49 protein-coding genes, 1 tRNA gene and 1 pseudogene are annotated in these 57671 nt (G+C 59.1%); 28 read left to right on the plus strand and 23 right to left on the minus strand.

The features are described from left to right. Positions 1–288: 288 nt before the first annotated feature. The 4 genes from NR164_RS19880 (at position 289) to NR164_RS19895 (ending at position 4588) form a co-directional block, all read left to right on the plus strand. The gene (locus tag NR164_RS19880; RefSeq protein ID WP_256823153.1) at positions 289–1911 is read left to right on the plus strand and encodes a VWA domain-containing protein; all 1623 of its coding nucleotides are present in this window, start codon (positions 289–291) and stop codon (positions 1909–1911) included. A gap of 38 nt (positions 1912–1949) precedes the next feature. After that, positions 1950–2522, plus strand: coding sequence for an RNA polymerase sigma factor (locus NR164_RS19885; RefSeq protein WP_046488820.1), 573 nt, complete (start codon positions 1950–1952; stop codon positions 2520–2522). Further along, positions 2519–3106, plus strand: a complete 588-nt coding sequence (locus NR164_RS19890) for a hypothetical protein (RefSeq protein ID WP_046385092.1) — start codon at positions 2519–2521, stop codon at positions 3104–3106. The genes NR164_RS19885 and NR164_RS19890 overlap by 4 nt, the downstream gene beginning before the upstream one ends. 417 nt (positions 3107–3523) lie before the next feature. Next, positions 3524–4588: a 2,3-butanediol dehydrogenase gene (locus NR164_RS19895; protein ID WP_226926362.1), complete on the plus strand. Its 1065-nt coding sequence runs from the start codon at positions 3524–3526 to the stop codon at positions 4586–4588. 276 nt (positions 4589–4864) lie between these two features. On the opposite strand, the gene NR164_RS19900 is transcribed toward NR164_RS19895, so the two are convergent. Further along, a complete protein-coding gene (locus NR164_RS19900) occupies positions 4865–6484 on the minus strand; it encodes a methyl-accepting chemotaxis protein (RefSeq protein WP_256823154.1) in 1620 nt (539 codons plus the stop codon). 209 nt (positions 6485–6693) lie between these two features. Then, positions 6694–6845 (minus strand): annotated as a pseudogene (locus NR164_RS19905) (transposase domain-containing protein); the annotation flags it as partial. A gap of 176 nt (positions 6846–7021) precedes the next feature. Here NR164_RS19905 and NR164_RS19910 point away from each other — a divergent pair. The 6 genes from NR164_RS19910 to NR164_RS19935 all read left to right on the plus strand — a co-directional run bounded on the left by NR164_RS19910 (position 7022) and on the right by NR164_RS19935 (position 15621). Beyond that, positions 7022–7345 (plus strand): hypothetical protein, encoded by a 324-nt coding sequence (locus NR164_RS19910; protein ID WP_157717969.1) that lies wholly within the window; start codon positions 7022–7024, stop codon positions 7343–7345. A 1389-nt stretch (positions 7346–8734) separates the two neighbouring features. Further along, positions 8735–9739, plus strand: coding sequence for a hypothetical protein (locus NR164_RS19915; protein ID WP_240968540.1), 1005 nt, complete (start codon positions 8735–8737; stop codon positions 9737–9739). 43 nt (positions 9740–9782) lie between these two features. After that, positions 9783–11195, plus strand: coding sequence for a hypothetical protein (locus NR164_RS19920; RefSeq protein WP_256823155.1), 1413 nt, complete (start codon positions 9783–9785; stop codon positions 11193–11195). 121 nt (positions 11196–11316) lie between these two features. Next, positions 11317–12069 carry a hypothetical protein gene (locus NR164_RS19925; RefSeq protein WP_256823156.1) on the plus strand — a complete coding sequence of 251 codons (753 nt, stop codon included), beginning with the start codon at positions 11317–11319 and terminating at the stop codon, positions 12067–12069. Between the two features lie 97 nt (positions 12070–12166). Beyond that, positions 12167–13894: a hypothetical protein gene (locus tag NR164_RS19930; RefSeq protein ID WP_256823157.1), complete on the plus strand. Its 1728-nt coding sequence runs from the start codon at positions 12167–12169 to the stop codon at positions 13892–13894. Further along, positions 13891–15621: a hypothetical protein gene (locus tag NR164_RS19935; protein WP_256823158.1), complete on the plus strand. Its 1731-nt coding sequence runs from the start codon at positions 13891–13893 to the stop codon at positions 15619–15621. Before NR164_RS19930 ends, NR164_RS19935 begins: the two co-directional genes overlap by 4 nt. A 132-nt stretch (positions 15622–15753) precedes the next feature. On the opposite strand, the gene NR164_RS19940 is transcribed toward NR164_RS19935, so the two are convergent. From NR164_RS19940 to NR164_RS19980, 9 genes are all read right to left on the minus strand, one after another. Next, positions 15754–16611 carry a hypothetical protein gene (locus NR164_RS19940; RefSeq protein WP_256823159.1) on the minus strand — a complete coding sequence of 286 codons (858 nt, stop codon included), beginning with the start codon at positions 16609–16611 and terminating at the stop codon, positions 15754–15756. An 89-nt stretch (positions 16612–16700) separates the two neighbouring features. Further along, positions 16701–19580, minus strand: a complete 2880-nt coding sequence (locus NR164_RS19945; RefSeq protein WP_256823160.1) for a DUF927 domain-containing protein — start codon at positions 19578–19580, stop codon at positions 16701–16703. Further along, positions 19577–19849, minus strand: coding sequence for a DUF3077 domain-containing protein (locus NR164_RS19950; protein ID WP_256823161.1), 273 nt, complete (start codon positions 19847–19849; stop codon positions 19577–19579). Before NR164_RS19950 ends, NR164_RS19945 begins: the two co-directional genes overlap by 4 nt. Then, positions 19846–20130, minus strand: a complete 285-nt coding sequence (locus NR164_RS19955; RefSeq protein WP_122554707.1) for a hypothetical protein — start codon at positions 20128–20130, stop codon at positions 19846–19848. Before NR164_RS19955 ends, NR164_RS19950 begins: the two co-directional genes overlap by 4 nt. Beyond that, positions 20127–20612, minus strand: coding sequence for a hypothetical protein (locus NR164_RS19960; RefSeq protein ID WP_256823201.1), 486 nt, complete (start codon positions 20610–20612; stop codon positions 20127–20129). The genes NR164_RS19955 and NR164_RS19960 overlap by 4 nt, the downstream gene beginning before the upstream one ends. A gap of 47 nt (positions 20613–20659) precedes the next feature. After that, positions 20660–20965: a hypothetical protein gene (locus NR164_RS19965; protein ID WP_256823162.1), complete on the minus strand. Its 306-nt coding sequence runs from the start codon at positions 20963–20965 to the stop codon at positions 20660–20662. Further along, positions 20962–21279, minus strand: coding sequence for an AlpA family transcriptional regulator (locus tag NR164_RS19970; RefSeq protein ID WP_256823163.1), 318 nt, complete (start codon positions 21277–21279; stop codon positions 20962–20964). The genes NR164_RS19965 and NR164_RS19970 overlap by 4 nt, the downstream gene beginning before the upstream one ends. Positions 21280–21835: 556 nt before the next feature. Next, entirely contained in the window at positions 21836–23071 is a 1236-nt protein-coding gene (locus NR164_RS19975; RefSeq protein WP_256823164.1) for a tyrosine-type recombinase/integrase, read from the minus strand. 167 nt (positions 23072–23238) lie between these two features. After that, positions 23239–23315, minus strand: a tRNA-Arg gene (locus tag NR164_RS19980). 370 nt (positions 23316–23685) lie between these two features. Between NR164_RS19980 and gabD the strand changes: the two genes are divergently transcribed. The 3 genes from gabD to NR164_RS19995 all read left to right on the plus strand — a co-directional run bounded on the left by gabD (position 23686) and on the right by NR164_RS19995 (position 27935). After that, entirely contained in the window at positions 23686–25128 is a 1443-nt protein-coding gene (gabD, locus tag NR164_RS19985; RefSeq protein ID WP_046385078.1) for an NADP-dependent succinate-semialdehyde dehydrogenase, read from the plus strand. A gap of 181 nt (positions 25129–25309) precedes the next feature. Continuing rightward, complete coding sequence (gene gabT / locus NR164_RS19990) at positions 25310–26587, plus strand: 4-aminobutyrate--2-oxoglutarate transaminase (RefSeq protein ID WP_017848615.1); 1278 nt, start codon at positions 25310–25312, stop codon at positions 26585–26587. Between the two features lie 139 nt (positions 26588–26726). Then, complete coding sequence (locus NR164_RS19995) at positions 26727–27935, plus strand: HDOD domain-containing protein (protein ID WP_046385077.1); 1209 nt, start codon at positions 26727–26729, stop codon at positions 27933–27935. Positions 27936–28000: 65 nt separating this feature from the next. Here the strand turns inward: NR164_RS19995 and NR164_RS20000 are convergent, their stop codons facing one another. Both NR164_RS20000 and desA read right to left on the minus strand, forming a co-directional pair. Further along, on the minus strand, positions 28001–29002 hold the full coding sequence (locus NR164_RS20000; protein ID WP_256823165.1) for a sensor domain-containing diguanylate cyclase: 1002 nt from the start codon (positions 29000–29002) through the stop codon (positions 28001–28003). Positions 29003–29203: 201 nt separating this feature from the next. Then, complete coding sequence (gene desA / locus NR164_RS20005; protein ID WP_046385075.1) at positions 29204–30388, minus strand: delta-9 fatty acid desaturase DesA; 1185 nt, start codon at positions 30386–30388, stop codon at positions 29204–29206. 166 nt (positions 30389–30554) lie between these two features. Between desA and dibA the strand changes: the two genes are divergently transcribed. From dibA to NR164_RS20035, 6 genes are all read left to right on the plus strand, one after another. Next, positions 30555–32468, plus strand: a complete 1914-nt coding sequence (dibA, locus tag NR164_RS20010) for a phosphodiesterase DibA (protein WP_079442615.1) — start codon at positions 30555–30557, stop codon at positions 32466–32468. 239 nt (positions 32469–32707) lie between these two features. After that, the gene (gene oscA, locus NR164_RS20015) at positions 32708–32890 is read left to right on the plus strand and encodes a sulfur starvation response protein OscA (RefSeq protein WP_010565387.1); all 183 of its coding nucleotides are present in this window, start codon (positions 32708–32710) and stop codon (positions 32888–32890) included. A gap of 177 nt (positions 32891–33067) precedes the next feature. Beyond that, positions 33068–34078, plus strand: coding sequence for a sulfate ABC transporter substrate-binding protein (locus NR164_RS20020; RefSeq protein WP_017848610.1), 1011 nt, complete (start codon positions 33068–33070; stop codon positions 34076–34078). A 168-nt stretch (positions 34079–34246) separates the two neighbouring features. Further along, complete coding sequence (gene cysT / locus NR164_RS20025; RefSeq protein WP_017848609.1) at positions 34247–35065, plus strand: sulfate ABC transporter permease subunit CysT; 819 nt, start codon at positions 34247–34249, stop codon at positions 35063–35065. A gap of 13 nt (positions 35066–35078) precedes the next feature. Next, on the plus strand, positions 35079–35951 hold the full coding sequence (cysW, locus tag NR164_RS20030; RefSeq protein ID WP_017848608.1) for a sulfate ABC transporter permease subunit CysW: 873 nt from the start codon (positions 35079–35081) through the stop codon (positions 35949–35951). Positions 35952–35954: 3 nt separating this feature from the next. Continuing rightward, the gene (locus tag NR164_RS20035; protein ID WP_017848607.1) at positions 35955–36935 is read left to right on the plus strand and encodes a sulfate/molybdate ABC transporter ATP-binding protein; all 981 of its coding nucleotides are present in this window, start codon (positions 35955–35957) and stop codon (positions 36933–36935) included. Positions 36936–37044: 109 nt separating this feature from the next. On the opposite strand, the gene NR164_RS20040 is transcribed toward NR164_RS20035, so the two are convergent. Continuing rightward, a complete protein-coding gene (locus NR164_RS20040; protein WP_256823166.1) occupies positions 37045–37572 on the minus strand; it encodes a DUF962 domain-containing protein in 528 nt (175 codons plus the stop codon). An 83-nt stretch (positions 37573–37655) separates the two neighbouring features. Here NR164_RS20040 and NR164_RS20045 point away from each other — a divergent pair, with 83 nt between their 5' ends. From NR164_RS20045 to NR164_RS20085, 9 genes are all read left to right on the plus strand, one after another. After that, positions 37656–38342, plus strand: a complete 687-nt coding sequence (locus NR164_RS20045) for a Crp/Fnr family transcriptional regulator (protein WP_017848605.1) — start codon at positions 37656–37658, stop codon at positions 38340–38342. Positions 38343–38380: 38 nt separating this feature from the next. Next, positions 38381–38746 (plus strand): response regulator, encoded by a 366-nt coding sequence (locus NR164_RS20050; protein WP_128192249.1) that lies wholly within the window; start codon positions 38381–38383, stop codon positions 38744–38746. A gap of 224 nt (positions 38747–38970) precedes the next feature. Continuing rightward, positions 38971–39552 carry an alpha/beta hydrolase gene (locus tag NR164_RS20055; RefSeq protein WP_017848603.1) on the plus strand — a complete coding sequence of 194 codons (582 nt, stop codon included), beginning with the start codon at positions 38971–38973 and terminating at the stop codon, positions 39550–39552. 49 nt (positions 39553–39601) lie between these two features. Continuing rightward, positions 39602–40528, plus strand: a complete 927-nt coding sequence (locus NR164_RS20060) for a sigma 54-interacting transcriptional regulator (protein ID WP_256823167.1) — start codon at positions 39602–39604, stop codon at positions 40526–40528. Positions 40529–40653: 125 nt separating this feature from the next. Further along, complete coding sequence (locus NR164_RS20065) at positions 40654–41436, plus strand: MetQ/NlpA family ABC transporter substrate-binding protein (protein ID WP_046488782.1); 783 nt, start codon at positions 40654–40656, stop codon at positions 41434–41436. A 579-nt stretch (positions 41437–42015) separates the two neighbouring features. Continuing rightward, positions 42016–43119 (plus strand): efflux RND transporter periplasmic adaptor subunit, encoded by a 1104-nt coding sequence (locus tag NR164_RS20070; protein WP_256823168.1) that lies wholly within the window; start codon positions 42016–42018, stop codon positions 43117–43119. Further along, on the plus strand, positions 43116–44186 hold the full coding sequence (locus NR164_RS20075) for an efflux RND transporter periplasmic adaptor subunit (RefSeq protein ID WP_256823169.1): 1071 nt from the start codon (positions 43116–43118) through the stop codon (positions 44184–44186). The genes NR164_RS20070 and NR164_RS20075 overlap by 4 nt, the downstream gene beginning before the upstream one ends. Then, a complete protein-coding gene (locus tag NR164_RS20080) occupies positions 44183–47230 on the plus strand; it encodes an efflux RND transporter permease subunit (protein ID WP_256823170.1) in 3048 nt (1015 codons plus the stop codon). The genes NR164_RS20075 and NR164_RS20080 overlap by 4 nt, the downstream gene beginning before the upstream one ends. A gap of 153 nt (positions 47231–47383) precedes the next feature. Further along, a complete protein-coding gene (locus NR164_RS20085; RefSeq protein ID WP_256823171.1) occupies positions 47384–48700 on the plus strand; it encodes an amidohydrolase family protein in 1317 nt (438 codons plus the stop codon). Here NR164_RS20085 and NR164_RS20090 read toward each other — a convergent pair. The 9 genes from NR164_RS20090 to NR164_RS20130 form a co-directional block, all read right to left on the minus strand. After that, complete coding sequence (locus NR164_RS20090) at positions 48686–49330, minus strand: bifunctional 2-polyprenyl-6-hydroxyphenol methylase/3-demethylubiquinol 3-O-methyltransferase UbiG (RefSeq protein ID WP_256823173.1); 645 nt, start codon at positions 49328–49330, stop codon at positions 48686–48688. The two genes, NR164_RS20085 and NR164_RS20090, sit on opposite strands and share 15 nt — an antisense overlap. Before the next feature lie 508 nt (positions 49331–49838). Then, entirely contained in the window at positions 49839–50036 is a 198-nt protein-coding gene (locus NR164_RS20095; protein WP_152031980.1) for a hypothetical protein, read from the minus strand. 99 nt (positions 50037–50135) lie between these two features. Next, positions 50136–50780 carry a methionine ABC transporter permease gene (locus NR164_RS20100; protein ID WP_010214125.1) on the minus strand — a complete coding sequence of 215 codons (645 nt, stop codon included), beginning with the start codon at positions 50778–50780 and terminating at the stop codon, positions 50136–50138. Next, positions 50770–51885: a methionine ABC transporter ATP-binding protein gene (locus NR164_RS20105; protein ID WP_256823174.1), complete on the minus strand. Its 1116-nt coding sequence runs from the start codon at positions 51883–51885 to the stop codon at positions 50770–50772. The genes NR164_RS20100 and NR164_RS20105 overlap by 11 nt, the downstream gene beginning before the upstream one ends. Positions 51886–51887: 2 nt before the next feature. Next, positions 51888–52697, minus strand: a complete 810-nt coding sequence (locus NR164_RS20110; RefSeq protein ID WP_256823175.1) for a MetQ/NlpA family ABC transporter substrate-binding protein — start codon at positions 52695–52697, stop codon at positions 51888–51890. A 110-nt stretch (positions 52698–52807) separates the two neighbouring features. After that, positions 52808–54169 (minus strand): LLM class flavin-dependent oxidoreductase, encoded by a 1362-nt coding sequence (locus NR164_RS20115; RefSeq protein WP_256823176.1) that lies wholly within the window; start codon positions 54167–54169, stop codon positions 52808–52810. Beyond that, complete coding sequence (locus NR164_RS20120; RefSeq protein WP_256823177.1) at positions 54170–55363, minus strand: SfnB family sulfur acquisition oxidoreductase; 1194 nt, start codon at positions 55361–55363, stop codon at positions 54170–54172. 41 nt (positions 55364–55404) lie between these two features. After that, positions 55405–56646: an SfnB family sulfur acquisition oxidoreductase gene (locus NR164_RS20125; protein WP_046385060.1), complete on the minus strand. Its 1242-nt coding sequence runs from the start codon at positions 56644–56646 to the stop codon at positions 55405–55407. A 198-nt stretch (positions 56647–56844) separates the two neighbouring features. Continuing rightward, positions 56845–57609, minus strand: coding sequence for a hypothetical protein (locus NR164_RS20130; RefSeq protein ID WP_017848590.1), 765 nt, complete (start codon positions 57607–57609; stop codon positions 56845–56847). Positions 57610–57671: the final 62 nt, after the last annotated feature.

The raw sequence follows: 57671 nt of genomic DNA on the forward strand, positions 1-57671 counted from the left end.
CCCCTCCCACACTGATTGAGGTGTTATCTAAACCAGGATTCAGGCGGGGCAGTGCGCCGGGCTGAGTTAACCGTCTCGATTCTGGCACCACCGAAGATCAAAGGTGGGAGGGAGCTTGCTCCCGATGGCGGTGGGTCAGTCGCCCGATGCAGTGGCTGACAGTTGGCAATCGGGGGCAAGCCCCCTCCCACACTGATTGAGGTGTTATCTAGTCCAGGGTTTAACCCGAACACCCCACACCTTGCGTCTGACCTTGTGAACGGATCATTCATTCACGAGGTTCAGTCCATGTCCCATCCTCTGCTTTTCCTGCGTCCTGCTGCCCAGGGCTTTGCGGTTACCTTGCTGGTGGCGCTGGCCGGTTGTGGGCTGTCTTCGTCCCCTGATTTAGCCAAACCGACTGAGCCCGTCGCCGAGCTGCACAGCGCGCCGGTCCAGGGCGCGTTGGTCAAGCGCCAGGCGATGCCTGCACCGATGCGGATGCAGGAGTCGGCAACCCTGGATTACCAAAGCGAACCCCGCGAGCAGTACGCCAACCTGCCGGACAACCCGGTGCATCGGGTCGCCGAAACGCCGGTCTCGACCTTCAGCATCGACGTCGACACCGGCAGCTACGCCAACGTGAGACGTTTCCTCAACCAAGGCCGTCTACCACCCGAGGGCGCTGTGCGACTGGAGGAAATGCTCAACTACTTCCCCTATCACTACGCCTTGCCCACCGACGGTTCGCCGTTTGGCGTGACCACCGAACTGGCGGCCACCCCGTGGAACCCGCGCACCCAACTGCTGCGCATCGGCATCAAGGCCTCCGACCGCGCCGTAGCGCAGCTGGCGCCGGCCAACCTGGTGTTTCTGGTCGATGTGTCCGGCTCCATGGACCGCCGCGAAGGCTTGCCGCTGGTGAAAAGCACCCTGAAATTGCTGGTGGATCAATTGCGCGAGCAAGACCGTGTGTCGCTGGTGGTCTACGCCGGCGAGTCGCGCGTGGTACTCCCTCCGACCTCCGGGCGCGACAAAGTGAAGCTGCGCAACGCCATCGACCAACTCAGCGCGGGCGGCGCCACCGCCGGTGCTTCAGGCATCGAACTGGCCTACCAGATGGCCCGCGAAGGCTTTATCGAGCAGGGCATCAACCGCATCCTGCTGGCCACCGATGGCGACTTCAATGTCGGCGTCAGCGATTTCGACAGCCTCAAGCAAATGGCCGTGGAACAACGCAAAAGCGGTGTGTCGCTGACCACCCTCGGCTTCGGTGTGGATAACTACAACGAACACCTGATGGAGCAGCTGGCCGACGCGGGCGACGGCAACTACGCCTACATCGACACCCTGCGCGAAGCGCGCAAGGTGCTGGTGGACCAACTCAGCTCGACCCTGGCGGTGGTGGCGCGGGATGTGAAGGTGCAGGTGGAATTCAACCCGGCCCAGGTCAGCGAATACCGCTTGTTGGGCTATGAAAACCGCGCGTTGAAGCGTGAGGACTTCAACAACGACAAGGTCGACGCGGGAGAGATCGGCGCCGGGCACACGCTGACCGCGCTGTACGAAATTGTACCGAAGGGCCAGCAGGGCTGGCTGGAGCCGCTGCGCTATGCCGCCGCGCCTGTGGTATCGGGCGCTTCCGATGAGTTGGCCATGTTGCGCGTGCGCTACAAGCCCGCGGCCGGTGGTGCGAGCCGCTTGATCGAGCGGCCGGTGAGCAACGCCGCGGCCAAGGCCAGCGACGACCTGCGCTTCTGCGCCGCCGTGGCCGCCTTCGCCCAGCAACTCAAGGGCGATGGCCGCTACACTGGCAGCATGAGTTTGCAGGACACCGCCGCACTCGCCCGCTCTGCCCGGGGCAATGACCCGTTCGGCTTGCGCAATGAATTCGTGCAACTAGTGGAAGTGGCGCAAAGCCTCAAACCTTGATCGTGAACACAACGACCAGAAAGGAGTTCGCCACCGACATGCCCGCTCCAGATGATTCACCCAGCGACGAATCGCTGCTGGCCCGCTACCGAAGCGGTGACGGCGCCGCGTTCGAGGCCTTATACGCGCGGCACCGCCAAGGTCTCTACCGCTTCCTGGTGTCCCTGAGCAACAAGGCCGAACTGGCCGAGGAAATTTATCAGGAGACCTGGCTCAGCCTGATCCGCAGCGCCACTCAGCCACAAGGCCGGGCGAGTTTTCGTACCTGGCTGTTCCAGATCGCCCGCAACCGCCTGATCGACTATTGGCGCAAGCACGGCATCCACAACCCGTTGCACGACAGTTACGATGAACAACTGCACGCCCAGCCCGACGCCAGCGCCGGCCCCGAGCAGCATCTGAGCCTGAGCCGCGACCAGGCGCGTCTCGACGCCGCGTTGCAAGACTTGCCCGAAGACCAGCGCGAAGTCTTCCTGCTGCGCCTGCATGGCGACCTCGACGTGCCGCAGATCGCCGCCCTCACCGGCGCCCCGCTGGAAACCGTGAAAAGCCGCCTGCGTTACGCCCAGCAGAAACTGCGCCGCCTGCTGGCCGAGGAGATACCCGCATGACCGACTCCCGATACACCCCCGACCCCGACGACCTGCTCATCCAGCACGTGCGTCAACACAGCCGCGGCGAGCCACCGGCGTCCCTCGACGCCTTCATCCTCGCCACCGCCCGCCGCGAAACCCCAGCGCCGCAACCCAGCCGCTGGCAACGCTGGCTGCACGCCTGCCAACGCCCACGCTGGCAGATGGCGTTCGCCACCGTCGCAGGGTTAGCGCTGATGATCGGCGTGGTCATGCGCTCGCCCGTGCCTCAACCCGACATCTCCCCGGCGACGTTCTCCGCGCTCCACCCAGAAAGCGCCCGTCCGGCCCCCGCGCCGATGGCCCGGATGGCCGTCGCGCCCAGAGCCGAAAGCGCGCCGGTCCAAGCCGAAATTGCCGGTGCGTTGTCGGATCAATCGCCGGCCAGGCTCAGCAAGCGCGCACCGGTTGCACTGCCTTCATTGGAAGAGGGCTTGCAGGAAATCGTCAACCTGCGGGCGGCCGGGGACAGCCAAGCGGCGGATGAGAAGCTGCTAGCGTTGCACGCGCGCTTTCCCCAGGAGGACTTGCCGGCGCGCCTGGAGGTGTTGCGCAAGCGCTGAACGCGGGGCGGGCGGTGAGACGCAACGTCTCGCCGTCTCATCGCCACCAGGTGTGGTCTGACATGGCGCGTCTCATTCGAGCGCGATCGCGGCCGCCCCTGGGGTTCCAGCGGACCGCTCTAAGCAAGGCCTGTTCAGGTGCTTTTGCGGATCTGGCACCGGCCTTGCTCTGGCTCTGGTAACCAGCCCGACTGGTGACCCAATAATAAAAACAGGTGCCCGATGTCCTGCCCAACTCCCTTTCCCGGTTCTGCCCGTGGCGGCGTCATGAGTCGCATGCCGCAACAGCTCAATCGACTGGTTCTGGACCTTGTGCTACCGCGCTGACGCCCCTCCTGGCGGACTCTTGCGGGGCGCCAGGGCCAATCGTTCCAAGGAGATTTCGCTATGACCCTTTCGATCAATCCGCAACGCAGCATGCGCGCCGCTGTCTGGCACGGCCGTCACGATATCCGCGTCGAAGACGTCCCGCTGCCCATTTCGCCGCCGGCCGGTTGGGTGCAGATTCGCGTGCAGTGGTGCGGAATCTGCGGGTCCGACTTGCATGAGTACGTGGCCGGGCCGGTGTTCATACCGGTCGACGCCCCGCACCCGCTGACCGGGATAAAGGGGCAGTGCATCCTCGGGCATGAGTTTTGTGGCGAGATCGTCGAACTCGGCGCCGGCGTGCAGGGCTTCAGCGTCGGCGAGCCGGTGGCGGCCGATGCGTGCCAGCATTGCGGCACGTGCTACTACTGCACCCACGGGATGTACAACATCTGCGAAAACCTGGCCTTCACCGGGCTGATGAACAATGGTGCCTTCGCCGAACTGGTCAACGTGCCCGCCAACCTGCTGTACAAATTGCCGGCGAATTTTCCCGCTGAAGCCGGGGCACTGATCGAGCCGCTGGCGGTGGGCATGCACGCAGTGAAAAAAGCCGGAAGCCTGCTCGGGCAAAACGTAGTGGTGGTCGGTGCCGGCACCATCGGCCTGTGTACCATCATGTGCGCCAAGGCGGCCGGTGCGGCGCAGGTGATCGCGCTGGAAATGTCCGGCGCCCGCAAGACCAAGGCCCGGGAAGTGGGCGCGACCCATGTGCTCGATCCCAATGAGTGCGACGCCCTGGCCGAAGTCCGCCGCCTCACGGGCGGGCTCGGCGCGGATGTCAGCTTCGAATGCATCGGTAACAAACACACGGCCAAACTCGCAATCGACCTGATCCGCAAGGCCGGCAAGTGCGTCCTGGTGGGGATCTTCGAGGAACCCAGCGAGTTCAACTTTTTCGAATTGGTGGCGACGGAAAAACAGGTAATGGGCGCGCTGGCCTATAACGGCGAGTTCGCCGACGTGATCGCGTTTATCGCCGATGGACGGCTGGACATTACGCCGCTGGTGACGGGGCGTATCCAGTTGGAACAGATCGTGGGGCAGGGCTTTGAGGAGTTGGTCAAGAATAAGGAGCACAACGTGAAAATCATCGTGTCGCCCGCTCGGGTCTGAAGCGAGCGATGAGCAGCACGTCACCCTTGCCACTTCGTTGTGAGTGGCAAGGGTGGCGTGCGGCTGATGGAGTCTATCGACGGCCTCTCATGCCGTATTGCCGGAATTTGCCGACGAGTAGCGAGTCGCCACCGATCACCCGTCCGGCCTGGGCTTGTGGGTAAGCGCTGCATCAGCACATCTGCCAGACAGGCGTGCCGACATCAGCACGCGTTTGGTCAAGTCATCTATCGAGGCGTGATATGCCCCAAGCATGAATTTCGCTCGGCGCCTTTTTCACACCGCGAATCGGTTAACCAACTGATTCAGGTTGACCGCCAGTTTTGACATCTCACCGCTTGCACTGGCCGTCTGGCTGGCACCCGCAGCACTCTGAATTGCCAGCTCGCGAATACTGACCAGATTACGATCAACCTCACGCGCAACATGCGACTGCTCTTCAGACGCCGTGGCGATCATGAGGTTACGTTCATTGATCTGAACAATGGCGGTGGCTATTTGATCCAGCGAGGTACTGGCCTCTTGGGCGACACCAAGTGATTCGGTCGCCAGGTCTCTGCTCGTATTCATCGCCTTCACGGCGAGATCAGAATCGTTCTGGATGGCAGCGATCATCTGCTCGATTTCTTGTGTCGACACCTGAGTGCGATGGGCCAACGCCCTTACTTCGTCAGCAACTACCGCAAACCCACGGCCTTGCTCGCCTGCGCGTGCTGCCTCGATAGCCGCGTTCAAAGCCAGCAGGTTGGTTTGTTCTGCAATGGCCCGAATCACCTCGACAACTTTAGTGATGCTCTGGGCACGATCTGACAACCCCTGAATCTGTTCACTCGTGTTCTCAACGTTCCCGTTCAGCTTTTGAATGGACTTCAATGTCTGAGCCACTCGCTCCAAACCTATTTCGGTATAGCCCTGGGTACGCTTTGACTCTTCGGAAGCCGACTCCGCGTTACGAGCGACCTCATCAACAGCTGCGCTCATTTCTGTGACCGCTGTGGCAGCCTGATTGACCTCGTCATTTTGGGCGACAAGACTCCGACTCGACTCCTCAGTGACCGCTGTCATCTCTTCTGACGCAGAGGCCAGTTGGGTGGACGAATCGGATATCTGCATAATTGTAGTTCGCAGGTTTGTCTGCATCTGCGCGAGGGCTTTCAACAGTCGTCCGGCTTCATCAGTCCCGCTGACCAATACCTCTTTGGAGAGGTCGCTGGCCGCGATACGCTCCGCGACAGACAGGGCATCTTTAATCGGAGAGGTAATACTTTTCGTCAACAGCAATGCCAAACCAACTGTCAGGGCGACAACGGCAGCAATAAGGCCGACAACCAACCACAACCCATTGTTATAAAGATCGGTTGCGTTTTGCCCAGCCTGCGCCGCGCCGTCGTTGTTAAAGTTGGTCAAGTCTTTGATCTGCATTTCCATCGTGTTCGTCAGAGGGCGGATGCCGGTCCTCACCAGGTTGACCGCAGCCGCTACGTCACCCTGCCTCATCAACGGTTCAAGACTATCCATTAGTTTGGAGTAGGCATCGGCGCTGTTTTTTACCGGTGTATAAAACGAACGCTCCTTATCACTCGCTATCAGAGGCTCATAATTCGCCACCGCATCGTTGAACGCCTTACGGTAGCTGGCGAAGCTATCAATCGTCTTTTGTATCGACTGAGGGTCAGCAAGGCCACGCTGTGTTTCGAGCCTCAAGCGAAGGGCTGTACTGTTCATCAGCCCCGTTTGTCGGATGCTAGCCATCCAATTGAGTTCGACGTCTTTTTCGGAGTCCCTCAGCTTGCCCATTTGCACGACTGCGAATGCGCCGAGCACAAAAACCAACGCAATAATCAACGCGAAAAACAGGGCAGCGCGTGGCGCTACGTTGAGATTTCTAAGGTGCATACAAGATTCCTGTTTTCCAACGGTTGTTGATATGTTCAACAGGATATCGACTCAAAGCCGGAAACTTTAAGGATGTCGTCGAAAGGCGATGTGGTTGGCGAACGCCTGGCCGGTGGAGCTTGCCTTGCTTCAATCTGCGGGGGGAGCCAGCTCCCGAAGCCGTCATGCACAAGGACTTTCATGCGAGTTGCGCGGTAACCGAATGGGCATTACAGGTTGCGTAACGGTAACCCGTTATGCGGCAACAACCCGGCGATCTTACTGGCGCGCTGGTTAGTACATCCTTGAGATAATCAGATGGATCATGCCCATTGAGCTTAGTTGGCTGGATCAGGCTCATCAGCGCAGCTGCGCGTTGGCCGCCGAGATCCAGCCAAGACCGTTGTCCGTTAGGTTTCACGCTGAAGTAGAGGCCGTTCCCTTGGGTGTTTCGTAGACTGTCTGAGACAGCCAGAAACTCCCGGCGTCGTTTGAACTGGGCTATGAAGCCCCAGTATTTACTGGGGCTAGCAGACAGGTTTTCGGTTAGGCATACATGTGGGCATACACGGCCAGCTCGCCTGGCCCATTAATGCCCTATGCAATGCTGCCATCTATTTTGGGTTACTAGCTGGTGTGACACTGGTTGGAACAGTAGTAGCAGCCGTTAATCCTGCTATCCGACCATTTTTGTTTAGCTGCGGCTACGGCTCCATGACAAGTGGGATAGGTGCCAACTTCGACCTGGTTTTCAAGGGAAGGCATGAACCGGCATCCGTTGGTCGCATCATGGACTTCATGATCACCATTCGCCTGGGCGTTCTTGTTGATGATAAATCTTGGCATTGGCTGTCTCCTTGGCTGCGTCATTTTTATTTTTAACCGACCAACAGCGGTACAGCGCTCACCTGGTCATGAGGGCCAGTTTGGAACGGTAGTATGAGAGCACCTACACAGCCCCCTCTAAAACCGGTGTAACGCGTGTTACTCGTGTAACGCCTATCGCCAAACGCCCGTTTTCATTGGCTTTTAGGGCCGTTACACAGTTTAGAGGTCTAGCGTACATCCGATGTAACGCTGCCCCTGCGTGTAACGCAGAAAGTCAGCGCACGTCTGCTGTGGGGCAAGCGTTCTGCACCTGGCGGCTTGGAGAGTAGCTGGGGAATTGGGAAATGCCATTAAGGCGCACCCTCTATTCAACCCACGGTCTCGCAGTCGTTACAGGGTGGCATGCAGCTATTCGAATTTTCGGCGACGGAAGCTAGCCCTGGTGCCAAAAACTGGCGGGGCCCCTGGGAGTATTAAGGTGGTACGGGGCATGAAACCCGCGGGATCGTGGTAGCGGCAGCCGCACCAGCTTACTGAAATTTCAACGTTGAAATTGAAAGGATCTTGAAAAGAAATGGGCATCCTTACCCGATCTGTAAAGGTCATGGGTTTCGTTCAGGATAGTGAACGATTGGCCCGGTCAACTCGGTCAACCAGTCAACTAACTTTGGAGCCCAGCCGCTAACGAGATCCGGCGGGTTCTATGCCCCGTGTCTGTCCGAACTGCCCAGGGTCCCCAGCGGCTTCCCGATTCATAGGGCAAATGCACGGGTGAACAGCAGTTTACCCCGTTCACCTGTTCACTAAGCTGGGCACCTTTTCGCTGACACGATCAGGCGGGTTTTCTACCCCGTATCGAGTCAAATTCGCGAGGGACCGGTTGAGTTTAACGTCTTAGAAGCATGGTCATGACCTCCGTCGCTGAAGGCTTTTCCTCAAAAGGGGCAAGGGGGGGCTAAAAATCGGTGTTACAGGTGTTACTTGTGTAACGGAGCTGGTTAACATATTGATATTTATGATTTTTATAGTCGTTACACTTCTGTGAGACGCTCGCGTGATGAGGTGTTACAAGTGCTAGACGTGTTACATCTGATGCGGCTTGATCTGGCTGCTATTAGTAAGATGGGGTTTGGCTCGGGACCACTTCAGGCATGAGCGGGGAGCTTGGAGGTTTTTAGAGTTCCACCTCGTCAGTATTTGAAAAGCCGATTTAAGCGCGGCTTCCAATAATGGCCGCTTGCCAGTTTATTTGGACACTGCTTGTGTTTTGACCTCACTATAGGCGGCTCCCGCAATTAGAGCGCAGGCGGAGCTCGCTGGTGATCTGCTGTAAACGCGCTAACGCGAGCACGCCATATAACAACTAGGAAGTGCTGGGCTTTTATTGGAGATCGTATGAGCTTTTTTACGGACGAAGAATCAGAGTCGTTGAGGATCAGTAGAATGATCCTACACGTGGTTGGCCCCAAGGACTTTCTGGCGATGCCTGAGCGCTCTTTGGAAGAGGAGGCGTTCTTCATAGGCAAGATACAGGACATGGCGGCTACGCCAGTCTTCATGTTCAAGTCGGTCTCCACAACGCGCCAAGAAATCGAGTCCATAGCGACCGGCGATGTCTCTTTTGAGCATGGAGCGCAGAGTTTGGCTGCCAGCTTTAATCGCAAACACGTCGGCGGCAGCGCGGACGGCGTTCTGTGCATGTTTGAGCTTGAAGTCGCAGATCCAGATGTGAAAATCTACAGCCTGATCAAATATGACTACAAGCTTGCCCTTGAGCAAAATGAGTCATCTCCAGGTCAAGCCTTTCGCAGAATAGTTACGGCCCTGGTGGATGATAAGAAGGCCATCCAGAAGACGGCGCTGGTGCGTGTCGTCGATGGCGTAGCAGATCACAATATCTCAGCGACTGACCGGACCAAGCAAGGTGCTGACCTTGCAGACTATTTCGCCGATTTCCTTTCTGTCACCAGAGCTGTCTCCGATACAGAGCTGAGTGAGATAGCTCGAAAATTGATAAAGGGTGCTCTACAAGCTTGCAAGGCTGATTTGCCTGACCAGGATGTGCCTCGGGCCGTTAAGAGGGCACAGGCTTCCCTGGGCGCTCGTAGAAAAATTGATGAAGAGGCAATTGTTGAGGCGGTCATGGCGGCGGCGGGCCATCCGGAAGACGATAAAGTTGCTAACAGGCTGGAGCGTGAAACCCGCAGGCGTGTGAAGGGGAGCAAAATCCATGAAATAAGCTTCAAGCCAGATCGGCGGATTTTCCGGCAGCCCTACATGCGCAAGATTATGACGGTCGAGGGCGTGACGATTCTGTTCCCGGACAAAATCGAGAATCCTAATGTGCTGGTAGTCGACCTTGACGGAGACAGAAAACAGATCATTGTTGACACCGATAAGGTCATGGAGGACAGCGTTGTCACACCTAAGCCTGGTCAAACTACTTAATTGTCTAGCGAGAACTCACAAAGCTTTGATCACGGAAGGGGCGATGAGTCTCGTCGCCTCAAATTTGTCAGCCGAAACCACTCTCGAAGTAGCGCGTGCTGCAGCCGAAGGGGGTTGGCCATTCAGCATTGCCGATAGCCATGGCACTGAATACGGTATTGAAGAGGTTGATGCTGATTTTGGACCTTTTCGTATTGCGCTCGAAAAGCCCTTATCTTCCGAACAAAGTGCTTCTGATGATCTGTTTATCGCCACCGAGATTGGGTATAGGGGCTTTCTCCGCAGGGGCCATAGTGCGTCATGCTGGCGCATCCTTGGGTTGACCTCTGCGTTCAGCACCCGGGCCAGGATCTATTGTGGATGGACCGAATCCTTACCATTGATGGAATCACCAGCCACCAAGCCGCCTCGTCTACTGGTTAAAGAATCGGCGAACGTTCGCACTGTTCCAGAAGACGTTCGGCATTGGTTGCTTGCAGAAGGTTATGCCCTCGAGCCAAGTGACCCATTCCAAGTGATCTGGGCAGCGCACGCGCTCAATTATCTAACTCGCTGCTTTGCAAACGAGATCGACTCCACTGGTACCACGCTCACCTTTAAAGGACCACCTAAGCTAAGCCTCACGATCAGCCATATGGCAGATGGAGGTGAGGAAGCGTCGCTTGAAAGTTTTGAGATTGTCCAGGAAGCAGCTGGTTGGGTCTTCGACAGTGCGAGGGAGGCTGAGGTAAAACACATCCTCCTATCAGCGGAAATCGCCCGATCCGGTAGGGCCGACGGCTTGGCAGGGGATTACTTCAGGGAATACCTCAGAGGCGCACTTGATTGCGCCAAGATCGCCTATCAAATGGCAGTGTCGGAGATCACCAAGGACACCCTTAAGTCCTTAGGGGAACTGCGCAAGGCTGTCACTGAGGAAACTTCAAAAGCGACAGATGCAACCCGCCAAGCTGTAGCCGCGATAGCTACAGCTTTAACGGTCGGCCTTGGCCTGATCGCAGCCCGACTCACAGTGCAGATCAATCCCTACCTAATTTCCCTAGTCATGGGCGTGGCGTTTGGCTATACCATCATGAGCGTGGTGTCGGGACGGAAATTCATTACCATTCAACAGAGAGTGCGCCAAGAGTGGCAGCCAAAGCTATACCGTTTTCTATCCGGCGAAGAATATAGAAAAATGGTTGCTGAGCCTATTGGCGAAGTAGAAAAGCTGTTCACTCGCGTAAGCAGGTGGGGCTTATCGATGCTGGGCGTGAGTGCCTTAGGGATCGTCATTTTTGCATTCGTTTACGAAATCCCAGCCATTTCCAAAGGCGGTTCTACGGTTCAACCTCAGCATCAGGTTGAACCTATGAAACCGATGCCAAAAGTTAGGCCTCCGATTCCTCTTAACTTCGGCATGGGGATAAGGGCGTACTTCAAGATTACCTCGTTTATATTGGTAACTTACGTGTGATGATGTGTAGCATATCTTTGCTCTTGGAGATCAGCTCAATTTCAATTTTTTCGTGAGATACAAATAAAGGCGTGTAGCTTTAAACTTCGACTCTCTATCTAAGTTGCAGGCAAGGGATCAAATGAAACCAGTTAAGCCCTCAGATGCTCAAGCCAGTAATGATTGGAGGCTTCAAACATTTTCCTACTTGGCTGAGGACTGGGTTTCACCGTGGTCCGGAATTTTATCGCCTAAAGGTACGCGCATTACAGTATCTACAATAATTTCTTTAACAAAGAAAAAGCATCTAACAATTCCGTTGCCTAATGCTTCGGCCTTGCTTCTTAATGCATCTGCGTTAGCATTCATTTCAGCAGGTGAGATTCGTGACCTAAGCGGTATAGACAAAACGCTCCATAAGGAAGTCAATTTTCCGACTGATAAGGACGCATTTAACTATATTGAGAAAATGATCGAGTCGATTGTCTTGGCTTTCACCGCTATCGAGGCATTCGCTAACGAAACAATACCTGCAGATTATTTTTATGCGCGTCATAATAAAAGTAAAGTCATTCTAGAGGCTGCTAACAAAGAGACAATAGAACGCTTCACTTCGTTAGACGAAAAACTGACAGAAGTTCTGCCGGAGATTTTGTGTTGCGCCTCACCAAAGGGCGGGCGATGCTGGCAGGCTTATAAGCAGCTAAAGAATACTAGAGACCGAATAGTTCATATGAAAACTGAAGATCGTCGGTCCTCCGGACCGGAAATAGATACAGTATGGAAGGCAATTATTCTTACGCCGGAACCCTATCTGTCAGCAAAAAAAATTATTGATTATTTTATAAGTGCTATGCAAGAGAAACCGAACTGGCATAAAAATTTCCCTTATTGAACTTAAGTGTTTGGCTGAAGATTGGATATGACGTTAATTGGAATGCTTGTATGGTTCGCGCTCTCAAGCTAGGGGCGAAAATGAGGGGGGGGAATTTATGTCATTGTTATTAGAGCAATTAAGGGAGGCAGCTTCGCGGGGCCAGTTTATGCACATCTTGAGAGGTAAATTAAAGGAGGATAAGGCTAAAGCTGGGGTGGTTGGAGTATTGGTTGAGCTTCAACGCAGCGGCGATCTTGATGTGTTGTCAGAGTTTAAATCTCTAGAAAAAGTAGATATTGGTTATGAGGCTTTTGCTTTAGTTTCATTATTTAATAAGTTTTTGTTGGCGATTTCAGCTCCTATTGCCGATGTGTTAGATTGCGTGGTACATGTTGAAGGGCTGATGGAGGGGGCAGGAACTATCCAAGCTTTTGAAGATTACTGTAAAAAAGATCGCGCTCGTTCGCGGAGCGCTCTTGAAGTAGCGCAAGAGTCGTCAATTTTACTCCCGCTCATTAGCCCTATTCTGATCGCGGGATCGACTTATGATTTTCCTTTTTTTCACACCAGAGCCTTGTTACTTTTAAAGTCAGAGTGCGCCATAACTCGTATTCAGGCGCTGATGGCCTGTGCTAGGTTTTCGTATGAAGGTGCAGATGGAGCTCTAGAGAAAACTATTATTTCCATTGAGAAGCTTGTCTCGGTCCCGAGTGATGAAGAACAGAGCTCCATAGCCTTAAGAGCATTAATTTCAATAGCGAGTACTCCGGGCAGCAATAATGAGTCATTGAGTCTTGCAGTTATCAAGAAGATTTTACTAGATCATCGCCCTCTCGTTGTTCGAGCCGCAGCGCATGCGTTTGCGATGATAGATATTGTGAGAGCTCCAAAGCTTACCTACATGTTATTGGGCTTTCTTGAAACAATTGAAGTTGTTGATAAAACTATTTTAGACGTTGTGAGTGTTGGTCTGCACAAATATTTTATTGCTGATAGGTTTTTAGAGGCGTTGGAGTTTGTAGAGAAACTTTTAGAAAAGCATGAGGGCTTAACTCTTTCAGGTTTTGGCCATTTTTCATATCTCCTATCGCAGGCAGAAAACAGGTCGTTTCTTGAGATTTTAATTACTAGATGGTTACTATCTAATAATTACAAATTGACCGGATCTATAGCGACTTTAGTAGCAGGTGATGGCCGCTCGGGGATTCCTATTTCTGTTGATGCAAATATTTTAAGAGCCTTGCCTCCTGACTCATACGTATTACTTGCAAAAAAAGCCTGTGCTTATTTTTTTGTATATCCTGTCAGTGCCGCCAGCTATATCATATCTATGATGGCTATATTGCCTGAGAAGGCAGATGCCTTAGTCGGTGTTTTATATTATCCATTAGGTATGAGCTATCCTTCTAGTGTGAAAAAATATATAAATTGCTTGTGGGGGCCGCATCCTAGCTTTTTTCAGAAGGCTCTAAATGCATTCGACGACGCGCTCTCCGAATATCACAATGGATTGAGTGTTGCTGAGGGTGCGGAGGAGTTGCAGCCCTCCGCTGCACAGAGAGAAACATACAATTTGAAATTTCACAGAGAAATGCTGGAATCTTTTAAGGGGGCTAGAAAAGATTCACTCCTTACTCAGTTAATGGGTAAGCCATCGGTGATACTTTACGGCAATAGTTCGATTAACTATATATATCCTGGAAGCGGCAGCGAAAGGCTGAGGCAGGAAACACCAATGCACAGCGTAAGTGCCTCAATGGAATTTCCCTCCTTGGATTACCTAGAACATCACCAGCTCGAGTATTTTCTTCGAGTGTCCAAAGCGACGAGGATTTCTAAGTGAAGCTAATTATTAGAGAGTATTTATCTTCGCTAAAAGAGAGAGGCGAACTGGACGCGCTGCTGCCAGATCTTTTGTCCCAGATGGGACTAGATGTTTTTTCAAAACCAGGTGTAGGTGGTCGTCAATACGGGATTGACGTTGCAGCTGTTGGCAGCATTGATGGCGCACCGGAAACCGTTTACTTATTTTCTGTTAAGTCTGGCAATCTGGGTCGAACAGATTGGAATAACACCGATCAGGCTTTAAGGCCTTCGCTTGATGAAATCCAAGATGTTTATATTCAAACACATCTTCCTCTCGAGCATCGTGACAAACCAATTGAAATATGTTTGTGTTTCGGTGGAAATATAAAAGAGACAGTCCGGTTAGAAGTTAGTTCTTATATCAAACGTCATACCAAAGATAACTTGCGGTTCAGCGAGTGGGATGGTGAAAGGCTCGCGAATTTAATTGAAAAGCATTTTCTTCGAGAGGAATTACTTCCCGAGAACTGCAGGAAATTATTAAGAAAGTCGCTAGCTATTCTTGACGAGCCTGAGGCCTCTCATGGATTCTTTAAAGAGTTGGTTGGTCTGGTTTTAGATGTCGATAGATGCAATCCAGAAAAAGTTTTGATGGCAAGCCGTCAGCTTTATATCTGTCTGTGGATACTATATTCTTGGTGTCGTGAGCAAGGCAATATTGAAAGTGCATATCTAAGTTCGGAATTCGCCGTGCTGCAGGGATGGGATGCCACAAAGGCTCACACACAAGGAACTATTAAAATTTGCCGTGCCGTTACGGCTATTTACGGCGCGATACGCAGCTTGCAGCTTCAGATATCCATTCAATATATTACTTCCGTTATCATGCCGCGCACATCAAATTTGCACGCGTTATCGGCTGCTATACGTGGCTCCGCATCAATTGATGTGAATTTGAAGCTATTTGATATATTGGGGCGGTTGGCAATCGCTGGTTTGCATCTTTGCTGGCTGTTCGAGAGGTACTCTCAAGAGCAGCGAGAAACTGAAATAGGTAAAAGTACAGTTCAACAGATAGTTACGCTTCAGCAAGTCATGGCAAATATGATTGAAAATAACCCAGAGTTAAATTCGCCAGTTAAAGACGATCATGCTATAGATATAGTGCTCGCATTTTGGTTTATGGGGCTGGATTTCGGCGTTGATAATAATTCAGCGGAATGGTTGCAGCAGATCGTTACTGGTTCCATGTTTCGGTTGGCAATCAAAAGTACCTATCCATGTAACTTAAGCGAGTATCATGAGCTTATTCATCATCCACGCGCAGACTCAGGCTATTTTGAAGAGGTTACAGCAGGCTCCATACTTTATCCGAGTTTGGCGATGCTCTGTGCTCTTACAGCTGCCGACGAATCGTACAATAATATTCGCGGTTTGAAATCCGAAGTTTTACAACATTGCAATTTTCAAATCTGGTTTCCCGATGCCGCTTCCGAAGATAATTTCTTATCCGGCAAGGCGGCGCACGGGGCTACGCTCTCGCACGTGAAGATACCAAGTGACAAGTTTGAGTACCTACGGGCGATTTTTGATGAGGCAGATCTCTCGTCTAGCTTCTATAGATTAAGTGCGATTGAGCGATCGCAATTCCCATTATTGCTTATAGCATGTAGATATTATCGATACCCGATCCCAGTCCACTTTTTTAAAGCTAGCTATGAAATGGCTATTTCAACTATAGGCGGAGGCAGTAGCGCTAATTAAGTTACCTCGACTGCGCTGGGCTTCATTTGGCGCAGTGGCATAAACGTTAGATGATAGTCGTTCCGCTTATTCGCCAAGTGATGCGCGATATTGGCAAGAGTAAACAGCCCGCGAGCGCGGGCTGATTCGGGGTTACGCGGCTAGCAGCTCGGCCAATGAGATATTACGAGCGACCGCTGCCAAATCGGAGCGCTCAAGCCTCGAATGGAAGGGGCCGAAGCGAGGCACCTCCAGCCCAGACAGCCCATCTCCCATTCCGCCTTTTTGGTAGCTGACGGCAAGTAACCGTGCGCCTACAGCGAGCAGTTGTTCGGTCACGGCGTTCCACTCCTCATCCAATGCAAATCCAACCGCGCTCAACGCGGCTGTCTTGGACTCATCTCCACGCTGGCGAGCACTCGTGATTTGAGCCTCAAGAGCATCAAGCTCGACTTGCAGAGCACTGAGGATCAGGTCTTGCCTCCTTACCTGCTCGTCCGTTGTTGCCAGTTGCTTAGCGGCCCTTTGCATTTCGCCGCTTGCTGTTTTTTCCCCTTCGGCATCACCGCTTGCGAGGCATTTGGCGTAGGACGTTGCAGCATCGCGCTCGGCTTGTTGCGCCTTTTCCAGGGCTTGATCGGCCTCTGATTGAATTGTCTGAAACCGCTCGTTCAGGTGCGATTTTTTCCGTTCCAGCGTTTCGACTTCAGCGGTTGCATCAGTCATCGCTTGAATAGCGTCAGCTTTGATCTGACCAATTTTTCCCATCTTCTCCAGGTGTTGAAGCTTGCTATCAATTGATGCCAGCTCACGGGGAATCACATCTATGCGGGCTTTGACGCTTGATAATTTTTCCATAGCCTCGCGGCTTTCAGGGCTTCCAATTATGTTGCCATTCGCACTGAATCCGCTGGGTGCGTTGCGCCATTCGGCCTCCAGTTGTGGCAGGCTTTGTTCCAATATTTCCAGTTCTTGAATCAAAGCGACTTGTTGCTGTTTTAGCTGGTTCATGTTGCGTTCCTAAAGGCAAAAGGTTGATTGGTTTTTTTCGTTGGCGGGCCAGGCCAAGGTGAGCCTGCATCCTCATGGAGTGGCCGGTATTACGCCGCCTGGGCGCCGTGATCACCTTGCTCTGGCACTGCGACAACCACATAGCAGCGCTGCAAGCCCAGCCCTGGCAGTCGTACTGCGGTCGAAGCTTTGCCATCCTTTCCAGGCTCTAAAACGCCTCGTCGCAGGAGCTCTTTGTTAACCGCACTCAGGTTCATGCCTCGGAAGATTTCGGAGCGCCATGCTTCCGGCAGCACGTAGTAGGTGTTGGTGGTGTGCAGGGCATCGCCCATGCCGTGTTCCATCGTCTTGCGAAAGCCCAACCGATCAATTGTGCGTGGGCCGTGTTCATCGATCTTGGCGGCGGCGGATTCCCAGCGGGTAAAGCGGCTTTCTCCAAATCGCTCGATGACTTGGCGTAGCCGGGCCAAGATTGCATCGCCCTCGAAATTTCCGGCGCCGCCACGCTCTGACAGCCACGCATGCAGGCATACCCTTGCGGCAGTCGTGGCCGTACCATCAGGCCAACCGGTAACGCCGAAGGCGGTGGCCAACTCTCCGGCCGCTGCTGCGAGGCCAAAGCGAAGGGCGGCACGTTGGGCTTGCCCACTGGCCGATGCGGGGAGGTTTTGGGTGATGAACTGCTCCACAGTGCGGCGAATGATCACCGACCACCTGAGCATTTCTCCTGGCGCGCACAGTGCTTGTAGGAAGGCGGTGAGGGGTGTGCCGTAGTATTTGCCGACACGGGCCTTGAGCGCATCAGAGAGGGCGGCAGCATCCTCAAAACCATTCAGCACATCGAACATGCCGAGGCCCTTGCTAGCATCCGCTGGCACCGCAAGCATGCGAACCTCCATGCCCGCTTTCAGCTCCTTATTGGCGTCTGCCATGTGCTGTGCCAACGTCTTCTCGCCCGTCGAGAGAAACAGCAAGCGCCACTCCTGCACCTGTCGGCCTGCTTGTCCTCGATCATTCGCCCGAGCCTTACCGGTGCCGTTGCCGAGCATGTACACCGTCTCGCCAATAATGCGTGGATCGCACATGCCGATTTCATCCAGGACCAGTAGGCCGTCTGAGTGTGCGGCGGCGATGGACTCCAAAGCGTTGTCTGTCGAGCGCCACGAACGCACCAGACGCGGCCCGCCATAGACCGAGGCAGCAACTTGCAGGTGGGTGGTCTTGCCCCCGGAACTGTCGCCATAAAGGTGGAAGCCGCCCGACTCATGCCCCAGCAGGTTCAGCAGAGGCCCTGCAAACGCCACAGAGACGACAAACGCTAAGCGGTGGTTACCGATGCATAGCGCGCCGATTTGCTGCTGCCACTGCTCCAGAGAACCCGCCTCGTTGATGGGTGGAAGCTGCGCCCCGGCTTCATAAAAATGCAGGTGTTCGGCGTGCGAGCCGATCTGTTGCTCGGGCAATAGAAACGCATTGTCGTGCCAGCCCAAGCGCGTCACCAAGCGTGCGCGCTGGGCGCTGTCGAAGCCGCCAAGGTAACTCTGCAGGTCATTGCGTGCGTTGCGCCCTGATCGGCTTCCGGCAAGGCGCAGGCCCATGTCTACCAGCGGGCCGAGTACGTCTTTGCCGAAGTCGCCGGTCATGGTTCGGGCTGGAATGTTCCAACGTTTTTTAGCGCCGTCCGGGTCGTCGAACTCAACCAACAAGCCCCAGTTGTGGCCCTTGTCGTCGCGAGTGCGAGCGATGATTTCTAGAGGCGAACACACGGGGCGTGCCTCACCATCATCGCCGGAATAAAACACTCCTTCGGGAGTCAGGCGAAAGCCGCCCGGCAACAGGTCATTTTTCGATTTAGCAGGACGTTTGGCGGGCGCCTTGGCCTTCGGTTCTTGGGGCTCAGTGACAGTGCCGAAAAACTCGCCGTTACGCACCAGCTCGGTCAGGTGGTCAGCGGTCCATCCTTTGGCTAACGCATCCGCTGCATCATCGCCATCCGCCCATTTGCCACCCTTGATCAGTGTCGGCTTGCCACCTTTGCTGCTGGGCTTGAGCTTGAACACGTCGAGCGAGATTCGTTGCACCGAAGCGGCGCCCAGCTCAATCACCTTGAGCTCGATGGCGTCCATGCAGGCCTTGCCGCTGGCATCGTTATCCGGCCACAGCACAACGCTTCGCCCCTTGAGTGGCGTCAGATCGGCCTTGTGCCAAGAGTTGGAGCCGTTCGGCCAGCAGGTGGCTACGTGGTCGGGCATGAGTTCAGCAGCGGCGTCAGCGGCCTTTTCGCCTTCACACAACACCACAGGCGCATCGGTGCGCTGTACCAGCTCATTCAGACGCAGCAGGGGCCGGGGCTCAGGCAGGCCTTGCCAGCGCCATTGGGTGGTTTGACCATGGGAACGCTTGCACCAGGTCAACGGCGCGAAGACCTTTCGCGGTTTGCCGTCTTCATCTGGACCTAGGTCGAAACGGTACAACGCCATGATCGGCTGGCCCTGAGCATCCCGATAGATCCACACCTTGGACGGCACACCGTGTTGCCGGTGTTTGGCTGGGCACTTTTTCATGGCCTCGGCCGGGATCGGCTGAATCGCGATCCACTCCGGCGTTGCGCTCTTGGCCGGTGCGCTTTTGGTGGTCGCAGATCCTGCGGAAACGCTGAGCAGATCCGCCAGCTTTTTACAGGCCTCAACGTCGGTGCCGCCGTCGATGTAGCGCACCAGGTCGATCAGGTCACCGCCCTTATCGCCGGTGGCAAAATCCGCCCAGGTGCCTTTGCTCAAATTGACCTTGAGTGAGCCTGCACGTTTGTCCGTGCGCGTGGGGTTCGGTGCGGTGTATTCCTTTCCGCCGTCGACGCGTTTGCCATTCGGCAGCCAGTGAGTAAGGACGCGGTCGATACTCTTCAAAGCGGCGCTTTTTACGTCGGCAAAGCTGGGACGTTTTGAGGTGTTGCCGGTACGCTGGGTCATGGCGTGGTACTCGCTGCACACAGTGCATCGTTCACGTCATCAATCAGCGCTTTAGCCATCTCGCCCAGGTAGAACGCCGGCCAACTGAAACGCTCGCCTTTGTCACTCATGGCGGCGTCGAAGGTTAGTTGATTGGCGTAGTGCTGAAACAGTGAAATTGCTTCAAGCGCATCTTCAAGCGGCACACCTGCGTTGACCCGGAATAGCTTCTGGTGAGTGTCGTTAGCACATGAGAATTCGGCACGCCCGAGAGTAGTGGCAGTGTTCACAGGGCACCGCCTTTCTGGCCCATTGGCACAGAGGAGGCATCACCGTACAAGGCGAGTGTTTTGATCAAGCCCAAGGTGCCGCGCACGTCCCAAATGACGGATGAAAGCACGCGGTTGGAGAGTACGGGTTTATCGCCGTCTAAATGATCTTCCAGCAGCATCAGAACTGAGTCGGCACGGTCGAGGGCGCAGGTGATGGCATCAATGGGAATACCGGCTTCAACGTCCTGGCTGACGCAGAGCAGATCCTCGGGAAGTGAGAAGCCTGGGAGCATGCTCATTGGCTACCCCCAGCGGCTTCCAGAGCGCGAGCCTTGGACATATGGGCGTTGTAACGGGACAGGCGTGTAGCGAGGCTGGAGTTGGCGTGTAAAGCGGCGAGAGCCATTGCTCGATGAGCAGCAGCGCGAATTTTGGACGGATTGAAGGCGTGTTTCATCTGTGTAGCTCCTTGATTTGAGGAGCTGCCACGTTCGTTACCAAGCGAATAGGTGGCAGCTGTGCGCAGGTTGGTAAACCGGGAATCAAGGAACCCGGCAGGCACGAATGCCTCCCACGCACAGCCGCCATAACACGTAACTGCGGGCACAAAAAAAGCGCCTGCAATCGTAATGGGGGCGCTGTTGCGCCTTGATTTCGTCGGGTTACCAAGCCCGGTCGCTGAATTTGCAGCGACAGCCAGAGAGTAACGCCCGTTTTTTGAAAGTGCAACTGTGCAGATCACTTGCGGATTTTTTCGATGCGGCATAAATTGATCAGGCATGTAGATTTACCTCAACGCCTCCGGTTGCCGCCGGGGGCGTTTTCGTTTCAGGCATGGATGTCCCAGCGCAGGGAGACAAAGGGCAACAGGTCGTCTTCGAGGCACGCGCGCGCATCCTCGTAGGCATCGATTTGTTGGCCTTCGTCGACGATGATTGCTTGAGGGGCTTGGCAGGGAACTGACAATGCGCACCAGATGCCATCTCTCCATCGCATCACCATCACGTCCCGGTTCAGGCGTTTTTGCTCTGTGCGGTAACGTTCAAAACGCTGCATACCGCGTGATGAGAATCCGACTGTTCTGAGTACAGAAAAGGGCTGCAAAATGGCGTTGTTAGCGGCTCGATTTTTCATGCCGCCACCCTGTCTCGAGCCGCGATTCGTGCACGCGTCCAATCTAAAACTTCAGCCAGTACCCATGCGACGGGAGCGCTACGTGCGCTACTACCGCTTAGTTTTACTGGAATTGGGAAGCCGCTATCCGCTTGCTGCATAAGTTTGTAAATCGTTGGACGTGCTAACCCGACTATGCCCATTACTTCCGGCATACGGATCAGAATCGCTGAAGGATCTGCAGCAGGGTGACTGGTTCGCTTGGCGCTCAGATCGCTCGTTTCGTAAGAGCGGATTTCGGTGGGATTTGCGTACTTGCGGGTTTGGTCTTTCATGGATAATCCCTGGTTATGGATACAGGGGTATCTATCTATACATTTATCTAGACGAAGAAAACCAATATTCCCCTAGACCGATCAATGTGTAGTCAATATGGGGGCAACGCAGGGTGAACGCGGCGGTTTAGTAATTGCGCAGCTAGCACTGTTCGATCAGGTGGCAGGCGTCAGGGACCTGTCCACGGCAGAGATCATAGAGCGGTTGCGCTGAGAGAGATTTGAGCAGACCGCTGGTTAGCGCCGAATGCAGTACGGTTTGGCGATCAGTCATTGCCAAGTGTCTCCTGCGCTGTGTAACCGAAAGTCCCACGCCCTGCGCTTGAAGGGCGGAGCCAGCGAAGGTAGCTTGGTAGGCTCGGGTGAAAAACGGCTGCCCGCAGCACCCGAGCGCTGACTTTTGCGTTACACGTTGGGACTGCGTTACATCGGATGTACGCTATGTCGCTCAACTGTGTAACGGGTGTGAAAGCCAATGAATTCGGGTACTTGGCGAGTAGCGTTACACGAGTAACACCCGTTACACCGGTTTTGGAGGGGGGCTGGGTATGTGCTCTCATACTGCCTTTCCAAATTGGCCCTGCACCACATTTCCACTCACTAGGGCATCAAGATGATCGGCGTACCACTGCATCATCACTCTACGTTGAGGCAGGTACACCGCTTTGTTATAGACCCCGGCAATACCCTCTTTTGCATGAGAGAGCTGGGCCTCAATGTGATTCTCATCGAAACCCTGCTCATTGAGTATGGTGCTCGCGATGTGACGAAAGCCGTGGCCTGTTTGCCGACCGGCATATCCCAGTCTGCGGAGCGCCATTAGAAAGACGGTGTTACTACGAGGGATTGTCCTGTCTTTCCTGCCTGGAAATAGGAGAGGGTACGCACCTGTAAGTGTTCGTAACTCAGTGAGCGCTTCGATCGCCTGTCGAGAGAGGGGCACCACATGTTCGCGACGACGTTTCATTCGCTCGGCTGGGATCGTCCATAGCTTTTTGGAGAGATCAATTTCTGACCAGCGTGCTTCTCGGATCTCGCTCGGGCGCGATGCTAATAAGGAAAGCAAGCGAAGCCCTATGCGAACGTCCTTTGCGTGAGGGTAGGAGTTGATCGCCCGAAGTAGTGCAGGCAGTTCTTCAATCGAAACGTGTGCATAGTTTTCAGCGCTACGTGATTGCAGGAATTTGCTGAGACCTTCAAGGGGGTTGTGGACGGCTCGTCCTGTTACGCGGGCCAGGTCATAGATCTCTTTGCAAAAGGCGCGAACTCGGCCCATTTGTTCAATGATCCCCTTCTGCTCCATGCCACGTAGAAACTCCATCCATTCCAGGGGCAATATTTCTGTGTACACGCGCTTGCCGAAGACAGGGAACACATGAAGCTCCAGTGCTCCCAGTACTCGTCGGGACGTACCTGCTTCCCAGCTTGTGCGTCTGGCTTCAAACCACTCACGGCCTAACGTCTCAAAAGTGTTGTTGGCAGCAACCTGGTCGGCAACCTTGCGAGCTTGCTTGCTCACTAATGGATTTTTGCCGGTCGATGCATCTTCCCGCAGTTGAGCTGCTTTCTGTCTCGCCAATGAGCCACTGATATCGGGGTAGCCGCCGAGGCCCAGCCACGACCATTTCCCGTCTGGCTTTTTGTAGCGCAGCTCCCATGATTTTTGCCCGTTAGGTTTCACTCGGAAGTACAGGCCATTCCCGTCCTGCTCACGATACGTAGCGTTCTCCGGCTCCAGTCCTGCAAGTGTGGTGTCTGCTAAGGGGCGGCGTTTGATTTCAGTGCGCTTCACTGCATGTATGCCTCCAGTTATAGGAATCTCAAAGCATACACGTGGGCATACACGGCGGGAAGTTATAGGGGTAGACAGGGATGGATAGCCAGAAACAAGAAAGCCCGCACGGGGCGGGCTTCTTGGGGCGTTTCGTAGACTGTCTGAGACAGCCCGAGACTGCTATATGGTGCACCCGGCGGGATTCGAACCCACGACCCCTGCCTTCGGAGGGCAGTACTCTATCCAGCTGAGCTACGGATGCTTGTGCGGGCGACATCATACCCATGTCGACCTTGGGCGTCCATGCTGGTTTTTGGCTGCTGGCGGGTGGGAATTGTCTGTGTTGGGGCCTTGCGTCGGGCGCTGTGGCTCGGTGGTGGGGTGCGGGGCTTGAGGTCGTTGATCTGATAAAACCGGCAAATAAGCGGTTTTCGTTCTTTTTTTCGAACATCCTATTGCCCTGTACCCCCTTTGATCCTAGGATTCGTTTGAGATTTCAAACGCTCTGTCTCCCGTGCGCTCTCCACTTGCTTGCACGCAGGGGCTGATTTCCCTGACGGCAGCCCCCAAAGGCGCCTTTCAACAACTCTAATTCGCTCCGCGCGCGCGCGGTGCTGTTAAGGAAAGCCGACATGCAGCTTAAAGATGCCCAGTTGTTCCGCCAGCAAGCCTTTATCGATGGGGCTTGGGTCGATGCGGACAACGGTCAGACCATCAAGGTCAACAACCCCGCCACGGGCGAGATTCTCGGCACTGTGCCGAAGATGGGCGCCGCTGAAACCCGCCGCGCCATCGAAGCGGCGGACAAAGCGCTGCCGGCCTGGCGCGCGCTGACCGCCAAGGAGCGCGCCAACAAGCTGCGCCGCTGGTTCGAGCTGATCATCGAGAACCAGGAAGACCTGGCGCGCCTGATGACCCTGGAACAGGGCAAGCCGCTGGCCGAAGCCAAGGGCGAAATTGTCTACGCCGCCTCCTTTATCGAGTGGTTCGCCGAAGAAGCCAAGCGCATCTACGGTGATGTGATTCCCGGCCACCAGCCGGACAAGCGTCTGATCGTGATCAAGCAACCGATCGGCGTGACCGCTGCGATCACGCCGTGGAACTTCCCCGCCGCGATGATCACGCGTAAAGCCGGCCCGGCCCTGGCCGCCGGTTGCACCATGGTGCTCAAGCCTGCCTCGCAAACGCCGTTCTCGGCGTTCGCCCTGGCTGAACTGGCGCAGCGTGCCGGCATTCCGAAAGGCGTGTTCAGCGTGGTCTCCGGCAGCGCCGGCGATATCGGCAGCGAGCTGACCAGCAACCCGATCGTGCGTAAATTGTCCTTCACCGGCTCGACCGAAATCGGTCGCCAGTTGATGGCCGAATGCGCCAAGGACATCAAGAAAGTGTCCCTGGAGCTAGGCGGCAACGCGCCGTTCATCGTGTTTGACGACGCTGACCTGGATAAGGCCGTCGAAGGCGCGATCATCTCCAAGTACCGCAACAACGGCCAGACCTGCGTCTGCGCCAACCGTCTGTACGTTCAAGACGCGGTGTACGACGCGTTCGCGGAAAAACTCAAAGTGGCGGTGGCCAAGCTCAAGATCGGTAACGGTCTGGAAGACGGTACCACCACCGGCCCGCTGATCGACGGCAAAGCCGTGGCCAAGGTCCAGGAACACATTGCGGACGCGCTGGCCAAAGGCGCCACGCTGCTGGCGGGCGGCAAGGTCATGGAAGGTAACTTCTTCGAGCCGACCATCCTGACCAACGTGCCGAAAAATGCCGCTGTGGCGAAGGAAGAAACCTTCGGCCCACTGGCGCCGCTGTTCCGTTTCAAGGACGAAGCCGAAGTGATCGCGATGTCCAACGACACCGAGTTCGGTCTGGCGTCCTACTTCTATGCGCGTGACCTGAGCCGTGTGTTCCGTGTGGCCGAAGCCCTGGAATACGGCATGGTCGGCGTCAACACCGGGTTGATCTCCAACGAAGTGGCGCCGTTCGGCGGTATCAAGGCTTCGGGCCTGGGCCGTGAAGGTTCCAAGTACGGGATCGAGGATTACCTGGAAATCAAATACCTCTGCCTGGGCATCTAAGCCCGGCAAGGCATTGCTGCAAACGCAAAGGGCACGAGAGCGCTGACCCTTTGCGTGTTTTACACCGTTATTCGTAGTGGCCGGGAACGCTGTGTCAGTCGATCATCGCATGCTGCCGTAGTTGCCCCCCGCCACGTATTCCTTGAACAACGCCACCCGATGAGTGGCGAATGAGGACTTTATGAGCAAGACCAACGCTTCCCTGATGAAACGCCGTGAAGCCGCTGTACCGCGCGGTGTTGGCCAGATTCACCCGATCTTCGCCGAGTCCGCGAAGAACGCCACCGTGACCGACGTTGAAGGTCGCGAGTTCATCGACTTCGCCGGCGGTATCGCCGTGCTGAACACCGGCCACGTACACCCGAAAATCATCGCGGCCGTGACCGAGCAACTGAACAAGCTGACCCACACCTGCTTCCAGGTACTGGCCTACGAGCCTTACGTGGAACTGTGCGAAAAAATCAACGCCAAGGTCCCAGGTGATTTCGCCAAGAAAACCCTGCTGGTCACCACCGGTTCCGAAGCAGTTGAGAACGCCGTGAAAATCGCCCGCGCTGCCACTGGCCGTGCTGGCATCATCGCGTTCACCGGCGCGTACCACGGTCGCACCATGATGACCCTGGGCCTCACCGGTAAAGTCGTGCCTTACTCGGCCGGCATGGGCCTGATGCCAGGCGGCATCTTCCGCGCGCTGTACCCGAACGAACTGCATGGCGTGAGCGTCGACGACTCCATCGCCAGCATCGAACGCATCTTCAAGAACGATGCCGAGCCGCGTGATATCGCTGCCATCATCATCGAGCCGGTGCAGGGCGAAGGCGGTTTCTACGTCGCGCCTAAACCTTTCATGAAGCGCCTGCGCGAACTGTGCGACAAGCACGGCATCCTGCTGATCGCCGACGAAGTGCAAACCGGTGCCGGCCGTACCGGTACGTTCTTCGCCATGGAACAGATGGGCGTGACTGCCGACCTGACCACCTTCGCCAAATCCATCGCCGGCGGTTTCCCGTTGGCCGGTGTGTGCGGCAAGGCCGAATACATGGACGCCATCGCGCCAGGCGGCCTCGGCGGCACCTACGCCGGTAGCCCGATCGCTTGCGCCGCGGCCCTGGCCGTGCTGGAAGTGTTCGAAGAAGAGCACCTGCTGGATCGCTGCAAAGCCGTCGGCGAGCGTCTGGTTTCCGGCCTCAAGGCCATCCAGGCCAAGTACCCGGTGATCGGCGACGTGCGTGCCCTGGGCGCGATGATCGCGATCGAGCTGTTCGAAGGTGGCGACACCCACAAGCCAAACGCTGCTGCCGTTGCCGCCGTAGTGGCCAAGGCGCGTGAGAAAGGCTTGATCCTGCTGTCCTGCGGCCCTTACGGCAACGTGTTGCGCATCCTGGTGCCGCTGACCGCGCCGGACGAGCAACTGGACAAAGGCTTGGCAATCATCGAAGAGTGCTTCTCCGAGCTGTAAGCCCGGGCTGAACCGATCGATAGAAAAAACCCGCTTCGGCGGGTTTTTTTTTACCTGATGCAGCACATTCAGTGGTTGTTCATTGTACGTAGGCCGCCGCATTGTCTAAGGTGCAGGCATTGCAGATGGAGCGTGCAGGATGAGTGCTGTGGATTTACCCGCTGTACCCCGGGTGTTGATTGCTGAGGCAGACCCTTGGTCGCGGGACCTGCTCAAGCAGGTGTTGTTGAATGTGCGTTGCGACGCACGGCTGGATATGTGTGGCGATGGCCGGCAAGCGGCTACGCTGCTGCGCGACAAAGCCTACGACCTGATCGTGGCGGATTGGGAACTGCCGGGCATCGATGGCCTGAGCCTGTTGCGCAATGTGCGTCAGCAGCGTCGCTCGCCCGCGTTGCCGTTCATCCTCTTGAGCAGTCGCAATGACAGCGCCAGCGTGCGTGAGGCCTTGCCCTTGGCACCCACGGCGTATCTGACCAAACCGCTGAACATGGACGGCCTGACCCAGCGCCTGCAAGACCTGCTGCTCAACGAAGGCGAAAGCGTGTACTGCGAAGTGCCGCGACTGGCGCCGGGCATGACCTTGCCGGTGTTCCTCGAGCGCCGCCGCGACGCCTGCGATGGCGCGCCGCTGTGGGTCGATGTGAAGGCCGCCGTGCAAGACAGCCTCGGGCCGGAGGGCCTGGACCTCAAGTGCCTGGAAGACCGCGTGTGTATGGACCCGCAGATCACCGCCGTGCTGATCGCCGCCGCCAACAGCGCCGGCCATCACGGCACGCCGGTGCAGACCCTGTCGGCGGCGTTGCACAAGCTGCAGGCCGGGCAAAGCATGAACCTGATACTCGGCCTGGCGCTCAAGCACAACGTGGTATTGGGTGATCCGGGCCTGGTGGCGTATGCCGAGCGTCACTGGCAGTTGTCCCAGGACACCGCCGACTACGCCCGCCGTCTGGCGCGCATGCTGGAGCTGGACCACGAGCGCTGCTACAGCGCGGGCATCCTGCATCGGCTCGGCGACCTGGCGTTGTTGCGCTGCCTGGAAGACTGGCGCCAGGGTGGCGGGGCGCTGGATGACGAAGCGATTGGCGAGTCGCTGCACGCCTTGGGTGCCGCTTACGGTTCGGCGTTGCGCACGCGTTGGCGCTTGCCGCTGGAACTGCGCCAGTTGATCGCGGCGATCTACTCCCTGGAAGGCGGGGTGTATTCGCGGGAGGCGCTGGTGATGAACCTGGCGGCGCAGATGGCGCGGTTGACCGAGCATGAAGGGCTGGAAGCGCTGGCCAGGAGCAAGACCGCGCGCTTGCTGAAAATGGGGCTGTCGGAGCTGATGAGGTTGCGCAAGGCCTAAAGGGCTATGAAATTCAGATGTGGGAGGGGGCAGGTTCCCTCCCACATTTGCTCTGTGTTGATTCTCTAGCCAGCAACCACGCGGTTTTTGCCCAGGCGCTTGGCTTCGTACATGGCGCCATCCGCGCGGGCGAACAGGTTGTTCAGGGTCGAGTCTTGCTCGTTGAGGTTGGCCAGGCCCTGGCTGACCGTCACGGTGAATGCGTGGCCTTCATAGCTGAAGCTCAACGCCTGGATTTCCTTGCCAAGCCGCTCAGCGACTTGCAGCGCCATCTCCGGCGCGCAACCGGGCAGCACGGCGGCGAACTCTTCGCCGCCAATGCGCCCGAACAGGTCGCCACGGCGCAGTACGCCACGACCGCTCTCGGCAATGCGCCGCAACACCTGATCGCCCTCCAAGTGGCCGTAGGTGTCGTTGACGTCCTTGAAGTCATCGATGTCCAGCAGCAGGAATGCCAGCGGCGCAGCCTGGGCGCGGGCGCTGTCGAAGGCCTGGTTGGCGCATTCGAAAAAGTGTCGGCGGTTGCTGCTCTGGGTCAGCACGTCGGTGGTGGCCAGGCGGTGCAGCTCCAGCTCCAACTGTTTCTTGTCGGTGATGTCCTCGGCCATGCCGACCACGATCAACGGTTCGCCCGGTTCGGCCTGCTGGTTGATGTAGCACTTGTCGCTGAGCCAGCGAATCTGCCCGCCGGCCGTGATGATGCGGTACTCGCGGTCTTCCACGGCGCCTTGTTCGAGTACGCGGGCCAGGCTGTGTTCGGCGTAGTCGAGGTCTTCGGGGTGAATGCTGTTGCGCCATTCCCGGTGGTCGGCCAGCAGCATGCCGGCGGAACGGCCAAACACCCGCTCATACGCCGGGCTCACATACAGCACGCGTCGCGACGCCCAGTCGATGGCCCATAGCACCGCATTCACGCTGACCAGCAGGGAACTGAGTAATTGCTCACGCTCACTCAGCCGCTCGACCTCGCCCTGGGCGTGCATCAACGCCAGCAAGGTTGCTGCGGCTGCGGGGCGTGGGGGTTCAGCGGTGGGGGGAGCGGGCAGGTGCGTTTTTTCTTGGACCATCGGCACAACTCTCTCTGGGCGCGCCGCAGGGTTCAGCAGCGGTCACAACAAGGGGCCACCATGATGGCGAAGTGTTGTTTGAGAGGGACGAATTGCGTCTAAGTTCCGTCATTGGGGGCGATTGTGACGGATTTATGGGTGTCTGGAGAATGGCGTCAAAAAAGCGATCAGAGGGGAAGGCAAGCCTTCCCCCCCGCGTGTTCACACCGTTGCAGGGCGCAACGAGTAGGTCTTCAATTGGTGGGCAAAATCGCGCAGGGACTGGATGCCGCTGGCCTCGGCCTCATGCACCCATTCCTTGATCGCGGCCAGCATATCGTGGCCGTTGGAGCTGGTCTTGAGCCAGATCTGCTGCAGGGCCAGACGCTTTTCGTAGATCACTTTCAGGGCCTGGCTGTGTTCCAGCATGCTCTGGATGCGCAGGTGGTGGCGGTCATCCAGCAGGCTGGTTTCCCGCGACAGCAGGCGCTTGGCACGGTGAAACTGGTGGCGCACCGAGTGATCGACCTTCTCCAGTTCCTGCTTGACCAGCGGGCCGATCACCAGCTTGCGGTACTGGGCCATGATCTGGAAACGGTTGTTGAGGATCGCCATGGCGGTGTCCATGTCCAGGTGGCCCTTGCCTTCGACACGGTGGGCGATCGGCGCGACGCGCTGCACCTTGGCCAGGCGCAGCAAGCTGAACAGCTTGATCCACGCCCAGCCGAGGTCGAACTCCCATTTCTTCACCGACAGTTTGGCGGAGTTGGGGTAGGTGTGGTGGTTGTTGTGCAGCTCTTCGCCGCCCACGATGATGCCCCACGGCACCAGGTTGGTCGCCGCGTCCCGGCATTCGAAGTTGCGATAGCCCACGGCGTGGCCGAGGCCGTTGATCACACCGGCGGCCCAGAATGGAATCCACATCATCTGGATCGCCCAGATGGTGATGCCGATGGTGCCGAACAGCAGAAGGTCGATCACACCCATGATTGCCACACCCAAGAGCGGGTAGGGCGTGTAGAGTTTGCGTTCGATCCAGTCGTCCGGGCAGTTCTTGCCGTAGATGCGCAGGGTCTCGGGGTTTTCCGCTTCGGCGCGATAGAGCTCGGCACCTTTGCGCAATACGGTAGACAGGCCTTTAATGACGGGACTGTGCGGGTCGTCGACGGTTTCGCATTTGGCGTGATGCTTACGGTGGATGGCGGTCCACTCGCGGGTGTTCTGCGCCGTGGTCAGCCACAGCCAGAAGCGGAAGAAGTGTTTCAGGCCGGCATTGAGCTCCAGGGAGCGATGGGCTGAATAGCGGTGCAGATAGACGGTGACCCCAATAATGGTCACGTGGGTCATCAACAGGGTGACTGCCACCAGTTGCCAGGCTGACAGGTCAAGAAAACCGTTGTACCACATAGGCTGTATGGCCCTCAGATAAAGAAAAAAACAGCTCACGCATTATCACTAAGCTCACAGAGAAAACCAGCCGACCTTTCAGATAGGAGTGACGGGATGTTTCTTATTCTATAATCCGTAACCTTTGTAGGGCGAATCTAGCTTTTTAGTAAGGATTACTGGCCATATGTTGTTCTCATACCGAGGTGCCCGGCGCGCGGGGTTGGTATATCTGCTGGTTTCGCTGCTGTGGGTTGTGCTTACTCACCGGGTATTGATCAAGTTCCTCGATGACCCGGTTGAGTTAGATCAGTGGCTGCAGCTGCGCGGCTATGTGTGGGTGGCCCTCAGCGCCCTGGTGATTTACCTGATTTGCGCGCGCTTTGCGCGCGTCAACGAATTGCAGCAACCGCTCAAAGAGAGTCGTGAGCGCCTGCGCCAGGCCGCTGCCGTGTTCGATTGCACCCGTGAAGGGGTGCTGGTCACCGATGCCAAGGGGCAGATCGTCCATGTGAACCGGGCCTTTATGGCGATCACCGGCTATCGGCGCGAAGATGTCATGGGCGAGCAACCCAGCTTGTTCAAGTCAGGCCGCCATTCGTCGAGTTTTTACCAGCAGATGTTCCTGGCCCTGGAGCAAACCGGCGAGTGGAGCGGGGAAATCTGGAACCGGCGCAAAAGCGGCGAAATTTATCCACAGTGGCAAACCATCCGGGTGATTCACGACGACCTCGGCCATGTCAGCCATTACGTCGCGGTGTTTTCCGATATCAGCGCCATCAAGGATTCCGAGCACGAACTGGCGCACCTCGCGCACCACGACCCGCTGACCGACCTGCCCAACCGCCTGCTGTTCACCGACCGCGCCGAGCAGGCCCTGGCTTCGGCGCAAGTGCATAAACGCGGCTGTGCGTTGCTGCTGCTCGACCTGGACCACTTCAAGATCATCAACGACAGCCTGGGCCATAACGTCGGCGACCAGTTGCTCAAATTGGTCGGTGAACGCCTGAGAAGCCAATTCGGCACCGGCGTGACGCTGGCGCGGCTGGGCGGGGACGAATTCGCGGTGTTGGCGGAAAACTGTCCACAGGTGGTACAGGCCGCCGCGCTCGCGCAACGCATGCTCGATGCGATGAAACTCCCGTTCAATTTCGACGGCCACCAATTGTTTATCAGTGCGAGCGTTGGCATCAGCCTGTTTCCCAGCGACGCGCTGAGTGCCCAGCAGTTGTTGCGTAACGCCGACTCCGCGTTGTTCAAGGCCAAGAGCGTCGGCCGTGAAGGCTACGCGTTGTACACCGAAGAGTTGACTGCCCACGCGCAGAACCGCGTGGAAATTGCCGGCGAACTGCGCCGCGCCCTCGACCAGCAGGAGCTGCGTGTCTACTACCAGCCGGTTCACGACCTGCACACCAGCCGCCTGATCGGCGTAGAAGCCCTGGTGCGCTGGCAACACCCGGAGCGCGGCCTGGTGCCGCCGGTCGAGTTCATCCCCATCGCCGAACGCACCGGGTTGATTGCCGATATCGACGCCTGGGTCATGCACGAGGCTTGCGCCCAGATGTGCCAGTGGCTGGAGGACGGCGCGCCGTTGAGGTTTATCGCGATCAACGTGTCCAGTCGCTTGTTTGCGCGACGCGAGTTGTATGAGCAAGTCGCCAAGGTGCTGCACGACACTGGCCTGGACCCGGCTTACCTGGAGCTGGAAGTCACCGAAAGCGCGGTGATGGAAGACCCCGAAGTGGCCCTGGAACAACTGCACCGCCTGCGCGAGTTGGGCCTGCGCCTGGCCATTGATGACTTTGGCACCGGCTATTCGTCGCTGCTGCGTCTCAAGCGCCTGCCGGTGCAGAAGCTCAAGATCGACCAGGGCTTTGTCGCCGGGGTGCCGTGGGATGAAGACGACGCCGCCATCGTGCGCGTGGTGATCGCCCTGGCGAAAAGCATGGGCATGCAGGTACACGCCGAGGGGATCGAACAGGTGGAGCAGGCGCGGTTCCTGCTGGAGCAAAACTGCGACATGGGCCAGGGCTATTGGTTTGGCCGCCCGATGCCGGCGTGTGAAATCGACTGGGACCGGGCACCCGCCATCCAGAGTTGAAATGCAGTCAACTGTGGGAGGGAGCAAGCCCCCTCCCACAATTGGATATTCGCCAGGCTCGATTTTGGCACTTGGCCACAAAACGCCGTCGTAACCCCACGTCCGGCCAGAAAATTCTTTCTGGTTATATAAACATTCTTAAATAGTATTTTTAAGAATATCCGCGCTTATCTACTATCGCCCTCACGCCGCAAGCAGTGCCGCCACTGCGCGGCACTTTTCATTTCAGGAGCGAGACCATGAGCGCATCTCTACGTAGCGTCGACGGCCAGGACGAAGCAGCCATTTTGCGTGAGATCCAGAGCGCGTTGCGCGATCTGCGCTTTGGCGCGGTGGAAATCACTGTACACAACGCTCAAGTGGTACAGATCGAACGCAAAGAAAAATTCCGCCTGCAGAACCCGGGTAACAAACCGGCCTGAGCAAGAGCGGCGATAGACCCATCACTATAAAAAATGCCCCTGTAGGCGCGAGCTTGCTCGCGAAAAGCTTGAAGGCAACGCGTTGCACCTGATGTGCAGCGTTATCGTTGACGTTTTTCGCGAGCCAGCTCGCTCCTGCAGTCGTCAGCCAACACCCCGGAATTTCAGGAGCTTTCTATGTCGTCGATTCGCCGTTACGCCCTGGCTGCCTTGGCCAGCGCCGTGTTTGCCGGGTCTGCCGTTGCCAAGGACTACGAGTTGCTCAACGTCTCGTATGACCCGACCCGTGAGCTGTACCAGGACTACAACGCTGAGTTCACCAGCTACTGGAAACAGTCCCACCCCGGCGACAGCGTCAAGATCCAGCAATCCCACGGCGGCTCGGGCAAACAGGGCCGTGCGGTGATCGACGGCCTGCGTGCCGACGTCGTGACCCTGGCCCTGGCCGGTGATATCGACGAAATCGCCAAGTTGGGCAAGACCCTGCCGGAAAACTGGCAGACCCGCCTGCCGGATGCGAGCACCCCGTACACCTCGACCATCGTGTTCCTGGTGCGCAAGGGCAACCCCAAAGGCATCAAGGACTGGGGCGACCTGATCAAGAAAGACGTGGCGGTCATCACCCCGAACCCGAAAACCTCCGGCGGTGCGCGCTGGAACTTCCTCGCCGCCTGGGCCTATGGCCTGAAAGCCGGTGGCAGCGAAGCCAAGGCGCAGGAATACGTCAAAGAGCTGTTCAAGCACGTACCGGTCCTCGACACCGGGGCGCGCGGTTCGACCATCACCTTCGTCAACAACGGTCAGGGTGACGTGTTGCTGGCCTGGGAAAACGAGGCGTTCCTGGCATTGAAAGAAAACGGCGGCGCCGACAAGTTCGATATCGTCGTACCGTCCCTGTCGATCCTCGCCGAGCCGCCTGTGGCCGTGGTCGACAAGAACGCCGAGAAAAAGGGCAACACCGAGATCGCTACCGAGTACCTCAAGCACCTGTACAGCCCGGCTGGTCAGGAGATTGCGGCGAAGAACTTCTACCGCCCACGCGATGAGAAAATCGCCGCCAAATACGCCCAGCAGTTCCCGAAGCTGGATTTGGTGACTATCGACAAAGACTTCGGCGGCTGGAAAACTGCGCAGCCGAAATTCTTTAACGACGGTGGCGTGTTCGACCAGATCTACTCGGCGCAATAAAAACACCGCCCTCTGTAGGAGCGAGCTTGCTCGCGAAGAAGGTCCAGGCACCGCATGCACCCAGAATGTGCGCGTTATCGTTGACGTTTTTCGCGGGCAAGCCCGCTCCTACAGAGCACGCATTCACCTGCGGGTTTTGTGTGTCAGACCTGCTAACCAAGGACTTTTATGTCGCGTCGTATTTCCCCCGTCATACCCGGCTTCGGGCTGACGCTGGGCTACACCGTGGTGTACCTCAGCCTGATCGTACTCATCCCCCTCGCGGCGATGTTTGTACACGCCGCTCAACTTACCTGGGATCAGTTCTGGAACATCATCACCGCACCGCGTGTGCTGGCGGCATTGAAGTTGAGCTTCAGCACCGCGCTGTACGCCGCGCTGATCAATGGCCTGATCGGCACGCTGCTGGCCTGGGTGCTGGTGCGCTACACCTTCCCCGGGCGCAAGATCATCGATGCGATGATCGACCTGCCGTTCGCCCTGCCCACGGCCGTCGCCGGTATCGCGCTGACCGCGCTGTACACTCCGACCGGCCTGGTCGGCCAGTTCGCTGCCGACCTGGGCTTCAAGATCGCCTACAGCCCCTTGGGCATCACCCTGGCGCTGACCTTCGTCACGTTGCCGTTCGTGGTCCGCACGGTGCAGCCGGTCCTCGCCGATATCCCCCGGGAAATCGAAGAAGCCGCCGCCTGCCTGGGCGCCAAGCCGTTGCAGGTGTTCCGCTACATCCTCGTGCCCGCGTTGCTGCCTGCCTGGCTGACCGGCTTCGCCCTGGCGTTTGCCCGTGGCGTCGGTGAGTACGGTTCGGTGATCTTCATCGCCGGCAACATGCCGATGAAGACCGAGATCCTGCCGCTGCTGATCATGGTCAAGCTCGACCAGTACGACTACCACGGCGCCACCTCCATCGGTGTGCTGATGCTGGTGGTTTCCTTCGTGTTGCTGCTGCTGATCAATTTGCTGCAGCGGCGCATCGAACACCCATAAGGAGGCGCGGAACATGTCCCAATCGTCTATCTCCGCCGCGTCCTCGGCCAACGCTGCCCGGCGTGGCAGTGCGCTGTCGCGGCGCATCCTGATCAGCCTGGGCTGGCTGGTGTTCTTCCTGTTCCTGGTGCTGCCGCTGTTTATCGTGGTGTCCCAGGGCTTGAAGAATGGCCTCGGCGCGTTCTTCACCGCGATCCTCGAACCCGATGCGCTGTCGGCGCTCAAGCTCACGGTGGTCGCCGTGCTGATCTCGGTGCCGCTCAACGTGGTGTTCGGCGTCAGCGCCGCATGGTGCGTGAGCAAGTACTCGTTCCGTGGCAAGAGCATCCTGGTGACGCTGATCGACCTGCCGTTCTCGGTGTCGCCGGTGATCGCGGGCCTGGTCTATGTGCTGATGTTCGGCGCCCAGGGCTTCTTTGGGCCGTGGCTGCAGGCGCATGACATCCAGATCGTGTTCGCCTTGCCGGGCATCGTGCTGGCGACCATCTTCGTCACCGTGCCGTTCGTGGCCCGGGAACTGATCCCGCTGATGCAGGAACAAGGCACCCAGGAAGAAGAAGCCGCGCGGCTGCTTGGCGCCAATGGCTGGCAGATGTTCTGGCATGTCACCGTGCCGAATATCAAATGGGGCCTGATCTACGGCGTGGTGCTGTGTACCGCGCGGGCGATGGGGGAGTTCGGCGCGGTGTCGGTGGTGTCCGGCCACATTCGCGGCGTGACCAACACGTTGCCGCTGCACGTCGAGATTCTCTACAACGAATACAACCACGTCGCTGCGTTTGCGGTGGCGAGTCTGTTGCTGATCCTGGCGCTCTTCATCCTGCTGCTCAAGCAGTGGAGCGAGAACCGTATCAACCGCCTGCGCGCAGCTGCGGCTGAGGAATAATCCATGTCCATCGAAGTCCGTAATGTCAGCAAGAACTTCAACGCCTTCAAGGCCCTGAACAGCATCAACCTGGACATCCAGAGTGGCGAGCTGGTGGCGTTGCTGGGGCCCTCCGGCTGCGGCAAGACCACCTTGCTGCGCATCATCGCCGGTCTCGAAACCCCGGATACCGGCAGCATCGTGTTCCACGGTGAAGACGTCTCCGGCCACGACGTGCGTGATCGCAACGTCGGGTTTGTGTTCCAGCACTACGCGCTGTTCCGCCACATGACCGTGTTCGATAACGTCGCCTTCGGCCTGCGCATGAAGCCGAAAAACCAGCGCCCGAACGAAAGCCAGATCGCGGTCAAAGTCCACGAACTGTTGAACATGGTGCAACTGGACTGGCTGTCCGACCGCTACCCGGAACAACTCTCCGGCGGCCAACGCCAGCGCATCGCCCTGGCCCGCGCCCTGGCGGTGGAGCCCAAAGTGCTGCTGCTCGACGAACCCTTCGGCGCCCTCGACGCCAAGGTGCGCAAAGAGCTGCGCCGCTGGCTGGCGCGCTTGCACGAAGACATCAACCTGACCTCGGTGTTCGTGACCCACGACCAGGAAGAGGCGATGGAAGTCGCCGACCGTATCGTGGTGATGAACAAGGGCGTGATCGAGCAGATCGGCTCACCGGGCGACGTCTACGAGAACCCGGCCAGCGATTTCGTCTACCACTTCCTCGGCGACTCCAACCGCCTGCACCTGGGGGGCGACCAACACGTGCTGTTCCGCCCTCACGAAGTGTCGCTGTCGCGCCATGAACTGGAAGACCACCATGCCGCCGAAGTGCGCGATATCCGGCCGCTGGGGGCGACCACGCGGGTGACCTTGAAAGTCGAAGGCCAGAGCGAACTGATCGAAGCCGAAGTGGTGAAAGACCACGACAGCCTGATCGGCCTGGCGCGGGGCGAGACCTTGTTCTTCAAACCCAAGGTCTGGCAAAAAGCCTAAGTACACTACAACACCCAATGTGGGAGGGGGCTTGCCCCCGATAGCAGTGGATCAGTCAATATCTTCAGTGACTGACCCACTGCAATCGGGGGCAAGCCCCCTCCCACATTCAGACTTCTCTCGGCTTTAGATTGCGGCGAGCGACTGGCCCCGAACGCTCTTCAATCTGCTGCTTGAGCTCGTGCCGCAACCCCAGCAAAAACGCCAACTCCGCCACCACAAACAACGGCCCGACGATCAGCCCCGACACATCATCCACAAACGCCGGCTTCTTGCCTTCGTAGTAATGCCCGACAAACTGAATCACCCAACCCACCACGAACATACCGATACCGCCGCTGAGCCAGACCGGCGTGCTTTGCGCCGCCAGTACGTGCCCGGCCCACACCGACAAGCCCATCAGCACGCTCATCAGCACGCCCAGCGCGAGTTCCAGGCGCAGGTAGAACCACGCCGCAAGCAGCGCGACGATCAGCGCCGGCGACAGCCAGAGCCCGGCCAGCGGCCACTCCGGGCGTGAAAGCAACGCGGCGACGGCGACCACGATCAGCGGGATGCCGATAAAGTGGCTGGCGATATTGCGCGGGTCGCGGTGGTAGGCGGCGTATTGACTGAGGTGGTCGACGAGGCTTTTCATTGTTATTCCTCCTGTAGGATGTTTGATCATGCCCTGTCAGCCTTCGCCTAACTGTCAGTTGGGCGACAATCTTCGGAGTTCTCATGAACGCAGAGCAATGGCGACCCCGGCTGGCTGCCGGGCACTGGTTCAGCCACTTGCCCGGCGCTTTTCAGCATAGTCTGCTGGCCCACGCGCGGCTGCGGCTGCTGACGGCGGGGCAATACCTGTTCAAGCGCGGTGACCCGCCCTGCGGCTTGTATGCGGTGCTCGACGGCAGTTTGCGGATCAGCGCGGTGAACGAGCAGGGCAAGGAAGCGCTGCTCAGCCTGGTGGAGTCGCCCTACTGGTTTGGTGAAATCTGCCTGTTCGACGGCCTGCCGCGCACCCACGACGCCTGTGCGGTCGGGCCGTGCAGGCTGTTGCAGGTGCCCCAGCAGGCATTGCTCGACATTCTCGATGAAACCCCGCAGTACTGGCGCGACTTGGCCTTGTTGATGAGCCAAAAGTTGCGCCTGAGTTTCATCGGCCTCGAACAGCTCAGCCTGATGCCCGCCTCGGTGCGGCTGGCCCATCGTTTGTTGATGATCATTGAAGGGTACGGCGACATCGAACCCTCAAAACGCCGGCTGCAGTTACCCCAGGAAGACCTGGCGGCGATGTTGAGCCTGTCGCGCCAGACCACCAACGCCTTGCTCAAGGACCTGCAAGCCCAGGGCATCGTGCGCCTGGGCTATGGCGAGATCGAAATCCTCGATGCACAGCGCCTGCGTGAGGCGGCGCACACCTGAGGGTGTTAGCCTGCAGGTCTGATCAATCGAGGTGTGTTATGCGCGTGCTGTTAGTGGAACATGAATCCGAAGAAGCACAGCGGATGGCCCAGGGTTTGAACGAGGCCGGTTATTCCGTGGAAGTCGCGGCCAACGGCATGGCCGCCCAGCGGTTTGTCGAGGGCAACGAGTACGACCTGGTGATTCTGGACGTGATGCTGCCGGGGCTGAATGCCTGGACACTGCAGCAGGCGATTCGGCACAAGGGCGAGACGCCGGTGTTGTTTCTGACCAGCCCGGGTGGGATCGAAGACCGTCTGCGCGACTTGGAATTGCATGAGGATGATTATTTACTCAAGCCGTTTGAAGACAAGGCGCTGGTCATGCGCGTGAAAAAACTACTGCGTCGCGATCGCGGGCGCTGATAGATGTGTGGCCTGGGCTCTCGCGATCGCGGGCAAGCCCGGCTGTTAAATGTGGGAGGGGGCTTGCCCCCGATGACGGTGGATCAATTGATGAATGCGCTAGCTGATACACCACCCATAGTTTGATTTTTTGGTTATTAATAAATAGCTTCTTATTCCTTAACGAATATAAACCCCGTCCCTATACTGTCCAGCAACGTTAAACGCTGCAGGAGGGCACACCCATGCACAGCGAATCGATTCGTTACCTGATCGTGCCGGGCTGGCAAGGATCGCCAGAAGATCATTGGCAAACGCATTGGCAGAACAGCCTGCCCAACAGCGCCCGGGTGGAGCAGGCCGATTGGCTGACGCCGCGTCGCGAAGACTGGGTGGCCGCGCTGGCCGAGGCGATCGCCGCCGACAGCACGCCAGTGATTCTGATCGCCCATAGCCTGGGCTGCATCACCGTGGCCCACTGGGCTGCCACTGCCCCGCTGCAGTTTTTGCGGCAGGTGCGCGGGGCGTTGCTGGTGGCGCCGGCGGATGTCGAACGCCCGGCCTGTGCCCCCGCGCTGCGTAACTTCGCGCCGATTCCACGCGACCTGCTGCCGTTTCCCAGCCAGGTGGTCAGCTCCGACAACGACAGTGCCGTCAGCGCCCCCAGGGCCATGGAGCTGGCGCGCGACTGGGGCGCTGAAGCCGGCATTTTGTCCGGTGCCGGGCATATCAATGTGAAGTCCGGCCACCAGCGCTGGGAGCAGGGTTTCGCGTATCTCTATCGCCTGCAAAGCCGCCTGGAGCATCACGCCCGGCGCACGGCCTGAACCTTTTTCAACGCCCCGTCCCTGAGCGGATTGGGGGCGGGAGCCTGCCATGAGTCTGCATGAAACCTTCGGTCAGCCGCTGCTGACCTTCCCCGACGCCGAAAAAAGCCCGCTGAGCATCCGCGCCAAGGCACTGGTGTTCGTCGACCCGCGTTCGCGGCAACTGCGCGAAGCGCTGGAACACCTCGCGCCCCGCGCCTTGCCGGTGTTGATCCGTGGCGAGACCGGCAGCGGCAAAGAGTTGCTGGCACGGCATATCCATCGGGGCAGCGACCGCGCCGGGCTGTTTGTCTCGGTCAATTGCGGCGCGATCAGCCCGACCTATGCCGATGCCGAACTGTTCGGCTACGCCGCCGGCGCCCACAGTGGCGCGGCGAGCAGCCGGGCCGGCTGGTTCGGCTCGGCCAACGGCGGCACCTTGTACCTGGATGAGATCGGCGACTTGCCGTTGCCGATCCAGGTCAAATTGCTCGCCGCCCTGGAAAACCACGAAGTCACCCGCGTCGGCGCGCAGCAACCAAGCCCGGTGGACGTGCGCCTGGTGGCGGCGACCAGCATCGACCTGGCCCAGGCCGTGGCCGCAGGCAAGTTCAATGAGCGCCTGTTCCATTACCTCAGCGAAGGCCAACTGGACCTGCCGGCCTTGCGCGAGCGGGTCGGCGACATCCTGTCCCTGGCCGAATACTTTCTTGGCATCTACAGCCAGCGCCTGGACCTGCCGGTGCCGCTGATCAGCGACGCGGCCCAGCGCGTGCTGGAACACCACAGCTGGCCGGGCAATACCCGCGAGCTGGAGAACGTCATCCACTTTGCCTTGCTGGTCAGCAGCGGTGACGAAATCTTGCCGGAGCATTTGAACCTGCCGACCGCCGGTTCGCCGCTGGAGCAGGTGCAGCGGATATTCGAAAGCGCCAATGCGGCCGAACGGGAAACCTTGCGCAAATTCCTAAATGAACAAAATGGAATATCAACCTGAATAAAAGGTATTGTTCGGGAATAAAAAATCTAGGTATTGTCACTCTCACGCCGCGATAGCACTTCGCTGGCACTCCACCCCAATACGGTCGTCAGAGACGCCCCGGAATGTCGATAAGGACACTCATGAAAAAGGTTCTGTTGTTTACCGCACTGGCGGCTGCCCTGACTGCGGGCTTCGCCCAGGCCAACGAAAAACTGATAGTGGCCGCTACCCCGGTCCCGCACGCCGAGATCCTCGAGCTGGTCAAGCCGACCCTCGCCAAAGAAGGCGTGGATCTGGAAATCAAAGTCTTCACCGACTACGTACAGCCCAACGTGCAGGTGGCCGAGAAGCGTCTGGACGCCAACTACTTCCAGACCCTGCCGTACCTGGAAAACTTCAACAAAGGTAAAGGCACCAACCTGGTCACCGTGGTGGGCGTACACGTTGAACCCTTCGGCGGTTACTCGAAGAAAATCAAAAACATTTCTGAGCTCAAAGATGGCGCCACCGTGGCCATTCCGAACGAAGGCTCCAACAGCGGCCGTGCCCTGTTGCTGCTGCAGAAGGCCGGTGTGATCACCCTGAAAGACCCGACCAATGCGCTGGCGACGCCAAAAGACATTGCCAGCAACCCGAAAAACCTGAAGTTCAAAGAGCTGGAATCAGCCCTGTTGCCACGTGTGCTGGACCAGGTTGACCTGGACCTGATCAACACCAACTACGCCCTGGAAGCCGGCCTCAACCCGGCCAGGGACGCGTTGATCATCGAAGACGCCAAATCGCCGTATGTGAACTTCCTGGTGGCGCGCCCGGACAACAAGGACAGCGCTGCTATCCAGAAACTGGCCAAGGCCCTGACCAGCCCGGAAGTCAAAGCGTTCATCGAGAAGAAGTACAACGGCGCAGTCGTGCCGGCGTTCTGATCGAGCGGTAAAACCTTTCAAGGTTTAAACGCCGACGGCTTGCACAGCGTCGGCGTTTTTTTATGGGTGGAATTTGGAATGCGCTCAGAATTGTGGGAGGGGGCTTGCCCCCGATAGCAGTGGTTCAGTCAATGCATCGGTGACTGTCATACCGCTATCGGGGGCAAGCCCCCTCCCACATTTGATTTTTATCTCACCGTGGATTTTCAGCGTTTCACCGCACTCGGGCGTTGATCGCCCTGCGCAATGCCACCAACCATTTCACCAGCTCCTGCGGATCAATCGGTTTCGCTTCGTTCATTGTTCATTCCCTCGAATCACAGACCCCACAACCATAGCCGTCACTCGCCAACCCCGCGAATCTGGCAGCTATCGTGTTGGGCGATATCAATGTGATATTTCGGTATCAAAAATGGACGGTTTATGCCAATAAAGGCCGGGCTACCCGGCGTCTTGAGCGTGGGCATTCGTTTGGCTTCGGAACCATTGGCGTTGGGCGCCATCCATGCACATGGAACCCTGCTAAAAGGTCGTAGTCGCCTACACTCCGGCAAGTTGGCATCACGTAAAGGAGCCTGCATGGGCGGTCACCCTTCGACAGTTATTTTCGCACTTGGCCTGTTGGCGCTGCTGAGCGGCTGTGGCCAGGAAAAAGCCGAGCCCAAGCAGCATGCGCGGGTGTTCGTGCAGACCGTGCAGCCGACTGACTACGCAGTGGCCGTCACGCTGACCGGCGATATCCAGGCGCGGGTGCAAACCGATCTGTCCTTTCGCGTGGGGGGCAAGATCATTCAGCGCATGGTCGATGTGGGCGACCATGTCAGCGCCAAGCAAGTGCTGGCCAAGCTCGACCCCAAGGACTTGCAGAGCAATGTCGACTCCGCCCAGGCCCAGGTCGTGGCCGAGCAGGCGCGGGTCAAGCAGACCGCCGCCGCGTTCGTGCGCCAGGAAAAACTCCTGCCCAAGGGCTACACCAGCCGCAGCGAATACGACACTGCCCAGGCGGCGTTGCGCAGCAGCCAAAGCGCCCTGGCCGCCGCCCAGGCGCAACTGGCCAATGCCCGCGAGCAACTGGGCTACACCGCGCTGTTCGCCGAGGCCCCCGGGGTGATTACTGCGCGCCAGGCTGAAGTGGGCCAGGTGGTGCAGGCCACCGTGCCGATCTTCAGCCTGGCCCGCGAGGGCGAGCGCGACGCGGTATTCGACGTGTACGAGTCGTTGCTGGTGGAACCGCCGGCCGATGCGCCGATCACGGTGAGCCTGTTGGATAACCCCAGTATCAAGGTCCAGGGCCACGTCCGCGAAGTTACCCCGGCCGTCGCTGCCAATACCGGCACGGTGCAAGTCAAAATCGCTCTGGAGGCCCTGCCCGCGGGCATGCATCTGGGCTCGGTGGTCAGCGCTACCGCCAACGGCCCGGCCAAGCCCAGCATCGAGCTGCCATGGTCGGCGCTGACCAAAGACCTCAGCGACCCCGCCGTGTGGCTGGTGGATGGCGACGGCCTGGCGCAGTTGCGCAAGGTCAGTGTGGCGCGTTACCTCACCGGCAAGGTGATCATCAGTGACGGTCTGCAGGGCGGTGAAAAAGTCGTGGTGGCCGGCGGGCAATTGCTGCACCCCGGCATGCGCGTCGAAATCGCCCAGCCGCCCGACTCGGCCCAGGCCCAAGGAGTGCAACCATGATGCGCCTGACCGGCCTGCTCGCCGCCAGCCTGTTGCTGCTGGCCTGCTCCAAGAACGACCCGCCACCCGAGCCCGTGCGCCCGGTGTTGTCCATGGAAGTGAAAGCCGAAGACCAGGAAACCCTCGGCCGTTTCGCCGGCACCATCCAGGCGCGCTACGAAAGCAACCTGGGGTTCCGCGTGCCCGGGCGCATCGCCCACCGCACCGTGGATGTCGGCGCCGAGGTGGAGAAGGGCGCGGTACTCGCCGTACTCGACCCCACCGACCAGCAAAACCAACTGCGCGCGGTCCAAGGTGACCTCGCCCGCGTGCAGGCGCAGTTCATCAACGCCCAGGCCAGCGCCCGTCGCCAGCAGGCGTTGTTCAACCGTGGCGTCGGCGCCCAGGCCCAGTTGGACGTGGCCCAGACCGACCTGAAAACCACCCAGGCCAGCCTCGACCAGGCGCAGGCCTCGGTCAACCAGGCCAAGGACCAGCTCAACTACGCCCGATTGCGTACCGACCATGGCGGCATCGTTACCGCCTGGAACGCCGAGGCCGGCCAGGTGGTCAGCGCAGGCCAGCAAGTGGTGACCCTGGCGCGCCCGGACATCAAGGAGGCGGTGATCGACCTGCCCGCCGGCCTCGCCGAGCGTCTGCCGCCCGATGTGGTGTTCCTCGTCGCCGGGCAACTCGACCCCAGCGTGAACACCACCGCCACCGTGCGCGAAATCGAGCCCCAGGCCCAGAGCGCCACGCGCACCCGTCGCGCGCGCCTGACCCTGGCCGACACGCCGGCGGCTTTTCTGCTGGGTACGGCGATCAGCGTGACCTTGAGCTCGGCCATCCCACCGCGCATCGAACTGCCGTTGAGCGCCTTGCAGCAAATCGACGGCAAAACGCGGATCTGGCTGCTGGACACCCAAAGCCGGACCGTGCAGCCGCGTGAAGTCACGGTACTCAGTCGTGACGCCGACAGCGTTTTGCTCAGCGGCGGGGTCAAGCCCGGTGAGCGCATCATCGTCGCCGGTGTGAACAGCCTGCAACCGGGGCAAACAGTCAAGATCGACGAGGACAGCCCGCGATGAAAGGGAGCTTCAACTTATCCGAATGGGCCCTCAAGCATCAGTCCTTTATCTGGTACCTGATGTTCGTCGCGCTGCTGATGGGCGTGTTTTCCTACAAGAACCTGGGCCGCGAGGAAGACCCTTCGTTCACCATCAAAACCATGGTGATCCAGACCCGCTGGCCGGGCGCGACCCAGGAAGAAACGCTCAAACAGGTGACCGACCGCATCGAGAAAAAACTCGAGGAACTCGACGCCCTCGACTACGTGAACAGCTACACCCGGCCCGGTGAGTCCACGGTGTTCGTGTACCTCAAGGACACCACCAGCGCCAAGGCGATCCCCGAGATCTGGTACCAGGTGCGCAAGAAGATCGACGATATTCGCGGCAGCTTCCCCCAGGGCTTGCAGGGGCCGTCGTTCAACGATGAGTTCGGTGACGTGTTCGGCTCGGTGTACGCCTTTACCAGCGACGGCCTGTCGATGCGCCAGCTGCGCGACTACGTGGAGCAGGCGCGCGCCGAGATCCGTGCGGTGCCGGGCCTGGGCAAGGTCGAGCTGATCGGCCAGCAGGACGAAGTGATTTACCTGAATTTTTCCACACGCAAACTCGCGGCCCTGGGGATCGACCAACGCCAGGTGGTGCAGAGCCTGCAGGCGCAGAACGCAGTGACCCCGGCCGGGGTGATCGAAGCCGGGCCGGAGCGCATTTCCGTGCGGACGTCCGGGCAGTTCGCCTCGGAAAAAGACCTGGCCAACGTCAACCTGCGCCTCAACGACCGCTTCTATCGCCTGGCGGACGTCGCCGACATCAGCCGCGGCTACGTTGACCCGGCGACGCCAATGTTCCGTTTCAACGGCAAGCCGGCGATCGGTTTGGCGATCGCGATGCAGAAGGGCGGCAATATCCAGTCGTTCGGCGAGGCCCTGCACACGCGCATGGACGAACTGACCGCCGACCTGCCGGTGGGGGTCGGCGTCTACAAGGTCTCCGACCAGGCAGAAGTGGTGCAAGAGGCCGTCGGCGGCTTCACCAGCGCGTTGTTCGAAGCGGTGGTGATCGTGCTGGTGGTGAGCTTTATCAGCCTCGGCCTGCGTGCCGGGCTGGTGGTGGCGTGCTCGATCCCGCTGGTGCTGGCGCTGGTGTTCGTGTTCATGGAATACAGCGGCATCACCATGCAGCGCGTGTCCCTGGGGGCGCTGATCATCGCGCTCGGCTTGCTGGTGGACGACGCGATGATCACCGTGGAGATGATGATCACGCGCCTGGAAAAAGGCGAAACCAAGGCGCAGGCGGCGACCTACGCCTACACCTCCACCGCGTTCCCGATGCTCACCGGCACCCTGGTGACCGTGGCCGGGTTTGTGCCGATCGGCCTCAACGCCAGTTCGGCGGGCGAGTACACCTTCACCCTGTTCGCGGTGATTGCCGTGGCGATGCTGGTGTCGTGGGTGGTGGCGGTGCTGTTTGCGCCGGTGATCGGCGTGCATATCCTCAGCGCCAACGTGAAACCCCACAGTGCCGAACCGGGGCGCATCGGCCGCGCTTTCAATGGCGGCATGCTGTGGGCGATGCGCAACCGCTGGTGGGCCATCGGCATCACCGTGGCGCTGTTCGCGGCGTCGGTGTTTTCCATGCAGTTTGTGCAGAACCAGTTCTTCCCGTCGTCGGACCGCCCGGAGATCCTCGTCGACCTCAACCTGCCGCAAAACGCTTCGATCAACGAAACCCGCAAAGCCGTCGACCGCCTCGAAGCGATCATCAAGGACGACCCGGATATCGAGCGCTGGAGCACTTACATCGGCCAGGGCGCGATCCGTTTCTACCTGCCTCTCGACCAACAACTGGAAAACCCCTACTACGCGCAGTTGGTAATCGTCAGCAAGGGCCTGAAGGCGCGCGGCGAGTTGATCGCGCGCCTGCAAAAACGCCTGCGTGAGGATTTCGTCGGCGTCGGCAGCTTTGTGCAGCCGCTGGAGATGGGCCCGCCGGTGGGGCGGCCGATCCAGTACCGCGTTTCCGGCAAAGACACTGACCAGGTGCGCAAGCACGCCATCGAACTGGCGACCTTGCTGGACAAGAACCGCCACCTGGGCGAGATCATTTACGACTGGAACGAACCGGGCAAAGTCCTGCGCATCGAGATTGCCCAGGACAAGGCGCGGCAGTTGGGCTTGTCTTCCGAAGACGTGGCGCAGTTGATGAACAGCGTGGTCAGCGGCGCGTCGGTGACTCAGGTGCATGACGATATCTACCTGATCGACGTGGTCGGCCGCGCCGAAGATGCCGAGCGCGGCACGCCGGAAACCTTGCAGAACCTGCAGATCGTCACGCCCAACGGCGTCTCGATTCCGCTGCTGGCTTTCGCCACTGTGCGTTATGAGCTGGAGCAACCGCTGGTGTGGCGCCGCGACCGCAAGCCGACCATCACCCTCAAGGTGGCGGTGCGCGACGCGATGCAGCCGACCGATCTGGTCAAGCAGCTCAAGCCCGAGATCGATGCGTTCAACGCCGGCCTGCCGGTGGGCTACAAGGTCGCCACCGGCGGCACCGTGGAAGAAAGCAGCAAGGCCCAGGGCCCGATTGCCAGCGTGGTGCCGTTGATGCTGTTTTTGATGGCGACCTTCCTGATGATCCAACTGCACAGTGTGCAGAAGATGTTCCTGGTGGCCAGCGTCGCGCCGCTGGGGCTGATCGGCGTGGTGCTGGCGCTGGTCCCCACCGGCACGCCCATGGGCTTCGTGGCGATCCTTGGCATTCTGGCGCTGATCGGCATCATCATCCGCAACTCGGTGATCCTGGTGACGCAAATCGAGGAATATGAACTGGCCGGCTACACGCCGTGGGATGCGGTGGTGCAAGCCACCGAACACCGGCGCCGGCCGATCCTGCTGACGGCGGCTGCGGCGAGCCTGGGCATGATCCCGATTGCGCGGGAAGTGTTCTGGGGGCCGATGGCCTACGCGATGATCGGCGGGATCATCATTGCCACGCTGCTGACGCTGTTGTTCCTGCCGGCGCTGTATGTGGCCTGGTACAAGATTCGCGAGCCGAAGAGCGAATAACGCGCCTCACAAGAACGCTCGCGCTCAGCTAGGATTCACCGTGCCACCCTTGTCGGATACAGCATTACCGCGTTTTAAAGGAAGGCGGAACACTAATGCAGTATGCGTCGACACTCATGGCTTGGAGTGTCGACCACGACAGGAGAGAGCGCTATGTTTCTCAGATCTGCGGTACTTGCCCTGAGTCTACTGATTGTCATCGCGTGTCAGCATCAGCCTCGACAAAGTGACCCACGGTTGCTGGTCGAAAACGCTTATATCCTCACCCTTGAACAGGGCCAGCGCGAACCGGTGAAGGGCTATTTGCTGGTTGACCACAAGGGTGTCATCAGCGAGTTGGCCGCTGGCAAACCGCCTGTTGGCCTGGTGGTACAACGCAGGCTCGATGCACAGGGGCAGTGGTTGTTGCCGGGATTTGTGTCGGCCCATAGTCACCTGTGGCAAAGCGGATTCTACGGTATTGCCGCCAACGATAATCTTGAAGGCTGGATTGACCGGCTCTATGGCGTGGAGGCGCCAAAGTTGGACGCTGCGCAGCTTTACCAGTTGACCCGGCGCGGTGCCACACAGCACCTGCAGAACGGTATAACCAGCGTGTTCAATTTCACCTACACCGGCGCCGATCGCAGCGGCGAAGTCGATCGCCAGCAATTACGCGGCGCGCTGGATGCCGGCTTACGCGTGGTGCATGGCCTCAATGTGCGTACAGTCAATGAAAGCTGGACGCCGGCAATGGCGCGTGAGCGCACGGCGGCCTTTCTGACGTGGGCCAGTGCTCAACCCGAGTCGGGGCGTTACCTGGGCACGATGTTGGCGGGCGCCGCCGGATATGTCAGCGCGACGCCGGGTCAGGCACAGGTCGAGGGCGACTTGATGCGTGAGTTTTTCCTGGGCAACCAGCAGCATTACCTGGAGTCTGTGGTGGACTCAGCGGGAGAGCGCGCCCGCTATCCGTTGCTCGAGCAGGCCGGTATCGCCGGGCCGCACTTGATCTTCGGTCATTTCATTCATTCCACGCCCGAACTGACCGCCATGGCGGTGCGGGCGGGGGTGGGTATGACCTGGAATCCAATGTCCAATGGGCGGCTGGGATCGGGAATGGCGGATGTGTTGGCCTATCGCGCGGCGGGCATGAAAGTCGGCATGGGCGTGGATGGCGAGGCCAGCGCCGACCGGGCCGACCCGTTTGAAAACATGCGTATGGGCTTGTATCAAGTGCGCGCCAGGCAACAACGTGCGGCGGCGATGCAAGCCTATGAAGTGCTGCGCTTGCACACCCTGGGCAGTGCCGAGGTGCTCGGTATTGATTCGCAGGTGGGGAGTCTCAAGGTGGGCAAGCGTGCAGACATGCTCCTGTTGGACCCACGGGCTTTCACGCCCTGGCAGGAACCTTACGCCGCGCTGGTGTTTGCAGCGGGCGTGAAGGATATCCGGGAAGTATTCGTGGATGGCGTGTCATTGGCCCGATGAAGCGGCCGGCTTGCGCCACACGCTGGCCAGCCAGGGTTGCTGTTCCCGGGGCAGGCCGGCGGGGCGATAGTAATGCTCCAACTCCACAAACCCGGCGGCAGTCAGCAGGGCTTGCCAGGCCGTGAGGTCGTGATAGGCACCGTAGCGCGGCCCATTCCAGCCTTCGCGGTTGTCACCGCGTGGATTGGAACTGAACAACACCCCGCCCGGTTTCAGCGCGCCATGCAGTTGCTTGAGCACACGCGGCAGTTCCTGCCTGGGAATGTGAAACAGCACCGCATTGGCAAAGATCCCGTCGAAGCGTGCGTTGGGTAGGTCCAGCTTCAGGAAGTCCTGCTGCAGCACCTCGCAGCCGCTGTCTTCGCGCGCCATCTGCGCAAAGCGCTCGGAGCCGTCGAGGCCCACGGCGATGTGGCCCATGCGCGTAAAGGTCTGCAAATCCCGCCCCGGCCCGCAGCCGAAGTCCAGCACGGTAAACGGCGCCGCGCCCTGGATATGCCGCAGCAGCGCGTCGATGTTCTGGCTCACATCGTGATCGCGGGTGCCTTCACGGAAGTCCTCGGCCACGCTGTTGTAGTGGTCGAGGGTGGTGGCAGTGATCTGGTTGAGGTCGTCGGGGGCGAGTTTCATGGGGAGGCGCTTTGGAGGTGAAGTGCTGACTATATCCCATGTCCAGTTGACTGCCCCCTGAGACGGCTCTTCATTTGATGACTGCGCTTGAATTAATCAGTGAAATTTACGGAGTAGTACGACTCATTGGATAGGATTTGTAGACTCCGTAAAGAGGTCATCAAGATGTAACTGTATTTGGGTTGGGGGATGTTGTTAACGGTAGTTGTTGAATTTTGCCGGTGAAGCGGAGTTGCCGCTGCATCGCCAAGCGTGACGGCGGCCAGCGCCAACACCAGCGTCGCGCACCTGGCGCAGGTGGTTATAGTAGACATGGTATTCGCTCCTTGATTCGTCGCAAACGGTGTCGAGCCGATTAAACCTGCATAACCCCCCTCCAACAACTGTCGACCTTGACAGGTCCAAACGAGTGCTCAGCGCGTGTTCAGCCCCCGCGCTTTGTGAATTAATCACAGTGATGAGTAAGGGTGAGGGTGGAAGTCCACTCACACTACATGTCAGTCAGTGTCTATTTGTATTGGAGCTTCTGTGTAAACACATTATTACCCCAGTTAAAGATCGCTCCTTTGTTGAACGTGAAGGAGTTGTTAACGGTAGTTGTTGAATATTGCCCGTGAAGCGGAATTGCCGCTGCATCGCCAAGCGTGACGGCGGCCAGTGCTAACACCAGCGTGGCGCACCTGGCGCAGGTGGTTATAGTGGACATGGTATTCGCTCCCTGATCCGTCGCAGACAGTGTCGAGCCAATTAAACCCGCGAAAACCCCCTCCAACAACTGTCAACCTTGACAGGTACAAACGAGTGCTCAGCGCTTGTTCAGCCCCCGCGCCAAGCGGTCTCCGCCCAGCTGAATCACCGCCACCAGCAGCACCAACAGCACAATCACCGTGAGCATGATCTGCGTATCAAAGCGCTGATAACCATAGCGGTAGGCAATATCCCCCAACCCACCTGCACCAATCGCCCCAGCCATGGCTGACGAGTTGATCATGGTCACCAGGGTGATGGTGAACCCGCCGACGATCCCCGGTAGCGCTTCGGGCAACAGTACGTGCCAGATGATGTGCCAGCGCCGGCAGCCCATGGCTTGTGCGGCTTCGATCAAGCCGTGGTCGACTTCGCGCAGGCTCACTTCGGCGATGCGCGCAAAGAACGGCGTCGCGGCGATGGTCAGCGGCACTACCGCCGCCCACACGCCGTAGGTGGTGCCGACGATCAGCCGGGTGAAGGGGATCAGCGCCACCATCAGGATCAGAAACGGAATCGAGCGGAACAGATTGACGAACGCCCCCAGCACCCGGTTCAGCGCCGGAGCCTGGTAGATGCCGCCCTTGTCGCTGGTGACCAGGAACACCGCCAGCGGAATCCCCACCAGCAACGCGATCAGCGACGACACGCCGACCATCAACAGCGTGTCGATGGCGCCCTGCACTAAACGATCAAACCACATAACCCAACACCTCCACCTGTTGTGCCCAATGCCCGGCGCGGCTGCGCAGTGTGTCGGCGTCATGGGGCGAGCCATTCACCGCCAGCAGCAATTGCCCCAGGGCATGCCCCTGAATCCGTTCCACGCCGCCTTGCAGCAAGCGCACGCGCCCGCCGAGGGCGCCGAACAGCGCGGCCAGGTCGGGTTCATCGGTGGCGCTGCCGGTGAACTGCAAGCGCAGTACCAGCGCGGCGTCAGCCGAGGCCGGCGTGGGTTGCAGGCGGCTTTGCAGTTCTTCCGACAGGCCGTGTTGCAGCGGCGCCAGCAGGGTTCGGCTGACCTCGTGCCGCGGGTTGCCGAATACTTCCCACACCGGGCCTTGCTCGACGATGCGCCCGTGTTCGAGCACCACCACGCGGTCGCAGATCTCGCGAATCACCGCCATCTCATGGGTGATCAACACGATGGTCAGGCCCAGCCGTTGGTTGATCTCGCGCAGCAGGCAGAGGATCGATTGGGTGGTCTCCGGGTCGAGGGCCGAGGTGGCCTCGTCGCACAGCAGAATCTCTGGGTCGTGGACCAGCGAACGGGCGATGCCTACGCGCTGTTTCTGCCCGCCGGAGAGTTGCGCCGGGTAGGCCTTGTGCTTGTCCTTCAGGCCCACCAGCTCCAGCAGTTCACGCACCTTCTGCTCGCGCTGCAACTTGGGGACGCCGGCGACTTTGAGCGGCAACTCGACGTTCTGCCACACGGTCTTGGCCGACATCAGGTTGAAGTGCTGGAAGATCATGCCGATGCGCCGCCGCAGCGCCACCAGGCGGTCTTCGTCGAACGCGCCGATGTCGACTTGATCGATCAGCACGCGCCCGCTGCTGGGCTGTTCCAGGCGGTTGATGGTGCGGATCAGCGACGACTTGCCGGCGCCGCTGCGGCCGATGATGCCGAACACTTCGCCGCGCTGGATCGCCAGGTCGATGCCTTGCAGCGCGTGTACCGTGCCGTCATAGGTCTTGCCCAGGTTGATAAAGCGCACATGAGCGCGGTTGAGGTGCGGATGCAGTTCAGTCTGCTCGGCGTTCCTGGGTGGTGTGCCCAGGTCGCGCAGTTGGATGTTGGCGGCCGTCATGTTCAACCTTCCCAGCCGACTTGGTAGAGCTTGCCGAGGGATTTATCCAGGGCGGCGCGCACCACCGGCGAGTGTTGGTAGAGGTCGACGAACTTGATCACCCGCGGGTCGGTTTTGGCTTTCGGCTGGATCACGAACTGGATCACGTATTCCGGGTGGTCGAGGCCGTCGAACAGCAGCGCCGACTCGGCATCGAAGGTCTTGGACAGGCGGATATACGCCGGATAACCCTGCACCAGATCCGCATCGTCATAGGCGCGCACCAACTGCACGGCCTCGACTTGCAGGATCTTGAGCTGCTTCGGGTTGGCGATGATGTCTTCTTCGGTGGCCTTGTAACCCACGCCCGGCTTGAGCGTGATCAGCCCCGCCTTGGCCAGCAGTTGCAGGCCGCGCCCGCTGTTGATCGGGTCGTTGGCAATCGCCACGCTGGCGCCTTGGGGCAGGTCGTTGAAGCTTTTGTATTTTTTCGAATACAGCCCGACGTTATTGATGATGCCCGGTGCATACGGCACCAGATCAAACCCGGCGGCGGCCTTGGCGTTTTCCAGGAAGGGGATGTGCTGGAAGTAGTTCACGTCGATATCGCCGGCGGCCAGGCTGACGTTGGGCGCGATCCAGTCGGTGAACTCCACCAGCTCGACGTTCAAGCCTTGCTTGCCGGCCTCGGCCACGGCGGCTTCCAGGGGAATTGCGAAGGCCGCGGTGGTGCCGACTTTCAGCGGCGTGTCGGCGGCGAACAGCGTCGAACTGAACAACCCGAAGGCCAGGGCCAGGGCTTTGACTGGGTGGGACAACAGGGTCTTTTTCATAGGTAGTTTCCAATGTGTAGGAGCGAGCTTGCTCGCGAAAAACTTGAGGGCGCTGCGGGGTATCAGGGGCCCCGCGTTATCGTTGACGATCTTCGCGAGCGAGCTCGCTCCTACAGGGGGCCGTGGCGGTAGGTGGAGCCGGTGTGTTGTTCGGGTAAGCGGGCGCCGCCGTGGAAGACTTTTTCCCGCAGCGTTCCAGTGTCGTAAGCGGTCTTGTACGACCCACGCTTCTGCAACTCCGGCACCACCAGGTCGATGAAGTCCACATAGCTTTCCGGGGTGACGATGCGCGTGAGGTTGAAGCCATCCAGCCCGGTTTCAGCGACCCAGGATTCCAGCTCGTCCGCCACTTGCTCGGGCGAACCGACCACGGTGATGTAGCGCCCGCCGAGGGCATGCTGCTCGAGCAATTTGCGGCGGGTCCAATCGTTGTTCTGCAGGTGCTGGGTGGCGGACTGGATCGCGTTGCTCTTCACGTACTGGATCGGTTCGTCGAGGGCGTACTGGGAAAAATCGATCGCCGTGGACGCCGAAAAATGCGCCACGCCGGCTTCCGCGCTGGCATAGCTCAGGTACTCGGCATGCTTGGCCCAGCCCAGTTCCTCAGTGGCGCCAACGATCACGTTGAGGCCCATGAACACCTTGATGTCGTGCGGGTTGCGCCCGGCCGCCACGGCGCTGGCGCGCACCTTGTCCACCTGGAGCCGGGTGCTGGCCTTGTCCCGCCCGCTGATGAACACGCACTCGGCATGCCGCCCGGCGAACACCAGGCCACGCGCCGAAGTGCCAGCCTGGAACAGCAGCGGTGTGCGTTGCGGCGACGGTTCGCACAGGTGATAACCCTCCACCTGGTAGAACTCACCGTGGTGCTCTACTTTGTGCACCTTGCCCGGCTGCGCATACACCCGCGCCTGCGGATCGTTGAGCACGGCGTCGTCTTCCCAACTGCCTTCCCAGAGCTTGTAGAGCACCTGCAGATACTCATCGGCCTGGTCGTAGCGTCGGTCATGTTCGACCTGTTCGGTCAGGCCCATGGCCTTGGCGGCGCTGTCGAGGTAGCCGGTGACGATGTTCCAGCCGACCCGACCACGGCTCAGGTGGTCGAGGGTGGACATGCGCCGGGCGAACAGATACGGCGGCTCGTAGGTCAGGTTGGCGGTCAGGCCGAAGCCGAGGTGTTGGGTCACGGCGGCCATGGCCGAGAGCAGCAGCAACGGGTCGTTGACCGGCAGTTGGATCGACTCTTTGAGCGGCACGTCGATGGCGTCCTGGTACACGTCGTAGACGCCGACGATATCGGCAATGAACAACCCGTCGAACAGCCCGCGCTCCAGGGTTCGCGCCAGGTCGGTCCAATACTCGAGGGTTTTGTACTGGGTGGACGTGTCCCGCGGGTGCGTCCACAAGCCGTGATTGATATGCCCGATGCAGTTCATGTTGAAGGCATTGAGCAGGATTTTTTTCTTCGCCATTCAGATGGTCCCCCGCAGTGGCGGTTTTTTATCGTTGAGGTAGTAATTACCCACGGCGTGGTACTTCCAGCGCACCGGGTCGTGCAGGGTATGCACGCGGGCGTTGCGCCAGTGGCGATCGAGGCCGTGCTCGGCCAGGGTCGCCTGGCTGCCGGCCAGTTCGAACAGCGTGCTGCCGGCCGCCAGGGAAATTTCGGTACTCAGGGCGCGTGCTTCGGCGACCGCGATCGAGGCGGCGGCCACGGTCTCGGCGTGGCTGTCGGCCTGGGCGCGGTCGAGAAACTCGCCCGCGCGCTCCAGCAAGGCTTCGGCGGCGTGCAGGCGAATGCTCAAGTGGCCGAAGCTCTTCAGCGTCAGCGGGTCTTCGCTGGCCTTGTCGCTGCCGGAGTCGATCCACGGGCGGGTCTTGGTGCGTACAAAGTGCAGCGCGTCCTCGAAGGCGGCGCGGGCGATGCCGGTGTCGATGGCGGCGTGGAGGATCTGCGCCAGCGGGCCGACGGTGGTCGGGCGTTCGAAGGCGCTCTGGAACGGGAGCACGTCGTGCGCTGCGACCCGCACGTTGTCGAACACCACCGAACCGCTGCCGGTGGTGCGCTGGCCGAAGCCGCTCCAGTCGTCGATCACCGTCAGGCCCGCGCTGTCGCGGGGCACGAAGGCCAGGTGCTGGATGCCGTTCTCGTCCACCACGGAGGTCGGGATGCGTTGCGCGTAGATCGCGCCGGTGGCGTAGAACTTGCGGCCATTGATCCGAAAACCGTCGCCGTCGCGGGTGAGGCGGGTCACGCGGTCGTGGGCGGTCTTGGTGCCCAGTTCCGCCAGGGCGTTGCCGAAGCGCTGGCCGGCCAGCACCTCGGCGTACAGGCGTTGTTGCTGCGCGGGGCTGCCGTTCACGCGCAGCACTTCGAGGGCGTAGAAATGGTTTTGCGGGATCTGGCCCAGCGAGGCGTCGGCCTGGGCGATCAGCGCGATGACCTTGGCCAGGGTGACGTTGGACACGCCAGCGCCGCCATAGGCTTTCGGCACGCTGATGCCCCACAGGCCGGAACGCGAAAATACGTCCAGTTCGGGCAGCGGCAGGCGGCGCTCGCGGTCGCGCTGGGCGCTGTCGCGGCGCAGGTCTTCAGCCAGGTCGCTGGCGACAATCAGGGCTTGTTCGTCGCTGGTGATGAGCGCGACGTGGGTAGATAAAGTCATCGGTGTTCTCCAGAAGCGCGTGGAAAAAGTGTTCTGGGCGGTTAGATCCAGGAGTGACGAGCCGGCAATGTGCCGTTCAGGCGATAAGCGCCCACCGCGTGATACTTCCAGCGCACCGGGTCGTGCAGGGTGTGGACCCGGGCATTGCGCCAGTGGCGGTCGAGGTTGAATTCGGCGAGGGTGGCGCGGCTGCCGGCCAGTTCGAAGAGTTTTTCGCTGGCCAGCAGCGACACTTCGGTGGTCAACACCTTGGCCTCGGCCACGGCAATCGAGGCGCGTGCGGCGGACTGCGCGGTGATCGGCGCGGCGCTGACCTGGTCCAGCACCTGGCCGGCCTTGCGCAGCAGGGCTTCGGCGGCGTGCAGTTCGATCTTCAATTTGCCGATGTCGGCGATCACATACAGGTCATCGCTGGCGCGTTCGACCTTGGCGTCGATCCACGGGCGTGAGCGCTCGCGGACGAACGCAATGGTGTCATCCAGCGCGCCACGGGCAATGCCGGCGTCGATGGCTGCCTGGATCAATTGCGAGACCGCGCCCTGGATATTCGGGCTTTGGCCGAGGCGCCAGTTTTCGACCACCAGCTCTGCGTCCACCGGCACCCGGTCGAGCAGCACGGTGCCGCTGGCGGTGGTGCGTTGGCCGAAGCCGGACCAGTCGTCGACGATGCGCAGTCCTTGCGTGCCACGGCGCACAAATGCCATGACCTGCTTGCCGTCGTCGTTCAGCGCCTTCACCGCGACCCAATGGGCGAACAGGGCGCCGGTGGAGTAGAACTTCTGGCCGCTGATCACGTAACCGTCGCCTTCGGCGCTGATCCGCGCCTTGAGCTCCAGGGTGTTTTTGGTGCCGCGCTCCGGGCCGCCGTTACCGATGCGCCAGCCGTCGAGCACGCTCTGGAACAGCTGTTTTTTCTGGCGCTCGGTGGCCGCGCCCTGCAGCAGGTGCAGGATGCCGAAATGGTTTTGCGGGATCTGCCCGAGGGCCGGGTCGGCCGCGCTGATGATCGCGAAGACTTCGGCCAGGGTGGTGAACGACACCTGCGGGCCGCCGTACTCGCGGGGAATGGAAATACTGCCCAGACCACTGCGGGTGAATTGCTCGATCTGCGCCCAGGGCAGCTTGCGCTGCTGGTCGCGCTTGGCGGCCTGTACGCGCGCGGCCTGGGCCAACTCATGGGCCGCGCTCAGCGCTTGGGCATCGTTGCGCAGCACAACGGCCGGCAACAGCAGGGGGGCGACGTCCAGATCACTCTGGGGGGGGGTTAGAGCCAAGTTAGACATCAGCGCCGCTCCTTGGCTGCACGTAATGCCCTGGCGTTCTGCACCGGGGTAATTCTGACCATACCGACCTCGCATTCAATGAAATGGAAACAAAACAATCAGGAATGTCCGGTGGTCCGGTTTATATACCCTAAACGTGTTAAATATTTAAATAAACTAACTTTTAGGAATATGCATAGAAGGGCCGTTACCCACGCTTCAGGGGCGACGCGGTTGATAGATCTGCGCGGCGCTGGAAGGGCGCTTCGGCGTCGCCGGCACATAGGCGGCGATGCGCAGTGTGCGGGCCGGCGCCCAGCGTGAGTTATTGCCCACCCGATCGAGAATGCAGTACGTGACGTCCAGCCGGCTGTCGTCGCCGGCTTCGATGATGATCGCCGACGGCACCCACACCTGCACCGCGATGCCGACGGCTCGGGCCTGGATTTTCGGCAGGTCCAGGCGCGCATCGCCCCAGCGCAGGGTGATGGCGTCGCCGCGGGTCATGTTCAGGTAGGGTTCGATGGTCAGCGGAATACCGCGCCGCACCTGGCTGCTGTTGACGCCGTAGCGACGAATCATGTCGGGCAGGCCCACAGGGGCGAGGTTCTGGTTTTCGTCGCTGTACAGCGCGCTCGGTTGGCCGCCCGGGTAGTTGGTCTTGACCTGCACCGTGGTCACCGCTGAGCGTGCGGGGCCGTGGCCGATCTGCATGACCTGGTAGTGAACCCGCGCATGGCCGTCCTGCACAAAGCTTTCCGGCACCCGCAGTTGGGTGGCGGTGCCGACCTTGCACGCGGTGATACGCCGCGAGTCGGCAAAGCAGTTGTTCCAGAACAGCTCGATCAGGTCACCCTCATCCATGCCGGGGTAGGGCGCGATGTCGACTTGCAGCTGTGTGGCGGCCAGGGCGTTGATGCCGTTGCCAAGTGCCTGGGGCAGGGTCGGGGCAGTGAGCAGGGCCGGGGTTGCGGTGCGCGTCATAGTAATCTCCTTGATGCAGCCAGCAGCAATCGTTCCGGACCCTTGGCGCGGGAACGCGACGG

The organism is Pseudomonas sp. Pse79, from assembly GCF_024519615.1.
Lineage (GTDB): Bacteria > Pseudomonadota > Gammaproteobacteria > Pseudomonadales > Pseudomonadaceae > Aquipseudomonas > Aquipseudomonas veronii.

Bases quoted from the DNA above. Each gene is read 5' to 3' on its own strand.
- NR164_RS20095 (WP_152031980.1), bottom strand. From the start codon at position 50,036: ATGTCCACTATAACCACCTGCGCCAGGTGCGCCACGCTGGTGTTAGCA.
- NR164_RS20070 (WP_256823168.1), top strand. From the start codon at position 42,016: ATGGGCGGTCACCCTTCGACAGTTATTTTCGCACTTGGCCTGTTGGCG.
- NR164_RS19960 (WP_256823201.1), bottom strand. From the start codon at position 20,612: ATGCCTGATCAATTTATGCCGCATCGAAAAAATCCGCAAGTGATCTGC.
- NR164_RS19880 (WP_256823153.1), top strand. From the start codon at position 289: ATGTCCCATCCTCTGCTTTTCCTGCGTCCTGCTGCCCAGGGCTTTGCG.
- NR164_RS19930 (WP_256823157.1), top strand. From the start codon at position 12,167: ATGTCATTGTTATTAGAGCAATTAAGGGAGGCAGCTTCGCGGGGCCAG.
- gabD (WP_046385078.1), top strand. From the start codon at position 23,686: ATGCAGCTTAAAGATGCCCAGTTGTTCCGCCAGCAAGCCTTTATCGAT.
- NR164_RS19890 (WP_046385092.1), top strand. From the start codon at position 2,519: ATGACCGACTCCCGATACACCCCCGACCCCGACGACCTGCTCATCCAG.
- NR164_RS20000 (WP_256823165.1), bottom strand. From the start codon at position 29,002: ATGGTCCAAGAAAAAACGCACCTGCCCGCTCCCCCCACCGCTGAACCC.
- NR164_RS19955 (WP_122554707.1), bottom strand. From the start codon at position 20,130: ATGAGCATGCTCCCAGGCTTCTCACTTCCCGAGGATCTGCTCTGCGTC.
- NR164_RS19970 (WP_256823163.1), bottom strand. From the start codon at position 21,279: ATGAAAGACCAAACCCGCAAGTACGCAAATCCCACCGAAATCCGCTCT.
- desA (WP_046385075.1), bottom strand. From the start codon at position 30,388: ATGTGGTACAACGGTTTTCTTGACCTGTCAGCCTGGCAACTGGTGGCA.
- NR164_RS20105 (WP_256823174.1), bottom strand. From the start codon at position 51,885: ATGACGGCCGCCAACATCCAACTGCGCGACCTGGGCACACCACCCAGG.
- NR164_RS19925 (WP_256823156.1), top strand. From the start codon at position 11,317: ATGAAACCAGTTAAGCCCTCAGATGCTCAAGCCAGTAATGATTGGAGG.
- NR164_RS20080 (WP_256823170.1), top strand. From the start codon at position 44,183: ATGAAAGGGAGCTTCAACTTATCCGAATGGGCCCTCAAGCATCAGTCC.
- NR164_RS20100 (WP_010214125.1), bottom strand. From the start codon at position 50,780: ATGTGGTTTGATCGTTTAGTGCAGGGCGCCATCGACACGCTGTTGATG.
- NR164_RS20120 (WP_256823177.1), bottom strand. From the start codon at position 55,363: ATGACTTTATCTACCCACGTCGCGCTCATCACCAGCGACGAACAAGCC.
- NR164_RS20115 (WP_256823176.1), bottom strand. From the start codon at position 54,169: ATGGCGAAGAAAAAAATCCTGCTCAATGCCTTCAACATGAACTGCATC.
- NR164_RS20035 (WP_017848607.1), top strand. From the start codon at position 35,955: ATGTCCATCGAAGTCCGTAATGTCAGCAAGAACTTCAACGCCTTCAAG.
- NR164_RS20125 (WP_046385060.1), bottom strand. From the start codon at position 56,646: ATGTCTAACTTGGCTCTAACCCCCCCCCAGAGTGATCTGGACGTCGCC.
- NR164_RS19920 (WP_256823155.1), top strand. From the start codon at position 9,783: ATGAGTCTCGTCGCCTCAAATTTGTCAGCCGAAACCACTCTCGAAGTA.
- NR164_RS20055 (WP_017848603.1), top strand. From the start codon at position 38,971: ATGCACAGCGAATCGATTCGTTACCTGATCGTGCCGGGCTGGCAAGGA.
- NR164_RS19900 (WP_256823154.1), bottom strand. From the start codon at position 6,484: ATGCACCTTAGAAATCTCAACGTAGCGCCACGCGCTGCCCTGTTTTTC.
- oscA (WP_010565387.1), top strand. From the start codon at position 32,708: ATGAGCGCATCTCTACGTAGCGTCGACGGCCAGGACGAAGCAGCCATT.
- NR164_RS20060 (WP_256823167.1), top strand. From the start codon at position 39,602: ATGAGTCTGCATGAAACCTTCGGTCAGCCGCTGCTGACCTTCCCCGAC.
- dibA (WP_079442615.1), top strand. From the start codon at position 30,555: ATGTTGTTCTCATACCGAGGTGCCCGGCGCGCGGGGTTGGTATATCTG.
- NR164_RS20110 (WP_256823175.1), bottom strand. From the start codon at position 52,697: ATGAAAAAGACCCTGTTGTCCCACCCAGTCAAAGCCCTGGCCCTGGCC.
- NR164_RS20085 (WP_256823171.1), top strand. From the start codon at position 47,384: ATGTTTCTCAGATCTGCGGTACTTGCCCTGAGTCTACTGATTGTCATC.
- NR164_RS20075 (WP_256823169.1), top strand. From the start codon at position 43,116: ATGATGCGCCTGACCGGCCTGCTCGCCGCCAGCCTGTTGCTGCTGGCC.
- NR164_RS20045 (WP_017848605.1), top strand. From the start codon at position 37,656: ATGAACGCAGAGCAATGGCGACCCCGGCTGGCTGCCGGGCACTGGTTC.
- NR164_RS19965 (WP_256823162.1), bottom strand. From the start codon at position 20,965: ATGAAAAATCGAGCCGCTAACAACGCCATTTTGCAGCCCTTTTCTGTA.
- NR164_RS20130 (WP_017848590.1), bottom strand. From the start codon at position 57,609: ATGACGCGCACCGCAACCCCGGCCCTGCTCACTGCCCCGACCCTGCCC.
- NR164_RS19915 (WP_240968540.1), top strand. From the start codon at position 8,735: ATGATCCTACACGTGGTTGGCCCCAAGGACTTTCTGGCGATGCCTGAG.
- NR164_RS19895 (WP_226926362.1), top strand. From the start codon at position 3,524: ATGCGCGCCGCTGTCTGGCACGGCCGTCACGATATCCGCGTCGAAGAC.
- NR164_RS20065 (WP_046488782.1), top strand. From the start codon at position 40,654: ATGAAAAAGGTTCTGTTGTTTACCGCACTGGCGGCTGCCCTGACTGCG.
- cysT (WP_017848609.1), top strand. From the start codon at position 34,247: ATGTCGCGTCGTATTTCCCCCGTCATACCCGGCTTCGGGCTGACGCTG.
- NR164_RS19995 (WP_046385077.1), top strand. From the start codon at position 26,727: ATGAGTGCTGTGGATTTACCCGCTGTACCCCGGGTGTTGATTGCTGAG.
- NR164_RS20090 (WP_256823173.1), bottom strand. From the start codon at position 49,330: ATGAAACTCGCCCCCGACGACCTCAACCAGATCACTGCCACCACCCTC.
- NR164_RS20040 (WP_256823166.1), bottom strand. From the start codon at position 37,572: ATGAAAAGCCTCGTCGACCACCTCAGTCAATACGCCGCCTACCACCGC.
- NR164_RS20050 (WP_128192249.1), top strand. From the start codon at position 38,381: ATGCGCGTGCTGTTAGTGGAACATGAATCCGAAGAAGCACAGCGGATG.
- NR164_RS19940 (WP_256823159.1), bottom strand. From the start codon at position 16,611: ATGAACCAGCTAAAACAGCAACAAGTCGCTTTGATTCAAGAACTGGAA.
- cysW (WP_017848608.1), top strand. From the start codon at position 35,079: ATGTCCCAATCGTCTATCTCCGCCGCGTCCTCGGCCAACGCTGCCCGG.
- NR164_RS19885 (WP_046488820.1), top strand. From the start codon at position 1,950: ATGCCCGCTCCAGATGATTCACCCAGCGACGAATCGCTGCTGGCCCGC.
- NR164_RS19945 (WP_256823160.1), bottom strand. From the start codon at position 19,580: ATGACCCAGCGTACCGGCAACACCTCAAAACGTCCCAGCTTTGCCGAC.
- gabT (WP_017848615.1), top strand. From the start codon at position 25,310: ATGAGCAAGACCAACGCTTCCCTGATGAAACGCCGTGAAGCCGCTGTA.
- NR164_RS20020 (WP_017848610.1), top strand. From the start codon at position 33,068: ATGTCGTCGATTCGCCGTTACGCCCTGGCTGCCTTGGCCAGCGCCGTG.